Genomic DNA, 57,208 nt, shown 5'->3' with positions numbered 1-57,208 from the left:
GCCCGTGCCGCATCCACCTCGGCCTCGCTGCAGTACAGCGCCAACGGCAACGCCGGCAGCTGCGCGCGGATCGCGGTGATCGCCGCCCGCCCCTCGCGGCCAAAGCCCCAGATCGCGACGCGCCGTCCCACCAGGTCAGCGATACGCACGGCCCAGCCCCTGTAGGAGCGCACCCTGTGCGCGACCGGACGTGGATCCCGGGAAATGCAGTCGCGCACAGGGTGCGCTCCTACAGATCATGGGTTGGGTCCGCCGATCGCCGCCAGGGCGCCCTGCAACCGTGCAGGTACGCGGTGCTCGCCCGACGGCTGCAGCCACGGCTCCAGCGCCAGCTGCGATGCGTCGAGCTGCGGCAGGATCTCGCTGCGGAAGCGTGCGACGAGCGCATCCTCCGCCCACTCCGGCCGCTGGCTCAGCGCGTACATCGCCGCCCGTGCCTCGGCGCCCTCGCCCACGCATTCGAACGGTTTGTGGTCCTGGTACTCGAGCAGCGCGTCGAAGCCGGCCGCCTGCGACTCGTCGTCCAGCAGGTTGCGGCCGAAGATGGTAAGGAGCCGCGGCTTGGGCAGGAACGGCGCCAGCGCGAGGAACACGAAATGGCACTTCGGGCACTGCCCGCACCAGCGGTCGGCGGGCTTCGGGCCGAGGATGCGGAAATTGCGGTTGCAGCTGGAGAAGCTGTCGAAGTACGGCGTGAGTTTCGCGAAGGCGCGGGTGATCGCCAGTTCCGAATACGGACGCAGCAGCGAGCAGTAATCGAGATCCGCTGCCACATGGCTGTGCAGCCAGTCCGACAGCAGCGTCTCGAACGCGTAGCCCTTGCTCCACTGGTGGTTCACCTGCTGCCCTTCGTATTCCAGCGTCGCCGCCGAGGCCGATCGCTCATTGGCGAAGGCGATGGAATCGTGCCCGTAGAGGATCGCCGCCACGGCGAGGATCGCCGAGTTCACCGCGGTGACCGGGATGTGGCCGTTCCACGCGCCGAGCCGGTTCAGCTCGAACAGGCCCGGCGCCAGCTCGCGCTGGATGTTCAGCGTGGGCAGGCTAGTGCGCTCGGCACAGGCGGCGATCAGCGGCGAGTTGCCGACCCACACCGCGGTGGCGTCACCGCCGATGGATTTGATCGCCTCGACCGCCACCAGCGAATCCTTGCCGCCGCCGATCGGCACCAGGGTGCGCTTCGGCAGGCCCAGCACCGGCGCCACCGACAAGGACTGGCCGCCACGCGGAAAACGGATGCGACCGCGCAGATCCAGCCCGTTGCGGTAGGCGAATTCGGCCAGGCCGTTCAGGTACAGCGCGTCAAGCAGGTCGGCGGTGGCATCGTCCAGCGGACCATCGTCGACGGCGATGGTCGGCGGCACGCCGGCCTTGTAGTAGCTCACGCCGGCGATCAGGTGCAGCAGCTTGAGTGCCGCGTCGAACGCCGCCTGCCGCGCCGGCGGGAGGGCGGGGGCGGCAGGGAAGCGGATGCGTTCGACCAGCGGCTCTCCCTCGTCGAAGGCATAGGCCAGTTCGGCCACGCCGTCGGCATAACGGGCATGCAGAAAACGGAACACCTGGGTCAGGCGCGGTTGGATCGGTTGGCTCACGTAGTTCTCCCTCGCCGGCCGCGGCTCGGCGCAAGCGCAGATTCTAACGGCGCCGCCCCCGCCCTGCCCGTCGACGTACGGGCAGGGCGGGGGCGGAACGCGGTCAGTCGAGGATCACTTCCCCTGCATCGTCACGCAGGTTGTACGGCGAGGACATCACCTTGCCGTAGGCGCCGGCCTGGGCGATCAGCACCACGTCGCCCTCGCTGGCCTCGGGCAGGCGGCGGTCGCTGCCGAGCACGTCGCCGCTCTCGCAGATCGGACCGACCACCTGATAGAGCGCGGTGGCCGGCTCGTCGAGGCGGCTGAGGTTCACGATCTCGTGCCAGGCGTCGTACAGCGCCGGCCGGATCAGGCTGTTCATGCCGGTGTCCACGCCGAGGTAGCGCAGCGCGCCCTTGCCCTTCTGCTGGGTAACTTTCGCCAGCAGCACACCGGCGTCGGCCACCAGGTAGCGGCCCGGTTCCATCCACAGCTGGTAGTGCGGATAGGCGGCCTTCACCTCACGCAGCACCTTGTCCAGCGCGGCGATGTCCAGCCGCGCCTCACCCGGGTGCGACGGCACGCCGAGACCGCCACCGATGTCGAGGAAGGCCACGCTGCCGATGCGTTCGGCCAGGCTGGCCAGCTGGGCATAGACCTCACCCCAGTGGCCGGCGTCGAGGATGCCCGAGCCCAGGTGCGCGTGCAGGCCGCGCACGGTCACGCCATGGCGGTCGGCCAGGCGCAGGAAGGCATCGAGCTGCTCCACCGGCAGGCCGAACTTGCTGCCGCTGCCGCCGGTGCGCACCTTTTCGTGATGGCCCAGGCCGCGACCCAGGTCCAGCCGCAGCACGATCTCGCGGCCGCGGAAGGTGTCGCCCCAGTGTTCCAACGGATAGAGCGAGTCCAGCGAGACGGTGGCCCGGGTGGTCAGGGCCCAGGCGTAGTCCTCGCGCGGGGCGAAGTTCGGCGTGAACAGCAGCGGCGCGCTCTCCGGCACCGCCGCCATCACCGCCTTCAGTTCGCCCGGCGAGACGCACTCGAAGCCGAAGCCCTCCTCGGCAATGGCTTTCAGGATCGCCGGATGCGTGTTGGCCTTCACCGCGTAGTGCAGGCGATCCACCGCGGCCAGCGTCTTCAGCTCGCGTGCCTGCGCGCGCACCGTGGGCAGGTGGTAGACGTAGCGCGGGGTCGCCTCGGCGGCGATCGCCAACAGCCGCTCGCGTTCGGCCTCGCGCCACCAGGCAGAGGCCGCCACCGGCGTCTCGCCGCTGCCGTACAGCGCCTGCCAGCTCGGGCCGAACAGCGCGCTGTCGTCGGTGCGCAGCGCGCCGGCGGCGATCAGCAGTTCGTGCAGGTGCGGCAGCAGTTCGTCGACCACGCTCTCGTCGACCACGAAGGTCAGGTTGAGGTTGTTCGACGACTGCGAGATCAGGTGCACGCGCAGCTGGCCGAACTCGGCCAGCACGCCGGACAGCGTGTGCAGCATCGAGCGCATGCCGCGTCCGACCAGGGTGATCGCCGCGCAAGGCGCGATCACCTTGACCCGGCACACCTTGGCCAGGTCGGCGGCGAGCGCGGCGACCGCGTCGGAATCGAGCAGGTTCTCGGTCGGATCCAGCGACACGGTGACGTTGGTCTCGGCCGAGCCGATCAGGTCCACCGACAGGCCATGCTGCTTGAACTGCGCGAACACGTCGGCGAGGAAGCCGACCTGCTGCCACATGCCGACCGACTCCATCGACACCAGGGTGATGCCCTTGCGGGCGCTGATCGCCTTCACGCTGGGCGCGTGCTCGCGCACCTCCGGGCCGATCACGGTGCCTTCCAGCTCGGGCCGGTTGGTGTCCTTGATCAGCAGCGGCACGCGCGGCTCGCGCAGCGGCGACAGGCAGCGAGGGTGCAGCACCTTGGCACCGGTGGAGGCGATTTCCTGCGCCTCCTCGTAGTCCAGCTTCTGCAGCAGGCGTGCACCCGGCACCTGGCGCGGATTGGCGGTGAACATGCCGGCCACGTCGGTCCAGATCTCCACCCGCGCCGCCTTCAGCAGCGCGCCGAAGTACGAGGCCGAGGTGTCCGAGCCGCCGCGGCCGAGCAGTACCGTGCGTCGGCGGCTGCCTTCGACGTCCGCCTCGCGGGCGATGAAGCCCTGGGTGATGAACACCTCGCCACGCTCGGCCAGCCGGGCGTTGAGCGCCGGATCGGGGCGGGCATCGACCATCGCCGAGAGCAGCCGGGTGCGTTCGTTCTGGTTGGGCAGCGCGATCGCGCTCAGGCACTCGCGCGCGTCGACCCACTCGGTCGGCACGCCGCTGTGGCTGAGAAAGGCCGCGCCCAGCGCGCTGGACATCAGCTCGCCGTGCGCCTGCACCTGCGCCGACCAGGCCAACTCGCCCAGCTCGGCCGGACCCTTGTCGGCCAGTTCGGCCAGCGTGCGCAGCCGTTCGGCCAGCGTCGGCGGCGTCTCCAGCTGCATGTGCGCCAACAGGTCATAGTGGCGCTGCGCGATCGCGTCGGCCGCCGCCATCCGTTTCGCCCGGTCGCCCTCGCCGCACAGCTGTTTCAGTGCGTCCGTGATACCGGTCAGCGCGGAGACGACCACCAGCACGCGGGCGCCTTCGGCGCGGCGGCTGGCGACCAGCTCACGAATGTTCTGCCAACGGGGAAGCGTGGCGACGGAGGTGCCGCCGAACTTCATCACGATCCAGGGGGCGTCCGCGGAAAGCGGCGCGGGGGCTTGGGAGTTCACGAGACTCTTGGTGGTTGTGGGGAAGACGAATCCCGCCAGTGTTGCGCTGCCGCAAGGGGATTGCAACAGGCCAGCCATACCTTGGAGTTTGGACGTCCAGACGTCCGTTCATCGTTTCCGATGCAACAACCGCCGAGCTGCCGGCCAACCGCAGCTTCCCGGACGACGCCGGAAGGCAGCACAGGAGCAGCCACCACCGCGACGCCGCCATGAAAAAGGCCGGCGGATGCCGGCCTTTTCGATCACTCCACCACGACCGGAATCTTGCCGATCCGCGCCTGCCACTCGCGCGGCCCGGTCTTGTGAACCGACGTGCCGGCCGAGTCGACCGCCACGGTCACCGGCATATCCTGCACCTCGAACTCGTAGATCGCCTCCATGCCAAGGTCCGCGAAGGCCAGCACCTTGGAGGCCTTGATCGCCTTGGACACCAGGTAGGCCGCGCCACCGACCGCCATCAGGTACACCGACCGATGCTTCTTGATCGCCTCGATCGCCGCCGGGCCGCGCTCGGCCTTGCCGACCATGCCGAGCAAGCCGGTCTGCGCCAAGACCTGTTCGGTGAACTTGTCCATGCGGGTGGCAGTGGTGGGACCGGCCGGACCCACCACCTCGTCGCGCACCGGGTCGACCGGGCCGACGTAATAGATGAAGCGGCCGGTGAAATCGACCGGCAGCCTCTCGCCCTTGTTGAGCATGTCGACCATGCGCTTGTGCGCGGCGTCGCGACCGGTCAGCAGCTTGCCGTTGAGCAGCAGCACCTCGCCCGGCTTGAAGCTGGCGACTTCCTCGGGAGTGATGGTGTCGAGGTTCACCCGCCGTGCGTTGGCCGGGTTGTAGGTGAGCTTGGGCCAGTCCTCCAGCGAGGGGGCCGCAAGCGCCACCGGGCCGGAGCCGTCGAGGGTGAAGTGCGCATGGCGGGTCGCGGCGCAGTTCGGGATCATCGCCACCGGCAGGTTGGCCGCGTGGGTCGGGTAGTCCTTGATCTTCACGTCGAGCACCGTGGTCAGGCCACCCAGGCCCTGCGCGCCGATGCCGAGCGCGTTGACCTTCTCATACAGCTCGATGCGCAGCTCCTCGGCGCGGTTGCTCGGGCCGCGGGCAATCAGCTCCTGGATGTCGATGTGCTCCATCAGCGACTCCTTCGCCAGCAGCATCGCCTTCTCGGCGGTGCCGCCGATGCCGATGCCGAGCATGCCCGGCGGGCACCAGCCGGCGCCCATGGTCGGCACGGTCTTCAGCACCCAGTCGACGATGGAGTCGGACGGGTTGAGCATCACGAACTTCGACTTCGCTTCCGAACCGCCACCCTTGGCGGCGACGATCACGTCGAGCTTGTCGCCGGGCACGATCGAGACGTTGATCACCGCCGGGGTGTTGTCCCTGGTGTTGCTGCGCTTGCCGGCCGGATCGGCCAGCACGCTGGCGCGCAGCTTGTTGTCCGGGTCGTTGTAGGCGCGGCGCACGCCCTCGTTGACGGCGTCTTCCAGCGAGCCGGTGAAGCCCTCCCAGCGCACGCCCATGCCGACCTTCAGAAACACCGTGACGATGCCGGTGTCCTGGCACAGCGGCCGATGGCCTTCGGCGGCCATGCGCGAGTTGATCAGGATCTGCGCCATCGCGTCCTTGGCCGCGGGCGACTCCTCGCGCTCGTAGGCGGCGGCGAGGTTGGTGATGTAGTCGACCGGGTGGTAGTAGCTGATGTACTGCAGCGCGTCGGCGACGGACTGGATCAGGTCTTCCTGCTGGATGGCGGTCATGGGCAGCTCGCGGGGATAAGGGCCCACCGGGGGAATCTCGGCGGCGCCAGCCCGCTATTTTGCCGCATCGGGCGCGACCCGGCCAAACCACATGGCGCCGGGCCGCGCCCGGCCTGCCCACTCAGTAGCGGTATTCGAGCTGAAGCATCAGCGTGCCGACATGGCCGTCCATGCGGACGCCGTTGCGCGAGGCGTTCAGGTGATGGAAGTCGTAATGCAGGCCGACGCTGAACCGGTCGCTGAGGTCGTAACCGCCGCCCACACCGGCGTACCAGCCGTTACCCGCCGTCATCCCGTTGCTGCTGGCCACGTAGATCGGCGGCCTGACCTGCGAGCTGACATCCAGCCAGCCATGCAGCAGACCGGCATGGGCGGTGACATACCAGGGTGCATCGGCGCGCCAGGTCGCCGTCGCGCCCAGCAGGCCCGCCGATACCTGCACCTGGTCCTGCACGGTGGCGCCCGGCAGGTTGTAGCTGTCCGAGAACTTGCCCAGGTAGATCAGCCCGGTCTCCACACCCCAGCTGACCGGACCGCGCCACTGCACGCCCACGCGGAGCGCGCTGGCCACGTCGCTGCCGTCGCGGCGATAACCGGTACCGGCCGGCTGGCCGAGCTGCGCGCGCGCACTGCCCGCGCCGATATCGACGAAATACTGTGGCCCGGCCGCCTGCGCAGCGGACGCGAAGGTCGTAGCGGCGAGGAACGCCACCGCCATTTTCCGGAACATCGAACACCCCTGTGAGCTGGATCACGATCCGCGCATGAACGCCGTCATGACGCACTCACAAGGTAGCCGAGGCGCCGCCGCGGGTCTGTTGGCCAGTTCCCGGTTCCGCCAATAGCCCGCGGCAACCCAATCCACACCGGGCTCAAGATAGGAGCAGGCCGCGAGGCACCTCACCGCGCGGCACTGCCATCCCTCAGAAGTGGTACTCGAACTGGATCGTAAAAGCCGATACGTTTCCGTCGCTCGACGCCCCATCAAGTGTGGCCCGGAGGTGATAGTTGTCGTACTGAACACCAATGCTCGAACGCTCGGTGAGGTCGTATCCGACACCCAGGCCTGCATACCAACCCGCACCAGTGCCGCTGTCACTGCCATAGCCGGAGCTTCCGTAGGCAGGGCCATAGGGCAGGTTCTGATAGCTGTATCTGGACTCTTGCAAGGATCGGAGCAGTCCCCCTCTCAGGGATACGTACCAGGGACTGTCGAAACGAAAGGCACTGTTCAGACCCAACATCCAACCCGATGCCCGCAGTTTCTCGTTGAGCGAGTAATCGCCAAAACTGTACCGGGACTTCATCTGGCCCAGATTGACGTAACCCGTCTCGATACCGAGATGCGCAGCGTTATTCCACTGGTAACCGAAGCGGATGGCCCCGGCGCCGGAGCTGTTTTTCTTGACATAACCAGGGATGCTTGGTCGCCCGAACGAATGATAGACCGACCCTCCCAGACCCACGCTCAGGAAATAGCCCCCCTCTTGAGAATCCGCCCTGACCGATGCTGACGCAGCGACCGAGCCCAGGGCCAATACGACTAAAAGTAATCTATTCATTCCATTTTCCCTCGATCTTCCTTTTCGGAGTGCCGCAAATCGTAGCAAGCGGGATTTATGAATTACTGAAAAGAGACCTCCCAGTCCAACGCCTTGGCATCACATCCTCAATATCGGTATTCGAGCTGAACCATCGCCGTGCCGATGTCGCCACCGAGATCAGCACCACCACCCGACGCCCGGACGTGATAGAGGTCGTAATGTAGGCCAACGCTGAGGCGTTCGCTGATGTCGCAGCCTCCGCCCACACCAACGTAGAAGCCATCGCCACTGGCCGAAGCGGAGGGGGCCACGCCATAGGGGCCATCGACGCGGGTCCGCAGATCAGTCCAGGCATGCAGCCAGCCGCCACGCATCGACAGGTACCAGGGCGCATCGAAGCGGTAGGTGAAGTTGCCACCCAGCAGCATGCCGCGGGTGCGAGCCTCGTTCCTGACGTTGGACGGAAAGACAACGTACCGGTCCGATACCTGCCCGAGATCGACGTAGCCGACCTCGATGCCCCGGTCGACCGGGTCTTGCCACATCACGCCGACGCGCACGGCACCGGCGGCGTCGGTGCCGCGCAAGCGGTCGCCGTATCGGTAACTACCGTCCAGGTGGCCATCGGACGCACCCAGTGCGCCGTTGACGAAATATACATTGCCTTCCGCGTGAACGACGGACGACAGCATCAACGCGGCGAGGCACGCCGCGGCAAGCTTCCTGCTCATCCTGCTTCCTTGTGTGGTTCATTGGATTCCCCGCAGCGGGCCGCGCCGAAGGGCCCGGCACCGTAGCAGAAACACGACGGCCCGGGCCGTGCGCGACTCGCGCTTGTGACATCCAGGCACCGGATTGCCGATGCCGCACCCCACTGGCATGGTGCATCCCTCACCCTCGTACGGACCCGCCATGACCGCCCGTCGTTTCATGCAACTGGATGTCTTCGCCGATCGCCCGATGCTGGGTAATCCGCTCGCCGTCGTGATCGACGCCCAGGACCTGGACGACGCGTCGATGCAGGCCTTCGCCCGCTGGACCAACCTCTCGGAAACTACCTTCCTGCTGCCGCCGACCAGGTCGGAAGCGGACTACCGCGTGCGTATCTTCACCCCGCGCCAGGAGCTGCCGTTCGCCGGACACCCCAGTGTCGGCAGCGCCTATGCCGCGATCGAGGCGGGACTGGTCGATACCGGCAAGAGCTCGCTCGTGCAGGAATGTGCGGCGGGGCTGCTGCCGGTTCGCGTGGAGGGGCATGGCCGCGCCCGCCGGATCCACGTCCAGGCGCCACCGGCGCGGATCCTCGAGATCGGGGACGACCTGCGCGAGCGGCTGGCCGCGGCCTTGCCGGCCAGGCTGGAACGGGACGAGGTGCGACTGGTCGACAACGGTCCGCACTGGCTGGTCTGCGACCTGCGCGAAGCCGGCGCCGTGCGCGCGCTGCAGCCGGATCTCGCCGCGGTGGCTGCGCTGTGCGGGCACAACGCAGCCGTGGGCGTCAGCGTGTTCGGCCACGAGACCGACGGCACCGCGGCGATGGCCGTGCGTGCGTTCTGCCCCGCCGACGGCATTCCGGAGGACCCGGTCACCGGCAGTGCCAATGCAGCGATCATGGCCTGGCTGGGCCTCCGCGGCGACAACCTGTACGGCACCCGCTACCGGGCCAGCCAGGGGCGTGAGGTCGGACGCGACGGGATGGTCGATGTCGCCCGCGACGACACGACAGGCACCGTCACCATTGGCGGCGCCTGCGCACTCACCGTGCGTGGCGAGTTGAACCTGGCACCGACGCTCTAGGAAAAATGCCGAGTGCCTAGCACTTCACTTGAAGTGTTTTTGGGTGCAAGCTCACAGAACGCCATCGTGGTCTGCGGGGGACACGACGGCGTACAGGGAAACAATGAAGTCATCGCTACGGATGACGCGCTCGCCCATCGGGTTGAAGCGCGGCAGGTCGCGCCTTGCGCGGACTGTCGTGGCCTCCGATCCCGGTCGTGTTCTAAGGAGAGTCTCATGCGATCCACGCTTCACCGCACCACCCTCGCCGCCACCCTCGCACTGTTCTTCGCCGGCGCATCGCTTGCCAGCGCCGCGGATGCGCCACAGGCGACCACCACGAGTGCTACCGACGCCTCGCAGACCGTCAACGTCACGCTGATGCTCCACCTGCGCGACGAGCACGGACTGGCCAACTACATCCAGCAGACCGTCACCCCCGGCAGTCCGAACTTCCAGCGCTTCCTCAGCACCGCGGATTTCGCCCGGCGCTACGGCGCCTCCGACGCCGAGATCGCCCGTGTCCAGCATTACCTGGCCTCGCAGGGACTGCGCGGCGACGTGATGGCCAACCGCATCACGCTCCAGGTCAGCGGTACGCTGGCCCAGTTCAGCGCCGCCTTCGGCACCCCTATCCACAGCTACCGGCTGCGCTCCAACGGTCGCCTCTACCACCGTCCGACCGGTGACGTGGTGATGCCGGCCGGGCTGGTCGGACAGGTGGACGCGATCGTCGGCCTGGACAACGAATCGAGCTTCCTGTCGCACCGGCTGAGCTCGCCGCACCTGCCCCAGGCCGCCCCCAAGCTGGCCAGCCTCAACGCAATCGGTGCCAACCGCGCGAAGAGCGCCGACAGCAATCCGACCGCGTCGGGACAGCCCGGCGAGTACACCGTCGGCGACGTGGCCAACTTCTACAACATCAATCCGCTGTATCAGCGCGGCATCACCGGCAAGGGCTCCACGGTCGCCATCGTGACGCTGGCCAACTTCGACCCGGCCGATGCCGAGGCCTACTGGAGTGCCATCGGCCTGACCACCAAACCGCACCGCATCGAGCAGATCCACGTCGATGGCGGCGGCCCGATCAACAGCGGCAGCGGCGAGACCGCGCTGGACGTGGAACAGGCAGGTGGCCTGGCGCCGGATGCCGACATCCTCGTCTACGACGCGCCGAACACCAACGCCAGCTTCGTCAATGCCCTGGCGCAGGCGGTGGTGGACAACCGCGCCGACGCCATCTCCACCAGCTGGGGCGCCCCGGAGATCTACAACTTCGCGGCACTCAACGTGGACGGCGCACGCGTCAACGACACCCGCGACGTCGGCACGCTGCAAGCGTTCCACACGCTGCTGATGGAAGCGGCGGTGCAGGGACAGTCGGTGTTCGCCGCGGCCGGCGACTCGGGGGCCTACGACACCGTGCGCGGGCTCGGTCATGGCACCGGTCCCGGTGAATTCAGCGCACCGCTGACGGTGGACTCGCCGGCATCCGATCCGTACATCACCGCGGCCGGCGGCACCACCACGCCCTTCAGCTTCGCCTTCGGCAACGGCCCGGTGGCCTCGGTCTCGCAGGAGAGCGTGTGGGGCTGGGACTACCTGCAGACCTACTTCGACACCAACTTCGGCCAGGGTGTGGTGGACCTGTTCTCGGTGGGTGGCGGCGGCGGCGTCAGCAGCTACTGGCGCAAGCCGTTCTACCAGTACTTCACCCGCGGCATCCGTCGCACCGAAGGCCACCAGTCGCTGGACTACAACGACCCGACGGCCGGCCCGACCACGCTGCTGAAGCTGCCCTCGCACTTCGCCGGCCGCAACCTGCCGGACATCTCACTCAACGCGGACCCGGAGACGGGCTATCTGGTGTACTCCAGCACCGATGGCGGCGCGACCGCCGGCCAGGGCGGCACCAGCTTCGTGGCGCCACAGCTCAACGGCATCACCGCGCTGCTGCGGCAGAGCTCGGGCCATCGCATCGGCCTGTGGAATCCGCAGATGTACTTCCTGCAGGCGGTGTTCGGCTATGGCCGCTACTCGCCGTTCAACAGCGTCAACGGCGGCGACAACTGGTTCTACCAGGGTGCACCGCACTACACCCCGGGCGCCGGCATCGGCACGCTGGACGTGAGCAACCTGGACGCATTCATGCGGTTCCGCTGGTAAGCCACCGGCCAGTGGAAAAGCAACGGCCGCCCCATGGGGCGGCCGTTGTCGTTCGCTGCCGGCGAAGAGTGCTCAGAAGCGCACTTCGGCGAACCCGGAGAATACGTCCACGCCGTCCTGCGACCGTGAGCCGTTGATCTGGGCGCGCACGTTGTAGCGGTCGTAAGCCACGCCAACGCCGAAGTTCTCGTTGATGTCGTAGCCCACGCCGACACCCGCGTAACCACCATCACCGGAATAGCTCGAGCTGGATCCGCCGATCTTGAAGTCGACGTTGTCGTGCATCCAGCCGAGGCGGGCATTGACGAACATGCGGTTGCGGAAGCGGTAGGTCATGTTGACGCCCGCCAGCGGTCCGGTGGCGCCGCCCGACAGGTCACTGCTGCCGACGCCGGAATAGTAGGTTCCCTTGCCCTTGCCCAAGTCGGCATAGCCGGCCTCGAAGCCGTAGCTCACCTGATCGATGTTCCACGCGTAGCCAAAGCGCCACGCCGTGGCGGTGTCCGTCTTGCTCGTGTTGAAGCCGTCATCGTGCCAGGTCGACTGACCCACCGTGCCATTGAGAAAGAACTGGCCCGAGGTGGTCGCGGCCAGCGAGCCGGCGGAGATGCAGGAAAGGGCCATCGCCGCAACGGCGATGGTGAAGCGCTTGCTCATCGGTGACTCCCCTGTGGTTGGCGATTTCTGCACCTCGGCCTCATGACCGCGGCAGCAGCCGCGGGAGTATGGGCAGCCGCAGGCAGCGAGCCTGTCGGCAAGCGCCTACATGGCGCGTAGGCGCTTGCCGCCCTTGCCGCGGACCGACATGATGCGGCCTCCTCTCCCGCCTCCCGCGAACGGATCGCCCGCGCATGCCCAATACCCCGAACGGATACCTGCGCAACATGCGCCTGGGCGACGCGGCGATGGTCGTCATCGGCGGCATCATCGGTGGCGGCATCTTCCTCAATCCGGGCGTGGCCGCGGCGCGTACCGAATCGGGCATCGCGCTGCTGGCGATATGGGTCGGGGCAGGACTGCTGACCCTTGTCGGCGCGCTGTGCTATGCCGAGCTCGGCGCGCGGCGACCGAACGCCGGCGGCATCTACGTCTACCTGCGCGAAGCCTTCGGTCCGCTGGCCGGCTTCCTGTTCGGCTGGACCATGCTGCTGGTGATCTACTCCGGATCCACCGCGGCGGTGGCCACCATCTTCGCCAGCTATGCCTCGGCCCTGTTCGACCTGCCGCCACGGGCGGCCACGCCGCTGGCAGTCGCCGCACTGGCCTTCGTCGCCGGCATCAACCTGTTCGGGATCCGCCTGGGCGCGACCATCCAGAACACCTTCTCCGTGCTCAAGCTGGCGGCAGTCGCCGTGCTGGTCGGCTGCGGCCTCTACCTGGCCGGTGTGGGTCAGGGCGCGCATGCGGTGCTGGGGGTGGACGAAGCACGGCGCGGCGTGGGCTTCATGGGTGCGGCGTTGCCGGTGCTGTTCGCCTATTCCGGATTCACCTACCTCAACAACCTCGCCGGCGAAGTCGACCAGCCGCAGCGCACCCTGCCCCGCGCGCTGTTCCTCGGCATGCTCGGGGTGATCGTCGCCTACGCGCTGGTCAACGTGGCCTACCTGGCCGCGCTCGGTCACGAGGGGCTGGCCGCCAGCCATGCCCCGGCAGCGGACGTGATGCAGCGGGTGTTCGGCACCGTCGGCGCCAAGGCGATCTCGCTGGGCGTGGCGATCTCCACCCTGGGCTTCTGCAACATCACCGTGGTGGCGGGCGCCCGCGTGCTGCAGGTGATGGGCGAGGACGGGCTGTTCTTCCGCTCGGTGGCACGGCTGCACCCGGTGCATCGCACGCCGAACCTGGCGATCGTGCTGCTGGCCGGATGGTCGATCGTGCTCGTGGCTTCGGGCAGCTACGGCCAGCTGCTGGACTACGCCACCTTCGCCGACTGGCTGGCCTGCGCGATCGGCGTGCTGACGCTGTTCTGGTACCGGCGCCACGATGGCGCCGGCGCCAGCTTCCGGGTGCCGGGCTACCCGCTGCTGCCGCTGCTGTTCGTGGGCGTGATCGGCTGGGTGGTGGTCGAGACCATGCGCAGCAATCCGCGCAATGCCGGCATCGGCGTGCTGATCATGCTGGCCGGCGCACCGGTGTATTTCGTCTGGCAGCGTCTGTTCAGGCCCGCCCATCCCTAAGCCTCGCAGGGGATGCGAGAATGCCCGGATCATCCTCGGGAGCGGTTTGATGGCGCAGTTGCAGGACCAGGGTCTGCTGGCGAAACCGGACACCTCCGTCACGCCGGAAAAGGTCCGTGACGGCATCGGGTTGCGCATCAACGGCGAGGACTTCCGCCACACCGGCGACCCCGAGCTGCCGCTGCTCTGGTATCTGCGGGACGTGCTGCGCCTGACCGGCACCAAGTACGCCGATGCCAAAGGCACCGGCGGCGCCGATCTCGTGCTGGTCGACGGCAAGGCGATTTCGGCAATCACGCTGCCGATGGCCCGGCTGGCCGGCAAATCCGTGGTGACCGTGGAGGGACTGGCCGGCCCCGACGGCCAGTTGCACCCGCTGCAGCAGGCCTTCATCGACGAGGACGCGATCGGCTGCGGCTACTGCACGCCGGGCTGGCTGATCGCCGGCGTCGACCTGCTGCGCCGCAAGCCGCATCCCTCCGACGCCGATATCGACACCCTGCCCAACCTCTGCCGCTGCGGCTGCCAGACCCGGGTGCGCAAGGCGATCCAGCGCGCCGCCAGGGGAGGCCAGGCATGATCCGGCTGTCACGTCGCCGCTTCCTGCAGGTACTGGCCGGCGCCACGGGAGCGCTGGTGGTGGGCATTCCCCTGGTCGATGCCGCCGATGCACCGGTACCCACCGGCTGGCTCGGCGACCAGATCTACGGTCTCGGTGCCTACGTGCGCGTGGACGCCGATGGCAGCGTGCTGATCGGCGCGCGCGACCCGGAAACCGGCACCGGTGCCGCGACCGCGCTGGCCCGCATCATCGCCGACGAGATGGATGCCGACTGGTCCAGCGTGAGGGTGATCGCCCTGGGGCCGGACACGACCCAGGTTGGCGGCAAGACCCGTTTCGTCTACGGCCACCAGCTCGGCGGCACCGGCACCTCGGTACCGTCGGCATGGAACGATCTGCGCCCGGCGGGTGCACTGGCCCGCTGGCTGCTGCTGCAGGCGGCGGCACGCCAGCTCGGCGTGCCGGCCGACCAGCTCCGCTGCGAGGCCGGCCACGTGATCAGCGGCGATGGCCGCCGCCTCGGCTACGGCCAGCTCGCCGCGGCAGCCGCGAAGATCGATCCGCCCAAGGCACCGGTGCCGCTGAAGACGCCCGACCGCTTCACCCTGATCGGCAAGGGCGCCGGTGACGCCAATGCCCGCGCGGTAGTCACCGGGCAGGCCCGCTTCGGCATCGACCACGCCAGCGACGACGCCCTGGTGGCCGTGATGGCGCACTGCCCGTGGCCGGATGGCAGCCTCGACCGGATCGATACGGCCAAGGCACTGGCGATCAAGGGCGTGCAGAAGATCCTGCGTCTGGCCCCGGAAAAAGATCAGCCCCTTGGCACCACGCCGCGCTGTGTCGCCGTCGCGGTGGTGGCGGAAAACACCTGGGCGGCACTGCGTGGTCGCGCCGCACTCGAACTGAAATGGAAGCCCGGCGCATCCGCGGGCGAGTCCACCGCTGCCATCGAGCAGCAGGCGCAGACCCTGCTCGCCGGTGACGGCGCGCCTGCCCTGCGCATGCGCAACGACGGCGATGTCGACGCCGCCAGCAAGAAGGCCGCCCGTCGCATCGAGGCCACCTACGTTCAGCCGTGGCTGGCGCATGCCACGGCCGAGCCGATGAACTGTTTCGCGCGGATCGACAAGGATCGCGCCGAGCTGGTCATCCCGACCCAGGCACCGCAGCAGGCGCTGGCCGTGGTGCAGCGGCTCACCGGCCTGTCGCCCGCGCAGATCACCATCCGCGTGCCGCGTGTCGGCGGTGGCTACGGCCGCCGGCTCGACCACGATTACGTGGCCGAGGCGGTGATGCTGGGCAAGATGCTGGACAAGCCGGTGCGGCTGCTGTGGACGCGCGAGGACGATCTCGCGCACGACTTCTACCGCTCCGGCAGCGTGCATGCGATGCAGGCGATCATCGGCCGCAGGCGCCAGCTGCTGGCCTGGAACCATCGCTTCGCCACCGCACCGGCACTGGCCGGCCGTGGCGTGCCGGACGACCGGCTGGGGATCGCCGAAGCCAACCCGGGCCACCTCCCGGCCGGCCTGGTGCCGAACTTCCGGCTGGACTGGTACGCACTGCAGGCCACCACGCCGCGCGGCCCCATGCGCGGCATGCCCGATACGGCACAGGCCTTCGCCGTGGAAAGCTTCATCGACGAGATCGCCCACGTGATGCGCGAAAACCCGCTGGATACCCGCCTGCGGGTGATCGGCGAGCCGCGCCAGCTGCCGCTGCCCGGCGGCGGTGCGCTGGACACCGGCCGGCTGGCCAACGTGCTTAAACTGGCCGCCGAACGCATCGACTGGGCGACCTGGCTGCATACCGTCAACGGCCTGGGCATTGCCGCCTGGTACATGGACGGCGCCTATGTCGCACACGCGGTGGAAGCTTCGATGCAGGGCGAGCAGCTCACCATCGAGCGCGCAGTCTGCGTGGCCGACATCGGTCGCGCGATCAACCCCACCGGGCTGGAAGGCCAGCTTGCCGGCGCCACGCTGGACGCATTCGGCCAGGCACTGAACCAGGCGATAACCATCAGGGATGGCCAGGTGCAGCAGCGGGACTGGAGCGCCTACGGCCTGGCCGGCATGGCGCAATTGCCGGATGCGGTGGAAGTCGTGGTGATCGCGGACAATGACCGACCGCCCGCCGGTGCCAGTTTCCTGGCCATGCCGACCGCCGCACCAGCGCTCGCCAACGCGGTCTTCCGCGCCACCGCGGTACGCGTCCGCCGGCTGCCGCTGATGAAGGAGCTGCTGCGGCTGCTCTGAGCGCAGGCGGCCGCAGGCATCGGAAGGAGCGTCACGCGCGTATCGGGGTGCATGTCTCAACGCTCCCTTGTCTGGTTCAAGCGCGACCTGCGCCTGCGTGACCACGCCCCGCTGGCTACGGCGGCACAGGCCGACGCGGCCGCGGCGATCTACCTGATCGAGCCGGACTGGCTGGCCAGCCCGGAGGGCTCGTCCGCCCACGTCGCGTTCGCACTGGAGGGCCTGGCACAACTGCGACGGGCGCTCGCCGCCCGCGGCCTGCCGTTGCTGGTCGAGGTGGGCGAGGCGTGCAGCGTGTTCGAGCGGCTGCGCGCGCGGTTCCCCTTCGACGAGCTGCTCAGCCACGAGGAAACCGGCTCCGGCTGGAGCTACCGCCGCGACCAGGTCGTGGCCGCCTGGTGCCGTCGCCATAGCGTGGCTTGGACGGAGTTCCCCCAGACCGGCGCGGTGCGCGGCCTGCGCTCGCGCGATGGCTGGGCCCGGCGCTGGCAGGCACGAATGGACGCCCCGCAGGTGCCCTCGCCCACGGGCTTCCGCGGCGAAGCGTGTCTCGAGCCGCAGGATCTTCCCGACCTCGCCCGGCTGGGCCTCGAACCGCACGGCAAGCAGCTGCAGATGGCCGGCGAGGCCACGGCCGAAGCAACGCTCGCGAGCTTCCTGGCCCACCGCGGCCACGACTACCTCAAGTCGATCTCCAGTCCCCTGCGCGCCGAGCGCGGCGGCAGCCGGCTCAGCCCCTACCTCGCCTTCGGCATGCTGTCGATGCGCCAGGTGCACCAGGCTACCGTGGCGGCCATCGCAACCCGGGAAGACACCGGCGTGCGCCGCGCCCTGCGCGGTTTCGCCGGGCGGCTGCGCTGGCACTGCCACTTCGTGCAGAAGCTGGAGAGCCAGCCCTCGCTGGAGTTCCGCAACCTGGCCCGGGCGACCGACGGCCTGCGCGAGGGCGAATTCGACCGCGCGCGCTTCGAGGCGTGGTGCGCCGGCGCCACCGGCTATCCGATGGTCGACGCCTGCATGCGCTCGCTGCGCGCCACCGGCTGGCTCAACTTCCGCATGCGGGCGATGCTGGTGAGTTTCGCCGCCTACCACCTGTGGCTGCACTGGCGCGAACCGGGGCTGTTCCTGGCGCGCCAGTTCCTCGATTACGAGGCCGGCATCCACTGGAGCCAGATGCAGATGCAGAGCGGGACCACCGGCATCAACACGCTGCGCATGTACTCGCCGACCAAGCAGGCGCGCGACCACGATCCGGACGGCCGCTTCATCCGCCGCTGGGTGCCGGAGCTGGCGCGCGTGCCGCTGCCGCTGCTGGCCGAGCCGTGGCGGATGGAGCCGTCGCAGCAGCGCGCCGCCGGTTGCGTGATCGGCCGCGACTATCCAGCCCCGCTGGTCGAGGAAAAGGCCGCGCTGACCCACGCGCGCGACCGGCTGTACGCGGCGCGACGCGATCCGCTGGCACGCCGCGAGGCCGATGCAATCCAGGCCCGCCACGGCTCGCGCCGCAGCGGGCTGCCGCCCACCACCCGACGTCACCGCACCTCGGTGCCGTCGCCCCAGGCCGACCTGTTCGAATGACTCCCGACGACTTCCCGCCCACCCGCGAGGCCGCCCTCGCCCGCCTTGCCGCGGTGCGTCCGGCCGACTACGCACGGAGCCGCAACGCGCTGGAAGGCGCGGTCACGCGGCTGTCGCCGTACCTCACCCATGGCGTGCTCACGCTGCCGGAAGCCCACGCCGGGATCGCCGACCGCCATCGGCTGGATCCGCAGCACAAGCTGGTCTACGAGTTCGGCTGGCGCGAGTACTTCCAGCACGTGTGGCAGCAACGCGGCGAGGCGATCTTCGCTTCGCTGCACCCCGGGCCGCTGCCCGACGCCGCGTATGCCAGCGCCCTGCCGCAGGACATCCGCGAAGGCCACACCGGGGTGCCGGCGATCGACCGCGCGGTGGCCGCGCTGTACGCCACCGGCTACCTGCACAACCACGCCCGCATGTGGCTGGCCAGCTACGTGGTGCACCTGCGCAAGGTGCGCTGGCGCGCCGGCGCGGACTGGCTCTACGGGCACCTGCTCGATGGCGACCTGGCCAGCAACCACCTGAGCTGGCAGTGGGTGGCCGGCACCGGCAGCCACAAGCCGTACCTGTTCAACGCGGCCAACGTGGCGAAGTACGCCCCGCGCGACTGGCACAGCACCGGCACCGCCATCGACTGCAGCTACGAGGCGCTGGACCGGATCGCCCGCGACCCGGCAGCCGTGGCCGCGGAGGCCCGCGGCGATGCGCGGGGCGAGCGCGAACCACCGCTTCTCGACGGCCCGCCCGCCGCACACGGCTACGTCGCGCCGGATCCCGCCGCGGTGCACGGGCGCGACGTGTGGCTGGTGCATCCCTGGTCGCTGGGCGCGGCACCGGCGGACCTGCCCGGGGACACCCTCCGCGTGGCCGTGGCGATCGCCGACTGGCATCGGCGGTGGCCGTGGTCGGCGCGACGCTGGTCGTTCGTCGCCGAACGGCAGCGCGCGCTGGCGTCGCTGCTCTGGCTGGCTCCCGCTCCGGCTCTGGTCGCCGCGCTGGCTGGCGCGCGAGACGTGCATGCCGTCGACGATCCGCACCTGCGCCAGGCGCTCGGCCCGGCCGCCGAGGCGATCCGCTGGCGCCCCGCGCCCCGCCTGTTCGCGCCGGTGGCGACCACCTGCGCCAGCTTCTCGCAGTGGTGGCGACGCACCCGGCTGGCCGGCTGAGCGCGCTCACGCACCGCCCACACTTGTATTGCATACAATCAAATTGCTTGAAATACGAATGGCATTCCCCACCTGCCATGCAGCGCCTTCGCGCCCCGTCTTTTCCACCCCATCCCGAGGAGTCCCCATGACCGACCGTCCGGCCGACGTTTCCGTGTTGTTCCAGCCGATCACCGTCGGCGACCTGAAGCTGCCCAACCGCATCGTGATGGCGCCGCTCACCCGCAACCGCGCGGGCGAGGGCAACACCGTGGGCGCGCTGCAGGCCACCTACTACAGCCAGCGCGCCAGCGCCGGCCTGATCATCGCCGAGGCCACCCAGGTGGTGCCCGAGGGCCAAGGCTACATCGCCACCCCCGGCATCCATTCGGACGCCCAGGTGGCCAGCTGGAAGGAAGTGACCGACGCGGTGCACGCGGCCGGCGGCCGCATCGTGCTGCAGCTGTGGCACGTGGGGCGCATCTCGCACACCTCGCTGCAGCCCGGCGGCCAGGCGCCGGTGGCGCCGTCGGCGATCCGCGCCGACGCCAAGGTGTTCACCGCCGAGGGTTTCAGCGACGTCTCCGAACCTCGCGCGCTGGAGCTGGCGGAGATCCCCGCGCTGATCGACAGCTATCGCGTGGCCGCGCGCCGCGCGATCGAGGCGGGCTTCGACGGCGTCGAGGTGCACGGCGCCAACGGCTACCTGATCGATCAGTTCCTGCGCGACAAGACCAACCGGCGCACCGACGCCTACGGCGGCAGCATCGAGAACCGCACGCGCCTGCTGTTCGAGGTGTGCGAGACGGTGGCGAAGGAGATCGGCGCCGGCCGCACCGGCGTGCGCCTGTCGCCGCTGACCCCGTTCGGCGACATCGCCGACAGCGACCCCCAGGCGTTGTTCAACCGCGCGGTGGAGCGGCTGGCCACGCTGGACCTGGCCTTCATCCACGTGATCGAGGGCGAAACCGGCGGCAACCGCGCGCCGCAGCCGTTCGACTACGCCGCGATGCGCAGGCCGTTCAAAGGCGCGTGGATCGTCAACAACGGCTACGACCGCGCCATGGCGATCGATGCGGTGGCCAGCGGCAAGGCCGACCTGGTGGCGTTCGGCCGCGCCTTCATCGCCAATCCGGACCTGCCGCACCGGCTGCGCGAAGACGCGCCGCTGAACCCGCTGGACGGCAATACGCTGTATGGCGGTGGTGCCAAGGGCTATACCGACTATCCCGCGCTGGCGTGATGAAGCCGATGGCGCGGACCGGTCGTCACGACTTGTCCGCGTCGCCGGTCTGGGCCACCCTGCCGCCCATGCCACGCCGCCCCGCCCTGCCCGCCCCTGATCCGCAGCCCCCGCTGTGCCTCAAGCAGCACCTGTGCTTCGCGCTCTACGCAGCCAGCAACCAGATGACCCGGCTGGCCCGCCCCATGCTCGACGAACTGGGACTGACCTACCCGCAGTACCTGGTGATGCTGGTGCTGTGGGAACACGGGACGCGCACCGTCGGCGAGATCGGCGAGGCGCTGCTGCTGGATTCGGGCACGCTCACCCCGCTGCTCAAGCGGATGGAGGCGAACGGCCTGCTTGCCCGCCGGCGCGACCCCGAGGACGAGCGCCGCGTGCGCGTCGCACTGTCGCCGCGCGGCCGCGTGCTGAAACAGCGGGCCGCCGGCCTGCCCTCGTACATGCGCTGCCAGGTCGAGTTGCCGCCGGCCCGCATGGATCAGCTTCGCGACCAGCTGCTGGCGCTGGTGGAGGCGATGCACCCGCGCGCCGCCGACTGATCCTCCGCCCCTGCCGCCCATGCTGGACACCACCCTGGCCAACCGACACCGGACCGACCTGCTCGACCGCGACAGCGTCTGGCTGTTCGGCTATGGCTCGATCCTCTACAAGACCGGCTTCGACTGCCTGGAGCGACGACCGGCGTCACTGCATGGCTGGGCGCGCCGCTTCTGGCAGGGGTCGCACGACCACCGCGGCACGCCCGAGGCGCCGGGCCGGGTGGTCACACTTGTCCGCGAGGCCGGCGCGCGCTGCCTGGGCGTGGCCTTCCGCATCCGCCCGGCCACGCTTGCGGCCCTCGACGTGCGGGAAAAGAACGGCTATCTGCGCGAGACCGTCGAGCTCGAAATGGACGGCGGCAGCCGCGCCAGGGCGGTTAGCTACATCGCCCCGCCCGGCAATGGCGCATGGCTGGGGCCGGCACCCGAGCCGGTGATTGCCCGGCAGATCGCGAACGCCAAAGGCCCCAGTGGCCCCAACCGCGACTACCTGCTCGGGCTGGCCGCGTCGCTGCGCACGCTCGGCGCCGACGATACCCACGTGTTCGCGCTGGAGAGCGCCATGCTCGCACTGAGCGCGCGCTGACGCGTCAGTGCGCGGGCTGGAACTGGTCGCTGGCCGGCACCCAGTTGGAGGAACTGGCAGGCGCGGGCAATGGCGCGGTGCGGGGTGAAGCCAGTGGATCCTCGCAGCCCGGCGGCAGCGGCGCTCCGGCGACCCGGGCGCTGGCGCACTGCACCGTGTTGTCCAGCCGGATCGGCGTCACCGGCGCGGGCGCGGGCGCGGTGGCAGGCGCAGGCGGGGGTGGCGCCAGCGGCGTGGCGGGCAGGTTGAGCCGGTTGTAGATCGCCTGCTCCAGCGGTTTCGCGGGCGGATCGGGGTTGCGGCAACCCAGCAGCGCCACCGGCAGCAAGGGCATCGCCACGCACTGGATCCGCACGCCGCGCGGCAGGTGGAAGGTGTGCTTGACCGTGGTCTTCTCCACCGCGTGGCGCAGCGCGCTGTCGATCGAACTCTCGCCTTCCGGCGCCCAGTCCTGGTCGAAGCGGGTCGGCCGATAGCCGATGTCGGGCGCGCGGTGGCGCATGATCTGCGTATCGCCATGCGGCTTCAGCTGGATGTACTGGCCCAGCGCCGGATTGCCCTCGATGCCGTGGTCGGCACCCTGCGCCGAACTGCCCTGCGCCACCGCGCCGGGGGCCTTGCCTGCACTTGGCCCGGGCGCCGGCAGCACGATGCTGCCGTCCTTGCCGATCAACAGCGACGACGGCTGCTTCACGCCCTGCGGCGCCCCGGGCGTGGCGGTATCGCTGCCCTGCGGCGTGGCATCGGGGGAGGAACTCACGTCGGTCTGGCCCGCGTGCGCAGCACTGGCGGGTGACGACGCCTCGGCGGCGGGTGCGCTCGCAACTGCCGCCTTCGCAGCCACCGCCGGTACGGCAGGAACGCTGGCGGGCTTCGGCGGCGCCTCGGCGGGCTCCGGCGACAGCTCCGGCCGGGCCACGGTCACCGCGACTTTCGCCGCCGGCGGCGCCACCTGCGGCGCGGTGAACGCCGGTGGCGTCGGCTGGTCGCTCAGGGTCGGCGCCCTCGGCGCCACCGGCACCGCGGCCAGCTCAGGCTCCTCGGCTGGGGCGACGGCGACCGCGGGGGCCTGGATCGACGGACGCTGCACGGCCACCACCGGACTCGGCGGAGTCAACTGCGGCGCGAGGTTCACCGTCGGTGCCGCCTGGGCCGGCAGCGGCACCGGCGCCAGTTCCGGGACCGGCGGCGCGGCGGTCACCTCGGGGCGGGCGACGACGAGGCTGGCCGGCGCGGGGCTCACCGGCACGCGGGTATCCAGCGCCAGGGTGGGCGGTGCCAGCTTCGGCGGCGACTGCGGTGGCAACTCCGGCATCGCCAGGGACGCGGGCGGCGGGATCGGCCGGTTGCCCTCCAGTTGCGGCTTGCGCGGCGGCTCGGGCTGGAACTTCGGCGGCACCGGCTTCGGCATCGGCGGCGAATCGAGGGTGACCGTGGGCGGCTCACCGACCAGCGGCACGGGCTGCAGGTCCGGCGTCGGCGCCGGCCTCGGCACGGTAACCGGCGGCGCCTTGGCGGCGACGGCCTTGTCCGGTCGGGGGACCACGGTGTGCTTCACGGCGTCGATCACCGGCGGTTCGATCGCCGGCACGGGCAGCGGGCTCGGTGCGGGTACCGCCGGCAAGGCGGGCGATGCGGTACGGGCGACGCGCACCGCGCCGCGACTAGCGGTGCCGCGGTGTACCGGCCCGACCTTCTTCGGCAGCGCGCCGAGCGGGGGCGGAGGCGGAGGCGGAGGCGGCGGCTCGTCCTTCTTCTTCTCGATGAGCCGCACCTGCAGCGCATCGCCGGGCTGCTCGGGGGGTATGTCGGGCACGTAGACCGGCCCCAGTATCACGCCGAGCAGGAAGCCGAAGTGCACGCACAGACTGCCCACCAGCGCAACGATGCGCAGCCAGCGGTCGCGCGGTTTCTGCCGGGTGCGCCGCCGATACACGCGCGCCTGTTCGGCCGCTTCGCGTGGCGACTGCAACAGGACGATGGCGCGAGGGACGTCGCGATCCGGGGGCGGGGGCGGCATGCCGGAAGTGTAGCGGGCGACGGGCGACGCGCTCAGGGCGGCGTGCCGCTGCCTCCCCTGCCCGGCGGGCCCTTGGCGCGTTGCGCGGTATCGGTCGGGCACCAGGTCGGCAGCCGCTTGCCGGCGCGATAGCGCGCGACACAATCGCGCATCTCCTCGTCCACCGCACGTGCCGGCGTGTCGACCGGGCAGCCGTAGGGCAGCGGCCCCTGCGCACGATAGGCCGCGATGCAGGTGGCCAGCGACGGCGGGGCCGGCGCATGCGGATCCTTCGCCAGCGGTGGCGGCGGCATGTTCAGGCGCTCATCGCCATCGTTGGGCGGCGGCGGGGCCGGCGGCAGGCCGCAGAACGGCGTGGGAACGCCCAGCAGGGTCTTGCACTTCAGGTGCACACCGCGCGGGAGATTCACCGTCTTGCTGCTCGGCCCCTTGCCCTGCAGTGCTCCGACCAGTTTGCGCAGCCCCGCCTGCGCGGCGTTCTCGCCCGGCGGCGGGAAATACTGCTCGAAGCGGGTCGAACGGTAGGGCACCGGCGAGGTGTGCTGCATCACCTGCATATCGCCGGTGGGCTTGCGCTGGATGTACTCCGGCACGGATGCGGACGCGCTGGCCGAAGCCGCGGGCAGGCGCGCCACACCGTCGCGGTCGAACAACGAGGGCAGGCGCGGCGCCACGCTCGTGGCCGGTGCCGGTGCCGGTGCCGGTGCGGCCGCGGTCGGCTCCACCTGCATGGCATCGTGCCTGGGTGCCTCGTGCACCGGCGGTGCTCGCCGCGGTGCCTGCAGGGCCAGGGGCGGGGGCGGGGCCGGCTGGCTCGCCCGGGGGATGAACCGCACCTGCAGCACCGATGCATCCGTAGCCACCTCGCCGCCGTCGAACGGCGCCGCCGGCGGCGGTTGCATGACCTGCCACAGCACCAGCGCGAAGAACCCGTGCAGCAGGGCCACCGCGACCCAGGCGAACAGCCGCCGACGACGCCCGCGCGGCCAGGGACGACGGCGCAGGCGCTGCAGCAGGGCACGCGTGTCATCGTCCAGTGGAGCCAGCCCGGGCGGCGGCGTCCAGCGGTGCGGGTCGGGCGAAGGCGTGGGTTCGATGGGCGACCTCGGGGGCGATGAGGCGGTTTCCGGCAACGCGCGGATCGGACTCCGCCCCGGTCGAACCGCGAGGTCTTACGGACCCTGGGCAGCGCGCCGGGTTCCCTGCGACGCCCTGGCCCCTTGACCGCGGCGCCCGATGGGAGAACCCTCGCCGGGCGGCTTACGCCGCTTCTCTCCGCCATGACCGCCCGGACGCACGCGCGCCGCGGACGACCATGACGGCCCGTCAACGTTCGCCGCGCCATGCGGCCTCGTGCGGCGCCGTCGACGCCGGCTCGGGACCCGCGTTCGCGCGCAGGAGGGTCCTGTCATGTCCGTATCGAGGAGCAAGCTTCCCGCCAGCCAAGCACGCCGGTCGCCGCGTCCAGCGCGGTGGACCGGCCGCCGACCAACCGTGATCGAACGGCACGGGAGAGCGTCATGAACGCGCCGCGCCTCGTTCCTACCGAAAACATCCGCAACATCGCCCTGGCCGGCCACGCCGGCAGCGGCAAGACCAGCCTCTTCGAAGCCCTGCTGTACGCCGCCGGCGTGATCCAGGCCCAGGGCACGATCGAGCGCGGCAACACTTTCTCCGACACCGACGTGCAGGAGAAGGCACGCGGCCACTCCATCGACACCTGCCTGGCTTCGCTGATGCACGGCGACTGCCGCATCCAGCTGATCGACACCCCCGGCTACGCCGATTTCCGCGGCCCGGCCCTCGCCGCGCTGGCCGCGGTGGACACGGTCGCGGTAGTGGTCAACGCCGCCAACGGCATCGAGCACGGCGCGCGCCGCATGATCGAGCACGCGCGCCAGCGCGGCCTGGCCTGCGTGCTGGTGATCAACCGCATCGACAGCGACGCCGCCGCGCTGCCCGCGCTGGTGGAGGAACTGCGCGAGGCGTTCGGCCGCGAGTGCCTGCCGGTGAACCTGCCCGCCGCGGGCGGCACCGAAGTACGCGACGCGTTCTTCCAGCGCGAGGGCGACACCGACTTCTCCTCGCTGGCCGAGGCGCACCAGCAGCTGATCGACCAGGTGGTGGAGATCAACGAGACGGTGATGGGCGCCTACCTGGACACCGGCGAGGACGCGATCACGCCGCAGCAGCTGCACGATGCCTTCGAGCAGTGCCTGCGCGAACGGCACCTGGTGCCGATCTGTTTCATGAGCGCGCGCTCGGGCGCCGGCGTGCGCGAATTCCTGGACTTGGCCGTGCGGCTGCTGCCGCATCCGGGCGAAGCCAACCCGCCGCCCTTCCTCGATGCCCAGGACAAGCCGGTGCCGGTCGCCGCCGACCCGGCGCAGCACGTGATCGCCGACGTGTTCAAGATCGTCAACGACCCGTTCGTCGGCAAGCTCGGCGTGTTCCGCGTGTGGCAGGGCACGGTGCGCCGCGACACGCAGCTGTTCGTCGACGACGGCCGCAAGCCGTTCCGCGTCGCCCACCTGCTGCGGATCGAGGGCAACCGCCACGTCGAGATCGACCAGGCCGTCCCCGGCGACATGGCGGCGGTGGCCAAGGTGGAGGAGATCCACTTCGACGCCGTGCTGCACGACTCCCACGACGAGGACCGCATCCACCTGGTGCCGATGGCCTACCCGCAGCCGATGGCCGGACTGGCGCTGGAGCCGAAGCACAAGGGCCAGGAACAGAAGCTGGCGCTGGCGCTGGGGCGACTGGCCGAGGAGGATCCCTGCCTGCGCGTGGAGCATCGGCGCGAACTCAACGAGACCGTACTGCGCGGGCTCTCCGAGCTGCACCTGTCGATCGCGCTGGAGCGCATGCGCGAACGCTATGGCGTGGAGGTGATCACCCACCCTCCGCGGATCGCCTATCGCGAAACCATCACCGCCAGCGCCGATGGCCACCACCGGCACAAGAAGCAGACCGGTGGCGCCGGCCAGTTCGGCGAAGTGCTGCTGCGGGTCGAGCCACTGGAGCGCGGCGCCGGCTTTGCTTTCGTCGATTCGGTGAAAGGCGGCGCGATTCCCGGCCAGTTCCTGCCGGCGATCGAGAAGGGCGTGCGCCAGGCGATGGACCACGGCGCGATCGCCGGCTTCCCGCTGCAGGACGTGCGCGTGACCGTGCTCGACGGCAAGCACCACTCGGTCGACTCGAAGGAGGTCGCCTTCATCACCGCCGGACGCAAGGCCTTCCTCGATGCGGTGGGCAAGGCGCAGCCGGTGGTGCTGGAACCGATCGTGTCGCTGGAGGTGGCGATCCCCGAGGCGCACGTGGGCGACATCACCGGCGGCCTGGCCGGCAAGCGCGCGCGCATCCTCGGCACCGACCTGCAGCGCGGCGGCGAGCTGCTGATCCGCGCCCTGGCGCCGCTGGCCGAGCTGGCCGACTACGCCACCGAACTGCGCGCCGTCACCGCCGGGCGCGGCCGCTACGGCATGGAGCTAAGTCATTACGAACCGGCGCCGCCGGCGATGCAGAAGCAACTGCGCGAAACCTGGCGCCCGCACCCGGACGAGGACTGAGCCGGGACCGCCGGCGCCCGCCCGGGCGCCGGCCTCAGGCGGCCAGCCGTTCGATCAGTGCCTCGGTGAAGGCCGGGATGTCGTCCGGCTTGCGGCTGGTGATCAGCGTGCCGTCGGCCACCACCGCCTTGTCCCGCCATTGCGCGCCGGCATTCTCCAGGTCGTTGCGCAGCGACGGCCACGAGGTGACCTTGCGCCCCATCACCAGGCCGGCGTCAATCAGCGTCCACGGCCCGTGGCAGATCGCGGCCACCGGCTTGCCGGAGGCGCCGAAGTCGCGGATGAAGGCGATCGCCTCCTCGCGCAGCCGCAACTGGTCCGGATTGATCACTCCGCCGGGCAGCACCAGCGCGTCGAAATCCCCGACGTGCGCCTTGGCCAGCGGCATGTCCACCTTCACCGAGCCGGCCCAGTCGCCGCCCGTCCAGCCGCGGATCTGCTTCGATCCGTCCGGCGCGACCACGTCCACGCGCGCGCCGGCAGCCTCCAGCAGGCGCTTGGGTTCGGTCAGCTCGCTGTGCTCGAAGCCGTCGGTCGCCAGGACGGCGATGCGACGGCCGTGCAGATCGTTGGGGCTCATGGCGGGGATCCTCGGCAAGTGGGGAGGATGAATGTCGCAGGTCGCGCATCGCCGGGGCGTCGTCGTCGCGTTACCCCGGCGTGATCGCCCGATGCGGCGGCGTGCCGTGCCGCCGCCGCGCGACTGGGCGACACTCTGCGATCCGATCCACGCCATTGCCGAGGCCGCATGAGCGCCGAGTACATCCTGGCGATCGACCAGGGCACCACCAGTTCCCGCGCCATCCTGTTCGACCGCGCCGGCCGCATCGCCGGCGTGGCGCAACGCGAGTTCCCCCAGCACTTCCCCCAGCCGGGCTGGGTCGAGCACCACCCGCGCGAGATCATGACCAGCGTGCTCACCACGATCACCGAGGTGATGAACGACACGCAGGTCCCCGCTTCGGCGATCGCCGGCATCGGCATCACCAACCAGCGCGAGACCACGGTGGTGTGGGACAGGGTCACCGGCCAGCCGATCCATAACGCCATCGTGTGGCAGTCACGGCAGACCCGCGCCATCTGCGAGGCGCTGAAGGCCGCTGGCCACGAGCCAATGGTGAAGGCGAAGACCGGCCTGCTGATCGACGCGTATTTCTCCGGCACCAAGGTGAAGTGGATCCTCGACCACGTCGACGGCGCGCGCGAACGCGCCCGCCGCGGCGAGCTGGCCTTCGGCACCATCGACAGCTGGCTGATCTGGAACCTCACCGGCGGCAAGGTGCACGTCACCGATGCCACCAACGCCTCTCGCACGCTGATGTACGACATCCATGCACGCCAGTGGGACGACGAGCTGCTGGCGATGCTCGACGTGCCGCGCGCGATGCTGCCGGAGGTGCGCTCGTCCAGCGAAATCTACGGACACACCACGCCGGAGCTGTTCTTCGGACGGGAGGTGCCGATCGCCGGCGTGGCCGGCGACCAGCAGGCCGCGCTGTTCGGCCAGGCCTGCTTCGAACCAGGCATGGCCAAGAACACCTACGGCACCGGCTGCTTCATGCTGATGCACACCGGCGAACGGGCCGTGGCCTCGGAACACGGCCTGCTCACCACCATCGCCTGGGACGTCGACGGCCGGGTCGAATACGCGCTGGAAGGCGCGATCTTCGTCGCGGGGTCGGTGGTGCAGTGGCTGCGCGACGGGCTGCGCATGTTGGGCAAATCCAGCGACTCGCAGGCCTACGCCGAGCGCGCCGGCGACAGCGACGGCGTGTACTTCGTGCCGGCCTTCGTCGGCCTCGGCGCACCGTACTGGCGCAGCGACGTGCGCGGCGCGGTGTTCGGCCTGTCGCGTGGCACCAGCAAGGAACACTTCGTGCGCGCCGCGCTGGAGTCGATGGCCTACCAGACCCGCGACGTGCTCGATGCAATGCAGGCCGATGCCGGCATCACACTGAGGGAGTTGCGCGCCGACGGCGGCGCCATCGCCAACGACTTCCTTGCCCAGTTCCAGGCCGACATCCTCGGCGTGCCGCTACTGCGGCCAGAGGTCACCGAAACCACCGCGCTGGGCGCTGCCTACCTGGCCGGACTGGCCACCGGCTTCTGGTCCAGCCGCGAGGAGATCGCACGGCAATGGGCGGTGCAACGACGCTTCGCACCGTCGATGCCGAGCGAGCGACGGGAGGCGCTCTATGCCGGCTGGAGCATGGCGGTGCAGGCGACGCTGGGGTTCCGGGTCTGAATCTTCGCGCCCTTGCTCCCTGTGGGCGGCCAGCCTCGCCACGCCGCTGCATCGATCGCCCACAGGGTGGGCTCCTACGAAACATGCCCCTGTAGGAGCGCACCCTGTGCGCGATCCGGCCTCGCCACGACGCTGCATCGATCGCCCACAAGATGGGCTCCTACGAAACATGCCCCTGCAGGAGCGCACCCTGTGCGCGATCCGGCCTCGCCACGCCGCTGCATCGATCGCCCACAAGATGGGCTCCTGCGAAACATGGCCCTGTAGGAGCGCACCCTGTGCGCGATCCGGCCCCGCCACGCCGCTGCATCGATCGCCCACAGGGTGGGCTCCTACATGAACGTCGACGCGGCGGGACAAAAGCCGGCCGCGACCCTCAGCGCTTGGGCTGCAGCAGCGTGCCGGTGCACTTCGGCGAACCGCACAGGCACTTCCACAGCTTCTTCAGCCGCGCGGTGTGCGGCACTTCCAGCACGATGCCGTAGTTGTAGGTGAGTTCCTCGCCGGGCCTGATCGTGCGGATCGCCTCGATCATCACCTTGTCCTTGCGCAGGTCGCCGTTGGCGCTTTCCTCCACCACGGCGCGGCAGTTCGGATCGCAGCTGTGGTTGATCCAGCGCGCCGTGTTGCCGTTGCGGTTGGCGTCGATGATGTAGTCGTCGTTGAGGGTGAACAGGAAGGTGTGCCCGGTCTCGCCGCCGTCGCCGTACATCTCGTCGGCCTCGGCGTGGGTCATCAGCGTGCCCTTGTACTGGACGATCTCCTCCCCCTTGCGGATCACATCGGTGGCGAAGACACCGTTGCCGTGGATCGGCGAACGGCGGGCGACGAAGCGTGCGGGCATGCGGACATTCCGGTGACAGGCAAACCCCGATCATGCCCGTTCGGCATGAACGTGGGAACCGCGACGGCGCGCGTCGCTGGCCGGCAGCGGGTTTTCGGCTGCGACGGCGTGGACGGTTTCGGCCGCCATGCAAAGGTGGTTAGAATCAGAGATTCAAACGATCGTTTGGAGAAGCCGTGATGCGCCTGCCCCGCTGGATCGCCCCCGCCGTGCTCGCCCTGGGCCTGGTCGCCTGCGGGCCGCCGCGCAAGAGCGTGTTCCCGCCAGCGGTCAGCATCCAGCAGTTGCAGGTTCAGCCCGGCGGCGGATGGCACCTCACCGTGCGCATCCAGAACAACAGCTACGGCGAGATGGACTTCACCTCGCTGGAGGGCACGCTGCAGGTGGCGCAGCTCGAGCCGGTGCGCCTGCACGGCACCTTCAAGCGCGATATCCCTGCCCTCTCCGGCGACGTGGTGGACATTGACGTGCTGCCGACCTCACAGATGACCGCCGCGCTGGCCGCCGTCGCGGCCAAGGGCAGCGCCGGTTCGCTCGCCTACCGGGTGAGCGGCACCGCCCGAGCCAAGCCCGAGCAGGAAAAGCAGGCCCGCGATTTCGACTTCAGCGGCAACGACTGGCTGTCGCCCGTGCCCGGGATACCCGGCACCTTCCGCTGATCCGCTCCTCACATCCCACCCATTCCACCGAAGGACATCGCCATGACGCTTTACAAGGCCCCCCTCGACGACCAGCGCTTCGCCCTCTTCGACGTCCTCGGCGCCGAAGCGGTGCTGACCGGGCTGGAAGGTGGCGACGGCCACACCCGCGACCTGCTCGACGCCGTGCTGGAAGAGGCCGGCAAGCTCGCCGAGCAGGTGCTCGCGCCGACCAACTGGCCGGGCGACCAGGAAGGCTGCCACTTCGACAAGGACACCCACACGGTCACCACGCCGAAGGGTTTCAAGGAAGCCTTCAAGGCGTTCGCCGAGGGCGGCTGGGCCGGCCTGACCATGCCGGAGGCCTACGGCGGCCAGGCGCTGCCGGCCGTGCTCGGCACCGCCACCACCGAGCTGTTCCAGTCCGGCAACCTGTCGTGGAGCCTCTATCCGCTGCTGTCCGAGGGCGCCTGCCACGCGATGGAACTGCACGGCGAGGAGTGGCAGCGCGAGCTGTTCATGAGCCGCATCGTCGCCGGCGACTGGACCGGCACGATGTGCCTGACCGAACCCCAGGCCGGTTCCGACCTCGGCCTGCTGAAGACCCGCGCCGAGCCGGCCGGCAAGGGCCTGCACGACGCCACCACCTACAGGATCACCGGCACCAAGATCTTCATCAGCGCCGGCGAGCACGATCTGGCCGAGAACATCGTGCACCTGGTGCTGGCCCGCCTGCCCGACGCCCCGGCCGGCAGCCGCGGCATCTCGATGTTCATCGTGCCGAAGTTCAAGGTGAATGCCGACGGCTCGCTGGGCGAGCGCAACAACGCCTACGCCGGCGCCATCGAGCACAAGATGGGCATCAAGGGATCGGCCACCTGCGTGATGAACTTCGACGAGGCCGAGGGCTACCTGATCGGCCAGCCGCACAAGGGCCTGATGGCGATGTTCACCATGATGAATGCCGCCCGCCTGTCGGTCGGCGTGCAGGGCCTGGCGCTGTCGGAGCGCGCACTGCAGAACAGTCTCAACTACGCCCGCGAGCGCCTGCAGTCACGTGCGCTGTCCGGTGCGAAGTTCCCCGACAAGCCGGCCGACAACCTGCTGGTGCAGCCGGACGTGCGCCGCATGCTGCTGACCCAGCGCGCCTTCGTCGAAGGCTCGCGCCTGCTGGTGCTGTACAACGCGCTGCAGGTGGACGTCGAGGCGCGTGCCAAGGACGAAGCCACGCGGCAGAAGGCGAGCGAGCTGGTCGCGTTCCTGATCCCGATCTCCAAGGCGCTGGTCACCGAGCTGTCGATCGAGTGCACCAAGGAAGCGCTGCAGATCTACGGCGGCCACGGCTACATCGGCGAGAACGGCATGGAGCAGTTTGCCCGCGATGCGCGCATCACCACGCTGTACGAGGGCACCACCGGCATCCAGGCGGCCGATCTGCTCGGCCGCAAGATCCTCCAGCTGCAGGGTGCGGGCTTCCGGCACTTCCTGGAGGAGATCAGCGCGTTCTGCCAGCAGCACAGCGCCGACGAGTCGCTGCGCGCGATGATCGGTCCGCTCGCCGTCTACACCAAGCAGTGGGGCGAACTGACCATGAAGCTGGCCGGCCGCATCCAGGCCAACCCGGAAGAGCTGGGCGCCGCCGCCAACGACTACCTGTACTACTCCGGCTACATCACCCTCGCCTACCTGTGGGCGAAGAGCGTGGCCGCGGCGGACCGTAGCAGCCAGCCGGAAGCGTTCAAGCAGGCCAAGCGCGACACCGCGGCGTTCTACTTCGCCCGCATCCTGCCGCGTTGCCTGATGCACCAGGCAGGCATCGAGGCCGGCGTGGCGACGCTGCCCCAGATCGCCTGACGCCGTCGACGCCCCTTCCGAAGCGCCCGGCCCTGCCGGGCGCTTTTTTTTGCGCGACAGCCGATCTCGCGGCCACTGTCGCAGGGCCAGGCGATTGCTACGCCGCGGGCCTTCATCGGGGAAAATCCATGCGTCGGATTGCCGTGCTGTTCGCCTGCCTGCTCGCCTGCACCCCCACCTTCGCCGGGGCGACACTGAAACCCGGCGACACGCCACCGGACGCACTGGGCATCACTCGCGACGGCACCCATCTCACGCTTTCGCCCCTGCGCGGCAAGGTGGTGGTGAGCTTCTGGGCCACCTGGTGCGGCTACTGCATGAAGGAGATGCCCACCCTGGGCAACATCCAGCAGGTGGCGATCCAGAAGCACCTGCCGCTGCAGATCGTGGCGGTGAATCACCGTGAGAGTGTGCGGACGTTCGCCGCGGTGTCGCGCAACATGCATCGCATCCTGCCGACCCTGCTGATGAGCCGCGACGGTGACGGCAGGGTCGGGCGCCCCTACGGCAGCGACGACGGCATCCCGGTGATGGCGATCTTCCATCCGGACGGCACGCTGGCCAACCTGCACGTGGGTTACGACGAGAGCGATCTCGACGGGATCCTCGCCGAGATCAACGGCCTGCTGGCCGACGCCACCAAGCCCCAGGCCGCCGTCCCACACTGACAGCGGCACCCTGCCGCAGTGGCTTACGGTCGCCCCGGCGACCGTGACAAGATGCCGGGTCGCCGAGATCGCGAGACCGCCTTTCCGTGCCCATTCCACGCCGCCAACGAGGCTTCGTCGCCTGGCTCGCCATCGTCGCCCTGTGGCTGACGATCGTCGCGCCCGTGGTGTCGCAGACGCTGGCGAACCCGCTGGATTCGCTGGTCAGCATCGGTGCCTGCGGCGTGCACCACCCGGACGGCACGCAGACGCCGCCGGCCGGCCACCTGCTGGAGAAGTGCGGCTACTGCGGCATGATGGCCGGGCATTCGATGCTGCCCGACGCATCGCCGGTACAGGTTCCAGGGCTTGCGCTGGCCGGTCCGTCGCCCACTGCCGTCCGGCCGCCCGAACGCAGCACGATCGTGCTGCTCGCGGCCGCACCCCGCGGTCCTCCTGTCGTCGCGCACGCCTGAACCCACGCCACGCGAATAGCTGACCGCCCGTCGCCGGCCCTTCCGGACCGCCGACTGGCCAGCGCATCCGCCCCGTGATCGCGCGCGGCCTGCGTGCCGCGCGTCGTTGCCGACTCCAGGGATTTCCATGACTCATCCGACGCTTCATCGGCGTGCGCCTGCGCACGCCCACTTCCTGCCGCGCGCCCTTGTCGGCGCCATCGCGCTGGCGCTTGCCGGCCCCGCACTCGCCACCGACGCGGACCCGGCGACCGAACTGGCGCCGGTCGTGGTCACCGCACCGATGCAGGATAGCCCGCTCACCGTCGTGACCGACCCGAAGGCCCCGCGCCAGCCGGTGCCGGCCAGCGACGGCGCCGACCTGCTCAGGAGCATTCCCGGCTTCTCGGTGATCCGCAAAGGCGGCAGCAACGGCGATCCGGTGCTGCGCGGCATGAGCGGCTCGCGACTGGGCATCCTGATGGACGGCGGCCAGATCGCCGGCGGCTGCCCGTCACGCATGGACCCGCCGACCGCCTACATCGCGCCGGAAAACTACGATCGCGTCACCGTGATCAAGGGCCCGGAAACGGTGATCTACGGGCCCGGCAACTCGGCCGGCGTGGTGCGCTTCGACCGCGACTTCAGCCGCTACGCCGAACCGGGTTACCGCGTCGACGCCAGCGTGCTCGGCGGCTCCTGGGGCCGCAACGACCAGAACCTGGACCTGCGCACCGGCGCCCCGACCGGCTACCTGGGGGTTGCCGCCAACCACACCCATTCGCAGGACTACGCCGACGGCGCCGGCCACCGCGTGCACTCGCGCTACGACCGCTGGAACGTCGACACCACCGTGGGCTGGACGCCCAGTGACGACACCCGGCTGGAACTGGCCGTCGGCAAGGGCAACGGCCAGGCCGCCTATGCCTTCAGCGGCATGGATGGCTCGCAGTTCCTGCGCGAAAGCGCCGGCCTGACGCTCGTGCAGCAGCACCTCACGCATCATTGGGACACGCTGGAAGTGCAGGCGTACACCCATTACGCCGACCACGTGATGGACAACTACACGCTGCGCCAGCCCGATCCGGCCAGCATGATGCCGATGGCGATGGCCTCCAACGTGGCCCGGCGCACCCGCGGCGGGCGCATCGCCGGCACCTGGCGCTGGGACGAGGTGCTGGAGCTGGTCGCCGGCATGGACGGCTCGACCAACGCACACACCTTGCGCAACGGCGGCCCGCCGGACAGCATGATCTACTACGGTCTGCTGCCGCGCCTGCGCGACGCCCGCATGAGCGACGTCGGCGCGTTCGGCGAGCTGCGCTGGACCCTTGCGCCCCGCCAGCGCGTGATCAGCGGCATCCGGCTGGACCGCGCACAGGCCCGCGGCTACCAGCTCACCCTGCCTTCCGCCGGCACCAGCGGCATGGGCGGCGGTATGAGTGGTGGCATGGGCAGCAGCACGACCAAGGTCACGGCGAGCCGCTCCGACACACTGCCCTCGGGTTTCGTGCGCTACGAAAGGGACCTCGCCTCCGCGCCGGCCACGTTCTACGCCGGCATCGGCCATGTCGAGCGTTTCCCCGACTACTGGGAGCTGTTCGGCGGGCACGTGGACACCTCCGTCACCAGCTTCCGCAACCTGCAACCGGAACGCACTGCCCAGCTGGACATCGGCCTGCAGTACCACGACGCCCGCATGAAGGCCTGGGTCTCCGGCTACGCCGGCATGGTGCAGGACTTCATCCTGATGCGTTACCCGGCCAGCGCCATGGGCACGGGGACGGCCAGCAACGTGCAGGCGCGCATTGCCGGCGGCGAAGCCGGCGTGAGTTATGCATTCGATCCGCACTGGAGCGGCGATGCCTCGCTCAGCACTGCCTGGGGCCAGAACCGCACCGAGCATCGCCCGCTGCCGCAGATGCCGCCGCTGGAAGCCCGCTTCGGGCTCACCTATGCACGCGATGCATGGTCGGTGGGCGCACTCTGGCGCGTCGCCGCCGCCCAGCGTCGGGTGGCGGTCGGCGAAGGCAACATCGTCGGCCAGGACCTGGGGACCAGCGGCGGCTTCGGCGTGCTCTCGCTCAACGGCAGCTACCGTCTCGGCCGGCATCTGACGCTGAGCGCCGGCATCGACAACCTGCTGGACAGGACCTACGCCGAGCACCTCAACGCCGCCCCGACCGGACTGGTCGGCTACGTCAGCACCGTCCGCGTGAACGAGCCCGGGCGCACCGCCTGGATGAAGCTCGCCATCCACCTCTGACCCAGATCAGACCCACGGGTACGCCGCAAGGCGTACCTTGGCCCCGCATTCCAAGGAAACCGCCATGAGTCGCCTGTCACGCCCCCTCGCTTCCCTCGCCGCGGCCGCGCTTGCCACGCTGCCCGGCGTTGCCGCCGCCTGTTCCACCTGCGGCTGCTCGCTCAACTCCGACTGGGCCAGCCAGGGCTATGCCACCTCGCGCGGGCTGCACCTGAGCCTGCGTCAGGACTATTTCAACCAATCCCGGCTGGTGTCCGGCTCCGACCGTGTCGCCTTCGGCAGCATCCCCCTGCCCAGCGAGGACGAGCTGCAGCGCAAGACCATCAACCGCAATACCCTGCTCGGCCTGGACTACAGCTTCAACCGGGCCTGGGGCCTGTCGGTGCAGCTGCCCTGGTTCAGCCGGTACCACGAGACCTGGCCGGAAGGCGAAACCACGTTGTCGTCTTCCAGGGGACAGGGCATCGGCGACATCCGCGTGGTCGCCCGCTACCAGGGCTTCAGCCCGGATGCGGGCCTGGGCGTGCAGTTCGGCGTGAAGCTGGCCACCGGCACGTTCAAGCAGACCTTCGACGCCGGCAGCGCCGCCGGCGAGCTGCTGGATCGCGGCCTGCAGCGCGGCACCGGCACCACCGACGCACTGTTCGGCGTCTACAAGTTCGGCTACCTCAGCGACTCGGTCGGCTATTTCGGCCAGGCCATGGGCGAGGTGGCGATGAACGCCCGCGACGGCTTCCGCCCGGGCAACTCGCTCAACGTGAACCTTGGTCTGCGCTATCTCGACGCCGGCATGTTCGTGCCGCAGGTACAGCTCAACCTGCACGGCGAACAGCGCGAGAGCGGCGCCTTCGCCGACCGCGCCAACAGCGGCGCCACACTGGCCTATCTCAGTCCCGGGCTGGGCGTGAAGCTGGGCCGTCGCGTGGACGCCTTCGTGTTCATGCAGGTGCCGGTGCACGAGCACGTCAACGGGCTGCAGATCGAACCGGGACGGCTGTGGTCGGCCGGCGTGCAGCTCCGCCTCTAGCCACGGACCGCAGCCAGGGCTTCCGTCGCACCCGCGCGTCGGTGTAGAACCAGAAGTACATCCGGCTGCGACCCGAACGCATGAACGAGCCCTCCCTCCTGATCCGCCTGGCCGAGGACGACGACGACTTCATCCTCGGCCTGGTCCCGCGCTTCGTCCAGTTCGACCTGCCGGCCTGGCGGCGGCGGCACGAATGCATCGAAGGCATCCGCCGCGACATCGCACATCACCTGGACGACCAGCCGCCGAACAGCTTCCTGTTCGTGGCCGAGGATGCCGACGGCGAGCGGGTCGGCTTCCTGCACCTGCAGAAGACCCAGGACTTCTTCACCGGCCGCACCAACTGCCACATCTCCGACGTGGCGGTGGCGCCGGGCCACGAGCGCCAGGGGATCGGACGCGCCCTGCTGCAGCATGCCGAGGAGTGGGCACGCGAGCACCGCTGCGCGCTGGTCACACTGGCCGTATTCCCCGGCAACGACGGGGCACGCGCGTTGTACGAGGCGGCCGGCTATGGCACCGACCTGCTGCGCATGGCCAAGCCGGTGGGCTGAGCAAAAAAAAACCCGCGGCTGCCGGGCAGCCGCGGGTCCGGGTCGATCACCGTGACGATCAGTTGACTGCAGTGCTGCCGGTCGGCGCCTCGGTCTGTTCACGGTCGTTCAGGCGGGCCGACACGCGATCGATGTTGGCCAGCGACAACAGGTGGGCGTAGATCCAGCCCAGCGTGCCGTCCTTCAGGAACTCGTGCGCGGTCTTCTCGTCGAGCTGGCGCAGCTTTTCCTCGTTGACCACGAACAGGCCATTGAGGTTGATCGTCTTGCCGTCCTTCTCCAGCCGGATGTTGCGCGGCTCGAGCAGGTCGTGCTTGCGCAGCTGGTCCATGAACCAGTGCGTGCGGGCGACATGCTGCTGGAACTCGCCGAGGAAGTTCACGGCGTTGGTCAGCATCTCCGCATCGGTGCCGTCTTCCTTGAACAGGCGCTCGCCCTCTTCACTGCTGAAGCCTTCATAGGCCTCGTCCAGGAACACGGTGAAATCGTCGCCTTCCTGGTCTTTCGGCTTCTCCGCCAGGATGAACGGATAGCGGCGGATGAAGGCCGGCACGTAGGCGCCCGGGATCCACTGGCCGTTCGCGTCGACGAACAGGTTCTCGTTCTGGCGCAGGCCAAGCAGGGCCATCGGACCGGCTTCCTTGACGTCGGTGCCGGCGAACAGGATCGGCATGTCGCGGGCTGCGGCGGGAAACTCGACGCCGGTCAGCGGCACCGAATGCACGTTGGCCGCGAACTTCAGGCTCGGCACGCCCTTCAGGCGCAGGTCCTTGTGGGCGGTGCGGTTGAGCGGCACGGGGCGCTCGTAGAAAAAGACTTCTGCCACGTTGTTTACCTCTGCCCAGCCGCGCCGGGGTTGCCACCGTCGGCCCCCCCTCCCAAACCCGGCCCGGGTCTCAAGACGAACAGCCACTATAACAGCGCCCACGGCCGCCCGCGAACGCCCGGGCGGCACCCCCTTGTCCCTGCCGCATCAAGGATTTGCATGCGAACGGCAACAAAGATGGGCTATGCTCGGCGGGAGTACACGGTTGCATCGCTGCGCGTTTTCCCCTGATCGAAGGAAGGACTGCATGCTGATGGAAGTGCCGCTTCGGGCCGATCTGCATTCGACCCGGGTACTGTCGCTGGACGCCTCCGGCCGGATCCTCGACTGGATCAGCTGGCAGGATGCGGCTTGCCTCTACGTCCGCGAGGCCGTGGCGTGGACCCTCGGCGAACCCTGCCTGACCGTCCACGGCGGCATCAACCGCGCACTGGGCACGCAGAGCACGCTGGACCTGCACCCGATCATCGCCAGCACCGGACACTGCCGCGACCACGCCATCGATCCGGCCCCGGCGCTCACCAACACGGCGCTGTTCGCCCGCGACCGCCACCTCTGCCTGTATTGCGGCAACCACTACAGCCGCGGCGAGCTGACCCGCGACCACGTGCAGCCGGTCTCCAAGGGCGGGCGCGACGAGTGGGAAAACGTGGTCAGCGCCTGCCTGGCCTGCAACCTGCGCAAGGCCAACCGCACGCCGCAGCAGGCGCACATGCCGCTGCTGGCGGTGCCCTACCGGCCGAGCTGGGTGGAGCACCTGATCCTGTCCAACCGCAACATCCTGGCCGACCAGATGGAATTCCTGGTCAACCACCTGCCGCGCGACCGCCGGGCCGCGCACGCCTGATCCTGCGGGTCCCGGTCAGATCTCGTCGTCCTCGTCGCCGAGGGCCTCCTCCACGTTGCCCAGCTCGCTGCGGTCGCGTTCGGCCAGCCGGCTGTAGTGACGGCGGATGCGGTCGAGTGTCGCATCGTCCAGCTCCTCCAGCGCCAGCAGGGCGTTGTGCGCCCGACTGGAGCGGATCAGCTCGTCCAGCTTGATCTGCAGCGCCGCCGAGTCCCGGTTCTGGGTGTTCTGGATCAGGAACACCATCAGGAAGGTGATGATCGTGGTGCCGGTGTTGATCACCAGTTGCCAGGTGTCGCCGAAGCCGAACAGCGGCCCGGTGAGGGCCCAGACCACGATGATCAGCGTGGCCGTGATGAAGGCGGCAGGCTTGCCGGCGGCCCGCGAGGTGGCCGCGGCGAACCGGCGGAACAGCTTGGAATCGGCCATGTACGGGCTCCTGCAGGGGCTTGGGTGTCGGCAGCTGCACAGCATGCCGGGTGGTCGTGGACGGGCCGGTGAATGTGAAGGCGCCCGACACGGCCCGCCCTCCGCCCTTGCCCCGCCTCCCCGGCAGGCCAACAATATGCGGATGATCGACCTGTCCCGCTATCCCCACCTGGCGCCCATCGCCACGCCCGTCGACCTGCGCCGCGTTCCCGAGGAGGAGCTGCCGGCCGTCGCCGACGAGCTGCGCCAGTACCTGATCGAAGCCGTGGCCAGCTCCGGCGGCCACTTCGGCGCGGGCCTGGGCGTGGTCGAGCTGACCGTGGCCCTGCACCACGTGTTCGACACGCCGCGCGACCGGCTGGTCTGGGACGTCGGCCACCAGTGCTACCCGCACAAGATCCTCACCGGCCGCCGCGACCGCATCACCACGATCAAGAAGAAGGACGGCCTGGCGCCGTTCCCGCGTCGCGAGGAGAGCGAATACGACACCTTTGGCGTCGGCCACTCGTCCACCTCGATCTCGGCCGCGCTCGGCATGGCGATCGCCGCGCAGCGGCGCGGCGACGACCGCAAGTTCGTGGCGGTGATCGGCGACGGCGCGATGACCGCCGGCATGGCCTTCGAGGCGCTCAACCACGGCGGCGACGTCGAGCCGAACATGCTGGTGGTGTTCAACGACAACGGCATGTCGATCAGCGAGAACGTCGGTGCGCTGACCAAGATGATGGCGCGCGCCATGGCCAGCCACACGCTCAACGCGTGGCGCGAGCGGGCCAAGCGGGCGATTCCCAAGCAGTCGCTGATGGGCCGCTTCTTCAAGCGCTGGGAAGAACACGCCAAGGGCATGTTCGTGCCCTCCACGCTGTTCGAGGAGCTGGGCTTCCACTACACCGGCCCGATCGACGGCCACGACCTGCCTGCGCTGCTGCACGCGCTGCGCACGGTAAAGGACCTGCCCGGCCCGCAGCTGCTGCACGTGATCACCACCAAGGGCAAGGGCTACGCCCCGGCCGAACAGGCGCAGATCGAATACCACGCGGTCGGCCCGTTCGATCCGCAGGCCGGCCTGGCGAAGAAGTCCGCCCCGGCCAAGCCCACCTACACCGACGTGTTCAGCGACTGGCTGTGCGACCAGGCGGCGGCCGACGAACGGCTGATGGGCATCACCCCGGCGATGCGCGAAGGCTCGGGCCTGGTGCGGTTCTCGAAGGAATACCCGGAGCGCTACTTCGACGTGGCGATCGCCGAGCAGCACGCGGTGACGCTCGCCGCCGGCATGGCCTGCGAGGGCGCCAAGCCGGTGGTGGCGATCTACTCCACCTTCCTGCAGCGCGCCTACGACCAGGCGATCCACGACGTGGCGCTGCAGAATCTCGATGTCACCTTCGCGATCGACCGCGCCGGCGTGGTCGGGCCGGATGGCGCCACCCACGCGGGCAGCTTCGACCTGTCGTTCCTTCGCTGCCTGCCGAACATGGTGATCATGGCCCCGGCCGACGAGAACGAGTGCCGCACGATGCTCTCCACCGGCTTCGCCTACGAAGGCCCGGCCGCGGTGCGCTATCCGCGCGGCACCGGCCCCGGCGCCGCACTGCGGCCGGAGCTGGACACGCTGCCGATCGGCAAGGCCGAGCTGCGCCGCCGCGGCCGCGGACTGGCGCTGCTCTCGTTCGGCGCGATGCTGGCGCCGGCCGCCGTGGTCGCTGCCGAACTGGACGCCACCCTAATCAACATGCGCTTCGTCAAACCGCTTGACGAGGCCATGCTGGTGGAACTGGCGAAGACCCACGACGCCTTCGTCACGCTGGAGGACAACGCCGTCGCCGGCGGTGCCGGCTCGGCGGTCGCCGAGTGCCTGGCCGCACACGGCATCACCCTGCCGATCCTCCACCTGGGCCTGCCCGACGTGTACCTCGAGCACGGCAGCCGCGAGGAAGTGCTCAGCATGGCCGGGCTGGATCTGCCCTCGATCCGCAACGCCATCCGCGCGCGCTTTCCAAATCTGGTAGCCACCAGCGCCAGCGCCGGCTGAGCACGGGCACGCGACTCAGCGCCGCCCACCGCTGACGCGGTCGCGCTGCTCCAGATCCTGCGCGGTGAACACCTCGCGATAGCCGGCCGCCTGCAGCAGTGCGCGACAGTCTTCGCCCTGGTTCCAGCCGTGCTCGAACAACAGCCAGCCGCCGGGTTCCAGCACGTCGCGGGCGTCGGCCACGATGCGCCGGATGTCGTCCAGGCCGTCGGTACCCGAGGCCAGTGCGCTGGCCGGCTCGAAGCGCAGGTCGCCCCGGGACAGATGCGGATCATCCGCCTCGATGTACGGCGGGTTGGACACGACCAGGTCGAAACGCAGCCCGGCCAGCGGTGCCAGCCAGTCGCCCTCGACGAAGCGAACGTTGGGGATGCACAGCCTTCGCGCGTTGCGCTGGGCCACCTCGAGTGCGGCCGCGCTCGCATCCACCGCGAGGACGCGCGCATGCGGCCGCTCCGTGCCGATCGCCAGGGCGATCGCACCGCTGCCGGTGCCGAGGTCGGCAACGCCGGCGGCACGATCATCCGGCAGTCGCGCCAGCGCCAGCTCGACCAGCAGTTCGGTCTCCGGCCGAGGGATCAGCGTGGCCGGAGTGACCTCCAGCTCCAGCGACCAGAATCCGCGCCGGCCGGTGATATAGGCCACCGGCTCGCCGGCGAGGCGCCGGCGCACGAGTTCGACGAACGCCTGCTCGTCGCCCAGCGACAGCACGTCGTCGGCATGTGCGATCAGCCAGCTCGGCGGACGTCGCAGCACGTGCTGCAACAGCACCTCGGCATCGACGCGATCGCCGAGACGACGCGCGGCATCGCCCAGGGCATGGCGGATTTCAGTCATGTGTCGCTTGATCTCCCGTGGCCGGCGGCAGGTCCGGCGGGCTGGCCCGGCGCTCGCGGGCGCGCCAGTAGCCGCCCTCGCTCCATGCCGCGAATGCCCAGCGCAGCCAGCCGATCAGCGCGTTGGCCAACCACAGCGCCCAGGCCAGCATCGCCAGCTTGTAGACCCACAGCGGCACGCTGGCGACGCCCGCGCCGGGCAACTGCCCGGCGCTGCGATCGGCGAACCAGCGCAGGTCGAACGCGCGCGAACCGTTGCCGGCCACGTGCATGTCGGGCAGGCCGAGCAGGCCGTTCGGCACCGCGCCGACCAGCGCAAGCAACGCGACCGCGGTGAGCGCCGCCAGGCCGATCTGCACGAGGTTGAAGGCGGTGTTGCCCAGGCGCACGCCACGCGCCCGTAGCCCCAGCGCGATCAGCCAGGCCACCACCAGCGCGTAGGCGCCCCAGGCGAACGCCGAGAAACCCAGCCCCAGCAGCAGCCACTGGTGGAAGCGCAGCGGTGTCGGCGCGAACCGCGCCAGCAACCAGGCGGCCAGCAGCAGCACGGCCAGCTGCGACCAGTACAGCACCGCCGGTCCGTCCTGAGGCCCCCAGGTCCACAGCACCCAGCGGTCCTGCGGCGGAGCCAGCTCCAGCGACAGGTTGGCCACTGGCGCGCGCAGGTCGACGCGACTCATCAGCGTGCGGAAACCGACCCCGACGGGGATGCGCAGCTGCAGCGCGTAGGTGTGGCTACCGGGCAGCAGCGGCAGGCTCAGCTTGCCGTCGCGGATCGCCAGGTCCAGCGCCTGGCCGTCGCGACTGGACTGCAGCAGCTCTGCGCCGGTCGGCAGGGTGATGGCATGTTCGCCGCCGCGCGTGCTGCGCGCGGTCAGCTGCAGGTTCAGCTCGCTGGAGCGCTCGCCCACCTGCAGCGCTGCCCGCGCCTGGTCGAAGGCCAGGCTGTCGCCGGCGACCGCGTCCGGCTCGGACAAGGCCAGGGTCAGCTGCTCGCCCGGCAGCGGGTCGAAGCTCAGGCCAGAGTCGCTGGCGCTGGTCGGCACGCCCTTTGCCGCGACGTGCCACATCGGCGCGCTGTCTATCTGCCAGGTCTCGGCGCGGTCGGCCAGCGGCGGCGCGGTGAGGGTCAGCGTGTCGGCATGATCGAGCCGGCTGCGCCAGGTCACCCGCGGCGCGTCGGCGGTGAAGCTCACCTGCAGCTTGCCGTCGTGGATCGGCAGGTTCTCGCCCAGCGGGTGTTCGCCAGGGAGCAGCGGGATGTCGACGCTGAAGCCACCCGATTCCGGCGCGACGCGCTCGACCGTGGTCTGCACCGTCCAGTCGATGCCGAACACCAGCTGCCGGGTCACCGTCACGTACGGCGGGAAGCGCTGGGCCACGGTCTGCACGCTGCCGTCGGAGGCGGCACGAACCCGGCTGAGGCCGAGGCTGTCGCCGAGCAGGCGGTCGCCGTCGAGGCCGCTGGCGGTCCAGCCCTGGCCGGCGAACACCACGCGCCCCGGACGGAGCGGGAAGAACACCGAGCCAGTATCCAGCCCGTCCAGTCGGTAGCGCAGGGCGATCCGGTGCACGCCGCGGTCGATCCGCGCAACTACCGCGTCGCCCTGCTGCACCAGCGTCGCCGGATGGCCGTCCACCGACACGTCCAATAGGCTGCCGGCCGCGTCGGTACGCGGCAGCGCGATGCCGCCGACCGCACCGGCATCGGCCTGCAGCACCACCAGCAGGGAGTCGCCCTGGGCCTGCACCTGGGCACCGGCCACGGCCATGCACGAGGGTGCGCAGCGCGGCGCCTCGGTGAGCCGCTGGCGCAGCTGCTCCAGCAGCTGTCGGTCCGGCAGCGCTGAGGACGCCGCCTGGGCGTGCGCGGCCGGCGGCAGCACCGCCAGCAGCAGCAGCGCCGTGCCGGCCGCGCCGCGGACCCACTCCTTCCAGTGCGCGCGCATGGGCACCACCAGCAGCGGCACCAGCCGCGACAGCAGCACGGCCAGCAGGCCCACCATCAGCACGCGCAGCAGCCGCACCAGCCAGGACGGCGCGATCAGCAGGCGCGCGGTCTGCCCCACGGTCACCGGACCGGACCAGCCCAGCCGGTAGGCGTTGCCCATCCGCCAGGCCGGCGTGCCGTCGCCGGCCTGCACCACGCTGCGGCTGTCCAGCTGCTGGTTGGCGGCGTCGAGCGGCGGGACGATGGACGAACCGCTGCCCGTGACGGCGCTGAGCGCCAACGCCGGCGGGGCCGCAGGTTCGCGTGGCGGCGGCGGGGGCGGGGGGGCCGGCAGCGCGCGTTGCTGCTGCTCATCGGCGGCCTCGAGCATCGGCGCCTGCATTTTCTTCTCCACCGTCGCCGCCAGCCCGGCCGTCTCGGGCGCGAAATCCACGGCGACGCGGGAACTCCGCTCCAGTTGAGGGTGCAGCGCGTACTGCAGCTGCGTGGCAGCGAACGGGAGGGTCCACAGCAACGCCAGCACGAAGGCTGCCAGCGCACCGGCCCGCACCACCAGCCGCAACCGCCCTTCCGGCAGTGCGCGCAGCAGCAGGGCAAGCGCCAGCGCGACCGCCAGGGTCCAGCGCGGCACGCCACTCTCCTGCTGGGTCAGCACCAGGAACACGGCGGCCACCGCCGCCCACGGCCAGCCCAGCGCGCGACCCGCCAGCAGCGCGATCAGCGCGACCACGAACAGGTCGAGCAGGCTCCACTGGGCGATCCAGGAATCCGGTGAGCGATCCGCCCCGGGCGCGCCGAGCAGGCGGTAGCCCGCCGGCAACTGCAACGTCGCGTCGATCGCATCCAGCGGCACCTGCCAGCCGTTCACCGGCAGGCTGCCGGCGTGCGACGGCAGGCGCAGGCCGGCTTCGATATCGGCCCGGCGCTCGCGCAGCTCGACCCCGCGCATGCCGTGCGCACCGGTGGTCACCAGCAGCGGCTCGCCGTCCTGGCTGGCCTGCAGCAGTTGCCAGGGCGCCGCGACGTCGAGTCGTCCGGGATGGCGCAGGGTGCCGACCAGGCGATCGAGCACGGACAGGCCACCGCCGTCGAAGTCCAGCCACAGCGTGCGTCGCAGGCGCAGCTGGTCGCCGCGACCGTTCGCGTCACCGCGGGTACTCTCGGTCACCGTTAAGCCATGGCCCGCATCGACCTGGAAGGCCGGCAGCTCGGACCAGTCGTCCGGCACCCCGGCGCGGCCGGCGTCCACTGCCAGACCCTGCACCCGGGTGCTGCGCAGGCTGGGCGCGTCGTCGTAGCTCCAGGTCTCCTGCGCCGGCCAGGGCGCGCCGGGCGGGGTCCAGTGGACGGCCTGCAGCGGCGCGGTGTCGCGCGCCCGCAGGGCCAGCGTCCACTCGCCCGGGCGCAGCTGCACGCGCAGGCGCCCGTCCGCCTCCAGCCGCGCCGGCAGCTCGCCGGCCAGCGCCGTGGCGACGAAGCCGTCCGGCAAGGCGGGGCCAAGCAGCTGTTCGCGCGGCGAGCCGGCCACGTTGAGCTGCAACAGGGTTTCCAGCATCGCCGGATGTCCATCCTGCAGATGGCGGTAGACGCGGATCGACAGCGCATCGGCGGCGCGCGCGCTGGCCGTGGCCTCGCCCAGGGTCAGGCGATTGCCGTGACGCTCGATCCGGCTGACCGGCTTGCCGTCGACGGTCAGCGACAGCAGGGCGACCGAGGCGGGAACCTCCAGCGACGCTGGCCGCGAGGTCCACGCCAGGTCACCCTCGATGCGGTGCGTCCCCGCGGCCAGCCAGACCGCCGGCGTACCGCCATGCGCGAGCACCGGTTGCTCCTGGCCGTCGACCTTCACCTCTTGCGGCCAGGCCGCCGCGCTGCCCGGCAGGGCGACCCAGGCGGGCGCATCGAGCTGCACCGGCAGGACGAAGTGCGCGCCGCGGGTATCGGCCGTCAGGGTCAGTTCGCCGGACCATACGCATTGCCGGGCTCCCTGTCCGGCAGCGGGGCTGTTGAACAGCGGGCAGGTCTGCTGCTGCACGCCGTGCAACACCCAGCCCTGCCAGTCCCGCAGCACCGGCGGGATGTCCTGCGCGCACAGCGGCAGCGCGACCAGCAGCAGGCCGAGCAGCAGGCCGGCCACGCGTGAACGACGGTCCATGATGTTCCCCTTCCCGGTTCGTGGGCGCAGGCAGTGTATAGGCGCCGACCCGCGGTCGCCCGCCCCTGCATCCCGGACGACCGCTGCCTCGTACAGGACATCAGCTCTCCGGTGAAACGCACGCGTACCGCACCCGGGGTTGATTCGTCCCGACAGGATGGCCGATGCCACGTTCCCCCGCTTCTTTCCGCGCCACCGCCAGGCCGCTCCGCGCAGCGGCACGTCCGGCCGGCCGCACCCTGCTCGCGATGATGGCGACCGGCCTGCTGGCCGGCTGCCAGGCCACGCTGTTCGCCGGGCTCAATGCCACCGCGCGGAGCAACGGCGTGGTCGCCACACGAGACATCGTCTACGACGCACGCCACCGGCTCGCGCTGGACGTGTACCGCCCGGCCGACGCCCACGGTGCCCCGGTGGTGGTGTTCTTCCACGGCGGCAGCTGGAAATCCGGCAAGCGCCAGTGGTACCGATGGGTCGGCGAGGCGCTGGCCCGGCGCGGCCTGGTGGTGGTGATTCCGGACTACCGGCTGTGGCCGCGGGTGCGGCTGGCCGGGTTCATGCAGGACGCGGCGCACGCCACGGCCTGGGCGCAGGCGCACGCGGCCGGCTACGGCGGCGATCCGGCAGCGCTGTTCGTGATGGGCCACTCGGCCGGCGCACACATCGGCGCCCTGCTGTCCACCGACGACCGCTGGCTGCGCGCGGTCGGCATGCAGCCGGCGCAGTTGCGGGGCTTCATCGGCCTGGCCGGCCCCTACGACTTCCTGCCGCTGACCGACCCGGATTTCATCGACATGTTCGGTACCACCCATGCGGCGCAACTCAGCTCGCAGCCGGTGCACTTCGTCGACGGCGACGAGCCGCCAATGCTCCTGCTGCAGGGAACCTCCGACCGCATCGTGCAGCCGCGCAACGCGCGCTCGCTGGGGGCGGCGATGGCCCGCGCCGGCGAGACGGCGGAGCTGAGGCTGTACCCGGACATCGGCCACTTCGCGATCCTGTTCGCGATGTCGCGACCGCTGCGCGGCAAGGCGCCGGTGCTGGAGGACGTGGCTGGCTTCATCCGCAGCCGGGCCGAACCGGCCGCCACCACGGCGATGAACGCCTGCGCCACAGTGCGCTGAAAAGGAAAACGCCGGACGGTTGCCCGCCCGGCGTTCCGGTCTGCCCTGCGAGGGGTGTACCGATCAGCGCATGATCGCCGAGGCGTCCTGCTTCTTCTTCAACGCAGCGCACAGCAACGTGGATTCCGAGGTCTGTGCCAGGCCGCGGGCCGCTCCCGGCGCCTGGTCCAACCGGTCCTTGAAGAACGCCTGCAGGCGGTCGGCCTCGGCCTGCGAGCAGCCATTGCCACCCATCAGGCTGGGCAGGCGGCCGCCGGCAAAGCTGCCGGTGCGGGCGAGGATCTGGTCGTAGTGCGCGGTCGACCACTGCCACATCGCGTCGCGCCCGGCCGCGGTGTCGCGGCCGCCGCGCAGCAACGCCGCCATCTCGCCGACTTTCACCGCTTTGCTCAGCGCGAAGTCGCGGATCTGCTCGACCAGGGCCGGATCCTCCACGCTGGCCAGGCCGGCGAGGATCGCGTTGCGGGTGGCCGGATCGCTGGTCTTCGGCAGGGTGTCGATCAGCGCGTCGACCACCGGCTTGCCGTGCTCCTGCGCGGCCACGCCCAGCGCCACGCCGAGCAGGTCCGGATCGGCGGCGGCGTAGTCGAGGCTGCCGTCCGGCTTGCGCTTCATCACCGCGTCCCCCTGCTTGAGCAGTTCGGCGCGCACCGCGGGCAGCTTCACGTCCATGCCGAGGAAGTCGGCCAGGGTGCTGCGCATCAGCGAATCGCCGTCGGCCTCGCCCGGCTTGCGCTGGTAACCCAGCGCCTCGAGCCGCGGCAGGTAGGCGTCCTTCGCCCAGGCGGCGAGCTTCGTGCGCTGGGCGTCGGTGTCGGCGAGGTGGCGCCAGATCCAGCCGAAGGTGTTCAGCGGCGCGGTGGCCACCTCGTCGGTCTTCGAGGCGGCCAGCGGCTTGAGCGCCGCCAGCGCATCGGCCGCGTCGATGTCGCCGTGGCGGAAGCTGGCGCCCACCGCGTCGGCGTAGGCCAGCTGCTCGGTGTCGGCCAGCGAACCGATCTGCTTGCCCAGCGCGGCGAGGCCCGCCTTGGTCATGCCGAAGCGGTAGTAGCCCTGCGCGTCGGCATTGGGCATCACCCAGGTCGGCGTGCTGGCACCGGCCAGCACCATCGAACCCTCGGCCTTGTCCAGCATCTCGCAGCTCACCTTGCTGCCGCCGGGGACTCCGTAGCGCACGCACACCGGCACGCCCCACACGCGGTGGCTGTCGCCGGTGGAACCGACTGGCAGGTAGCGGCTCTGGCTCAGGAGCAGGATGGTCTGGCCGTCCTTCTGCTCCAGCTTGGTCTGCACGTACGGCACACCGGACTGGTTGAGGAAGCTCTTGAACGCGTCCTTGAACGCCTCGCCCTTGTCGGCGGCGCGGGCGATCGAGTCGACCAGGTCATCGGCGGTGGCGTTGCCGAACTTGTGGTCCTGGATGTACGCGCGCATGCCCTTCTGGAACACGGCCGGCGTCACGTAGTGCTCGAACATGCCGAGCACCGCCGCACCCTTCTGGTAGGTGATGCCGTCGAACGCAGTCATGATGTCGCCGTTGCCGGTAATCGGCTGGCGGATCTTGCGCGCGCTGACCAGGCTGTCATTGTTCATCGCGCCCTGCGCGCCGCGGATGCGGTCCAGATCGGCGCGGTATTCCGGATGCACGGCCATGGTGACCTTCTGCTGCATCCAGGTGGCGAAGGCCTCGTTGAGCCAGATGTCGTTCCACCATTTGGTGGTGACGGTGTCGCCGGTCCACTGGTGGGCCAGCTCGTGCGCGGTGACGTTGAACGAGCCGCGCACGTACTGCGCCGGCGAATCCGGATCGAGCAGCAGCAGCCAGTCGCGGAAGGTGACCAGGCCCGGGTTCTCCATCGCACCGGCGGCGAAGTCCGGCGCGGCGAGCAGGTCGAGCTTGCCGAACGGGTAGCCGAAGCCGTAGTAGTTCTCCAGCGTGTGGATGATGCTCGGCGTCTCGCTGAGCACGTGCTGCATGCGGTGGCCCTCGCCCTTGGCGGCCACGCCGCGCAGCTTCAACGGCTCGCTGCGGTACGCGTCGTGGGAGATGTCCGGGCCGGCCACGATGTCCCACGGACCGACGCCGAACGCGACCAGGTAGGTCGGCAGCGGCCGGGTCTTGGCGAAGGTGATCATCTTCCAGCCCTTGCCCGCCGGCTTCTCGCTCACCTCGCCGGTGTTGGCCACCGCCTTCTCGCTGTCGGGAATGGTCAGGGTGAGGTCGAACGGGGTCTTGTAGTCGGGCTGGTCGAAGCCGGGGAAGGCGTAGCGCGCGCTGATCGGTTCCATCTGGGTCATCGCGTACGGCTGGCCCTCGTGGCTGACCTTGTACAGGCCCTGCAGCTGCAGGTTCAGCGGCGCGGTGTAGTCGAACGCGAGGGTGATCTCCTGCGGCTTCAACGTGTGGCCGAAGTCGACGCGGGCCACACCCTCGTGCGGCGCGGCCGCCACGTACTTCGCCATCGTGGTCTTGCCGGCGGCGTCGGTCAGGCGGACCTTCGACACGGTGAGGTCGGCGCCGTGCAGCCAGACGTGGTCGGAGGCCTGGGTCAGCTTGACCTTGATCACGGTGTGGCCGGAGAAGTCCTTCTGGTGCGGATCGACCTTGAAGGCGAGCTGGTACGACTGCGGCACCGCCCAGGTGGGCAGCAGGCCATGCGGCACGGCGTCGCCGCCGGCAGCGAACGCGGCGCTGCAACTGGCGGCGAGGGCGGTGAACAGGAGCGGGCGGAGGAGGCGCATGGGGCGTGTCCGGTGGCAAGTGAACCCCGAACGCTAGGCAGCCCATGACCTATGACACAGTGCCAGAAGGCACCCCCGCACCGGCACGACGCAAAAAAATGCCGGTGAGCGGGAACGGGACCCGGTCACCGGCGGTGAGCGACCGTGGCGCCGGTCGGGAGGGGGGGGAACCGGCGCTGTGGGGGTGCTCGCATGACCGCGCGGTTTGCGGGGGAAGACGGACCGGGGGAGGTCCGCCGCGGGGCCACGAAGCGCAAGATACGCCGCCCCATTGCATCGAACAAATTGATTGTTACCATCAATGTCATAGTCTGAAGCTATTCAACAGGAGATGGGTCATGAACCTGCGCGACCTGCAATACCTCGTGGCGCTGGCCGAGCATCGCCACTTCGGTCGCGCCGCGGAGGCGTGTTTCGTCAGCCAGCCCACGCTGTCCACCCAGATCCGGAAGCTGGAGGACGAACTCGGCGTGTCGCTGGTCGAGCGCACGCCCCGCAAAGTGCTGCTGACCGAGGTCGGCAGCGAAATCGCCACCCGCGCCCGTGAAGTGCTCAACGAAGTCGATCAGATCCGCGCGGTCGCCCGACGCACCCGCGATCCCGAGTCCGGCACGGTGCGGCTGGGCATCTTCCCCACCCTTGGCCCCTACCTGCTGCCCCATGCGGTACCGATGGTGCGCGAAGCCTTTCCCAAGCTCGAGCTGCTGCTGGTAGAGGAGAAGACCGAAGTGATCCTGCGCTTGCTGCGCGAAGGCAAGCTCGACGTCGGCATCCTCGCCCTGCCGCTGCACGAGGACAGCCTGCATGTCGAGTTCCTGTTCGAGGAGCCGTTCGTGCTGGCGGTACCGCAGTCGCACGCGCTGGCACGCCGGCAGGGACAGCTCAAGCTGGCCGACCTGTCCAATGAGAGCCTGCTGCTGCTGGAAGATGGCCACTGCCTGCGCGACCAGGCGCTGGAGGTCTGCCACCTGGCCGGCGCCGGCGAGCGCAACGGCTTCCGCGCCACCAGCCTGGAAACGCTGCGCCAGATGGTCTCGGCCGAAGTCGGCATCACCCTGCTGCCGGTGCTCGCAGTGAAACCGCCGGTGGCCCAGTCGGGAAACCTGCGGCTGATCGAGTTCAAGGCGCCGCCGCCCAGCCGCCGCCTCGCCATGGTGTGGCGCAAGAGTTCGGCGATGGATGGCTTCCTTACCCGCCTGGCCGAGGTGTTCAAGCGGTTGCCGGCGGATCTGCTCGATACGCGCACGGCCGTGACGCCGTCCGCCATCGCGACGACGAGAGCGCCGGCACCACGCTCCGCGGCATGAACAGGCGACACCCGACATTGGGCGCGCGATGAACGGACGGCAGCTCGGGCTCGCCTTCGCCACCCTGCTCGTCGTGTGGGGTGGCATGCACTGGTGGCGGCACGACCGTCCGGTGCACGACGACCCCGGCGTGCTCGCGCCCGATCCGCCCGAACAGGTCGACCTGGATACACCGGCCCAACTGACCCGCGACGATCTCACGCTCACCACGCGCGCGCACTTCGAGCTCACCGCACGCGTGCTCTCGCGCGAGGACTACCGCTTCGACGAGGGCGCCTCGCTGGCCCCGACCGACCTTGCACTGGGCTGGGGCCGCATGTCCGACAGCGCCGTGCTCGAGCGCATCCGCATCACCCAGGGCAGCCGGTTCTACTACTGGCATGTGGACGACTTCCCGATCCCGCGGCGCGAGATCGAGCGCTCCAGCGCCAACATGCACATCATCCCGGCCGATGCCGGCGTACGCGGCATGCTTTCGCGGGTGCGCGCCGGCGAGGTGGTGCACATCGAGGGCTTCCTCGTCGACGCGCGACGACCCGACGGTTGGCAGTGGCACACTTCGCTCACCCGTGACGACACCGGCAACGGCGCCTGCGAACTGGTGTACGTCGAGTCGCTGGTGATCGATCGCTGAGGTCGCGTGCTCAGATCCGGCCAAGCAACCACAGCACCAGCAGGATGGCCAGAATCACCCCGAGCACGCCCGAGGGACCGTAGCCCCAACTGCGCGAATATCCCCAGGTCGGCAGGCCACCGATCAGGGCCAGCACAAGCAGCACGACGAGAATGGTGACGAGCATGGTGGGTTCTCCCGGTGCGTGGCGACGGCGCCACGGTCGCTGGTGAGCGTCGGAGCCCCGCGGTGTCCGCCGCGTCAACAGGCGGCGAAGACCCTCCATGCAGCGGAGCCAGGAGTTCAGCAGGGTGAATGGCCCTTCACCTCGGCGGTGGCGATCAGTAATGCAAAAGGCTGTGCAGCGGCGTCACGCGATCCCAGCGTGCGCGCCCGTCCAGCGCGTCCAGCTCGATCACCACCGCGGCACCGACCAACTCGGCGCCCAGCTCGACCACCAGCGCCCGCGCCGCGGCCAGCGTGCCGCCGGTGGCGAGCACGTCGTCGACGATCAGCGTGCGCTCGCCCGGACGCAGTGCGCCGCTGCGTGCCTCCAGCCGGTCGTGGCCGTATTCCAGCTCGTAGTCCACGCCGGTGACCGGCGGCGGCAGCTTGCCCGGCTTGCGCAGCGGCACGAAGCCGGCCTTGAGCTTCTGCGCCAGCGCCGCGCCGAAGATGAAACCGCGCGACTCGATCCCGCACACCGCCTGCACGCCCTGCCCCAGCCACGGCTCGGCCAGCGCATCGATGCAGCGGGCGAATGCACCGGCATTGGCGAGCAAGGGCGTGATGTCGCGGAATACGATGCCAGGTTTGGGAAAGTCCGGTACGGCATGAACCAGGGAAGCGAAATCGGTCATCGGGGTCATCCGGAAACAGGGGGCGGCAGCGGCCGGCGGCGGCGCAATGCGCCCAGCAGGATACCGGCCAGCGCCAGCAACAGTCCGCACCAGTCCATCGTGCTGGTCGGACGACCGAACAGCAGCACGTCCACCACGAAGGCCAGCGCCGGCTGCAGCAACAGCAGCAGGCCGAGTGCCAGCAGCGACAGCCAGCCGCGCACGGTGGTCAGCGCCAGCGATTCGCCGTCAGCGACGCACCACAGGGCCAGCACGCCGGCGCACAGCAGGCTCATCAGGCCGAGGAACTGCGCCGGCGGCAGCGCCGTGCGCCCGGCCAGCGCGCGACGGAAGCTGAGCAGGTAGACGGTGTAGGCCAGGCAGCTGGCCAGACCCAGCCACACGCCGAGGCGATGCTGCGCATCGAACAGCGACCAGTGCGCGCCCACCAGCAGCCACAACCCGGCCAGTGCCAGCGCCATGCCCGGCCAGAACGCCGGTGCCAGTCGCTCGCGATAGGCCAGCACGCCGACCACGGCGAGTAGGAACACCTGGAAGTTGGTGAGCAGGGTCGCCACGCCCGGCCCGACCCACAGGATCGAGCGGTGCCACAGGATCAGGTCCGCCGCCAGGCCGATCGCTGGCAGCAGCGCCAGTGCCGCGTCGCGGCCACGGATCGGCTGCCAGCGGCCATGCAGCACCACCCAGCCGAACAGTGCGGTACCGCCGAACAGCACGCGATAGAACGCCGACACGCCCGGCGCCACCTGCGCCAGCACCACGAAGATGCTGGTGCACGACAGCAGCGCGGCGCCCAGCGCAATGGCAAGGACGTCGCCGCGATGCAGCAGCGGATGATCCGCCGGACGTGCCGGCGCGACTGGAGCGGTGGTACGCATCGCGAGACTCAGGCAGGCAGCGGGCCGTCCAGGTCCGGGCCGTTCTCCCACGAGGCCGCCTCGACCCGCGACACGGCCAGCGCCCGCTCGACCTCGGCCACCACCGGTGCCGCCTCGTCGCGGGCCGACTCGGGCACCATCACTGCCACGTAGTCGATGGCCGGCAACTGGCCCACACCGCCGGTGAGGTATTCGCCGGCGATGAAAGCAGGGATGCCGGCGCGCTCCAGCGCGTCCTTCACCAGGTGGGCATCGATCAGCGTTTCGGCGCGGTAGGCGGTGTGCATGACCTGCACGCTAGTGCGGAACCCCCGGCCCGGCAAGCGCAGCGACGCGCGCGGGCAGGCCGCCGCACGGGGTGGTCGGGCGGCGGCTACGGGGTAAACTGCAAGGATTTTCCCCGTCACGTGCCGCGAGCCATCCGCCCGATGTCCAACGAAACCCCCAGCGCTCCGTCCAGTCCCGCCGCCGATGCCCCGCGCGATTTCATCCGCCAGATCATTCGCGACGACCTGGCCAGCGGCAAGCACGCCAGCACCCGCACGCGCTTCCCGCCCGAGCCGAACGGCTACCTGCACATCGGTCACGCCAAGGCGATCTGCCTGAACTTCGGCATCGCCCGGGAGTTCGCCGGCGGCTGGTGCAACCTGCGCCTGGACGACACCAACCCGGGCAAGGAAGACCCCGAGTTCGTCGAGGGCATCAAGGAGGACGTGCGCTGGCTCGGCTACGCCTGGCACGAGCTGCGCCACGCCTCGGACTACTTCGAGGTGTTCTACCGCGCCGCGATCAAGCTGATCGAGGACGGCAAAGCGTATGTGGACGACCTCAACGCCGACGAGGTGCGCGCCTACCGCGGCACGCTGACCGAGCCGGGCCGCAACTCGCCCTACCGCGACCGCAGCGTGGAAGAGAACCTGGACCTGTTCCGCCGCATGCGCGCGGGCGAATTCGAAGACGGCAGCAAGACGCTGCGCGCGAAGATCGACATGGCCGCCGGCAACATCAACCTGCGCGATCCGGCGATCTACCGCGTGCGCAAGGTCACCCACCAGAACACCGGCGACGCCTGGCCGATCTACCCGATGTATGACTATGCGCACTGCCTGTCCGACGCGCTGGAGTCGATCACCCACTCGCTGTGCACGCTGGAGTTCGAGGACCACCGTCCGCTGTACGACTGGTTCGTCGACCACGTCGACCTGCCCAACCACCCCGAGCTGTGGCAGCCACTGGTCGACGCCGGGCTGGAGACCAAACCCAGCAAGCCGCGCCAGATCGAATTCTCGCGCCTCAACCTCAGCTACTCGATCACCTCCAAGCGCAAGCTCGCGCAGCTGGTGAACGAAGGCCACGTCGACAGCTGGGACGACCCGCGCATGAACACCCTGCGCGGCCTGCGCCGGCGCGGCTTCACCGCGGCCAGCATCCGCCTGCTGATCGAGCGGCTGGGCGTGTCCAAGCAGAACAGCGTGATCGACTACGCCGTGTTCGAAGGCTGCGTGCGCGAGGACCTGGACGCCGCCGCGCCGCGCCGGATGGCCGTGCTCGATCCGCTGAAGCTGGTGATCACCAACCTGCCGGAAGGCCACGAGGAAGTCCTCACCTTCCCCAACCACCCGAAGGACGAGAGCTTCGGCAGCCGCACCGTGCCGTTTTCGCGCGAGGTGTGGATCGAGCGTGACGACTTCGCCGAGGTGCCGCCGAAGGGCTTCCACCGGCTCAAGCCCGAGGGTGAAGTGCGCCTGCGCGGCGTCGGCATCGTGAAGTGCGAGGAGGTCGTCAAGGACGCCGACGGCCAGGTGATCGAAGTGCACTGCACGCTCGATCCCGAGTCCCGCCACGGCCTGCCGGGCGCCGACCGCAAGGTGAAGGGCACCATTCACTGGGTCAGCGCCGTGCACGGCGTGGCGGCCGAGGTGCGCCTGTACGACCGCCTGTTCAGCGTGCCAGCGCCGGACGACGAGAGCGACGGCAAGAGCTGGATCGAGCACATCAACCCGGAGGCCAAGCGCGTCATCACCGGCTGGGTGGAACGAGCCGCCGCGCTGGCCGAGCCGGAGCAGCACTTCCAGTTCGAGCGCCTGGGCTACTTCGTCGCCGACCGCCTCGACCACCGCGAGCACCACCCGGTGTTCAACCGCGTGGTGACCCTGCGCGACACCTGGGCGGCTAAGGGCTGAGCACGATGGGCTTGCTTCCGCAGCAGATCCACCTGACCCTGCCGCCGTGGATCGCCGACGTCGCCGACGCATCGCGCCTGTACGTCACCGACGAGGAGCGCGTGGGCCTGGCGATCGAGCTGGCTCGCCAGAACGTGGCGCTGGGCGGGGGCGGTCCGTTCGGTGCCGCGGTGTTCGACGACGAAGGGCGGCTGATCGCGGCCGGGGTCAATCGCGTGATTCCGCAGAGCTGCTCGGTGGCACACGCCGAAATGATGGCCTACATGGCCGCCCAGCAACGGCTGCAGCGCTTCCGCATCAACGAGGACGGCGAGCGCTACGTGCTGGCCACCAGCGCGCAACCGTGCTGCCAGTGCTACGGCGCCACCGTATGGGCGGGCATCGACGAACTGCTGATCGGCGCCCGCGCCGAGGACGTGGAGGAGCTCACCGAGTTCGACGAAGGCCCGCTGCCAGCCGACTGGACCGGCGAACTGGCCCGCCGCGGCATTGCCGTGCGCCGCGACATCCTGCGCCACGAAGCCCGGGCGGTCCTGGCCGCCTACGGCGCCACCGGGCCGAACTATTGAGCCGGCTGCGCGCCGCGCTGCCGCTGTTCCTGCTGGTCATGGCCGGCGTGGTGCTCTATGCGTCCGGTGCG

At 69.9% G+C, this 57,208-nt stretch carries 48 protein-coding genes (2 of these 48 running past the window's edge); 27 read left to right on the top strand and 21 right to left on the bottom strand.

From position 1 onward, the window contains the following. The 7 genes from murD to ATSB10_RS18575 all read right to left on the bottom strand — a co-directional run. Positions 1-149: the beginning of a UDP-N-acetylmuramoyl-L-alanine--D-glutamate ligase gene (gene murD, locus ATSB10_RS18605; RefSeq protein ID WP_063674583.1), read on the bottom strand. 1,207 nt of this gene lie to the left of the window's left edge; 149 of the gene's 1,356 nt are visible here — the first part of the coding sequence; the start codon lies at positions 147-149; its stop codon lies off the left edge, out of view. Positions 150-236: 87 nt separating this feature from the next. Continuing rightward, positions 237-1,592 (bottom strand): UDP-N-acetyl-alpha-D-muramoyl-L-alanyl-L-glutamate epimerase, encoded by a 1,356-nt coding sequence (gene murL, locus ATSB10_RS18600; RefSeq protein WP_063674191.1) that lies wholly within the window; start codon positions 1,590-1,592, stop codon positions 237-239. 103 nt (positions 1,593-1,695) lie between these two features. Beyond that, positions 1,696-4,272: a bifunctional aspartate kinase/diaminopimelate decarboxylase gene (locus tag ATSB10_RS18595; protein WP_063674190.1), complete on the bottom strand. Its 2,577-nt coding sequence runs from the start codon at positions 4,270-4,272 to the stop codon at positions 1,696-1,698. A gap of 293 nt (positions 4,273-4,565) precedes the next feature. Then, positions 4,566-6,083 (bottom strand): fumarate hydratase, encoded by a 1,518-nt coding sequence (locus ATSB10_RS18590; RefSeq protein WP_063674189.1) that lies wholly within the window; start codon positions 6,081-6,083, stop codon positions 4,566-4,568. Between the two features lie 121 nt (positions 6,084-6,204). After that, positions 6,205-6,813: an outer membrane protein gene (locus ATSB10_RS18585; RefSeq protein ID WP_083966293.1), complete on the bottom strand. Its 609-nt coding sequence runs from the start codon at positions 6,811-6,813 to the stop codon at positions 6,205-6,207. 193 nt (positions 6,814-7,006) lie between these two features. Continuing rightward, positions 7,007-7,645, bottom strand: coding sequence for an outer membrane protein (locus tag ATSB10_RS18580; protein ID WP_063674187.1), 639 nt, complete (start codon positions 7,643-7,645; stop codon positions 7,007-7,009). Positions 7,646-7,752: 107 nt separating this feature from the next. Then, positions 7,753-8,358, bottom strand: coding sequence for an outer membrane protein (locus ATSB10_RS18575; RefSeq protein WP_063674186.1), 606 nt, complete (start codon positions 8,356-8,358; stop codon positions 7,753-7,755). 181 nt (positions 8,359-8,539) lie between these two features. Between ATSB10_RS18575 and ATSB10_RS18570 the strand changes: the two genes are divergently transcribed. Together ATSB10_RS18570 and ATSB10_RS18565 are read left to right on the top strand one after the other, a co-directional pair. Beyond that, positions 8,540-9,424, top strand: a complete 885-nt coding sequence (locus ATSB10_RS18570; RefSeq protein ID WP_063674185.1) for a PhzF family phenazine biosynthesis protein — start codon at positions 8,540-8,542, stop codon at positions 9,422-9,424. Positions 9,425-9,640: 216 nt separating this feature from the next. Beyond that, a complete protein-coding gene (locus ATSB10_RS18565; RefSeq protein WP_063674184.1) occupies positions 9,641-11,569 on the top strand; it encodes a S53 family peptidase in 1,929 nt (642 codons plus the stop codon). A gap of 72 nt (positions 11,570-11,641) precedes the next feature. Here ATSB10_RS18565 and ATSB10_RS18560 read toward each other — a convergent pair whose 3' ends face one another. Beyond that, complete coding sequence (locus ATSB10_RS18560) at positions 11,642-12,226, bottom strand: outer membrane beta-barrel protein (RefSeq protein ID WP_063674183.1); 585 nt, start codon at positions 12,224-12,226, stop codon at positions 11,642-11,644. Positions 12,227-12,420: 194 nt separating this feature from the next. Here ATSB10_RS18560 and ATSB10_RS18555 point away from each other — a divergent pair, with 194 nt between their 5' ends. The 8 genes from ATSB10_RS18555 (at position 12,421) to ATSB10_RS18520 (ending at position 21,663) form a co-directional block, all read left to right on the top strand. Continuing rightward, positions 12,421-13,746, top strand: a complete 1,326-nt coding sequence (locus ATSB10_RS18555; protein WP_063674182.1) for an APC family permease — start codon at positions 12,421-12,423, stop codon at positions 13,744-13,746. 49 nt (positions 13,747-13,795) lie between these two features. After that, the gene (locus ATSB10_RS18550; protein ID WP_063674181.1) at positions 13,796-14,326 is read left to right on the top strand and encodes a (2Fe-2S)-binding protein; all 531 of its coding nucleotides are present in this window, start codon (positions 13,796-13,798) and stop codon (positions 14,324-14,326) included. Then, a complete protein-coding gene (locus ATSB10_RS18545; protein WP_063674180.1) occupies positions 14,323-16,569 on the top strand; it encodes a xanthine dehydrogenase family protein molybdopterin-binding subunit in 2,247 nt (748 codons plus the stop codon). Before ATSB10_RS18550 ends, ATSB10_RS18545 begins: the two co-directional genes overlap by 4 nt. A gap of 51 nt (positions 16,570-16,620) precedes the next feature. Next, on the top strand, positions 16,621-18,147 hold the full coding sequence (locus tag ATSB10_RS18540; RefSeq protein ID WP_063674179.1) for a cryptochrome/deoxyribodipyrimidine photo-lyase family protein: 1,527 nt from the start codon (positions 16,621-16,623) through the stop codon (positions 18,145-18,147). Beyond that, positions 18,144-19,313, top strand: coding sequence for an FAD-binding domain-containing protein (locus tag ATSB10_RS18535; RefSeq protein WP_063674178.1), 1,170 nt, complete (start codon positions 18,144-18,146; stop codon positions 19,311-19,313). Before ATSB10_RS18540 ends, ATSB10_RS18535 begins: the two co-directional genes overlap by 4 nt. A gap of 127 nt (positions 19,314-19,440) precedes the next feature. Further along, positions 19,441-20,535 carry an alkene reductase gene (locus ATSB10_RS18530; protein ID WP_063674177.1) on the top strand — a complete coding sequence of 365 codons (1,095 nt, stop codon included), beginning with the start codon at positions 19,441-19,443 and terminating at the stop codon, positions 20,533-20,535. Positions 20,536-20,603: 68 nt separating this feature from the next. Next, positions 20,604-21,077 carry a MarR family winged helix-turn-helix transcriptional regulator gene (locus ATSB10_RS18525; RefSeq protein ID WP_063674582.1) on the top strand — a complete coding sequence of 158 codons (474 nt, stop codon included), beginning with the start codon at positions 20,604-20,606 and terminating at the stop codon, positions 21,075-21,077. Positions 21,078-21,096: 19 nt separating this feature from the next. Next, complete coding sequence (locus ATSB10_RS18520) at positions 21,097-21,663, top strand: gamma-glutamylcyclotransferase (protein WP_063674176.1); 567 nt, start codon at positions 21,097-21,099, stop codon at positions 21,661-21,663. Positions 21,664-21,667: 4 nt separating this feature from the next. On the opposite strand, the gene ATSB10_RS18515 is transcribed toward ATSB10_RS18520, so the two are convergent. Then, complete coding sequence (locus tag ATSB10_RS18515) at positions 21,668-23,683, bottom strand: hypothetical protein (protein ID WP_063674175.1); 2,016 nt, start codon at positions 23,681-23,683, stop codon at positions 21,668-21,670. Positions 23,684-23,715: 32 nt separating this feature from the next. Continuing rightward, positions 23,716-24,816 (bottom strand): hypothetical protein, encoded by a 1,101-nt coding sequence (locus tag ATSB10_RS18510; protein WP_205631074.1) that lies wholly within the window; start codon positions 24,814-24,816, stop codon positions 23,716-23,718. 387 nt (positions 24,817-25,203) lie between these two features. On the opposite strand from ATSB10_RS18510, the gene fusA reads away from it, so the two are divergent. Then, positions 25,204-27,255 (top strand): elongation factor G, encoded by a 2,052-nt coding sequence (fusA, locus tag ATSB10_RS18505; RefSeq protein ID WP_063674174.1) that lies wholly within the window; start codon positions 25,204-25,206, stop codon positions 27,253-27,255. 34 nt (positions 27,256-27,289) lie between these two features. Here fusA and ATSB10_RS18500 read toward each other — a convergent pair whose 3' ends face one another. Beyond that, positions 27,290-27,835, bottom strand: coding sequence for a type 1 glutamine amidotransferase domain-containing protein (locus tag ATSB10_RS18500; RefSeq protein ID WP_063674173.1), 546 nt, complete (start codon positions 27,833-27,835; stop codon positions 27,290-27,292). Between the two features lie 168 nt (positions 27,836-28,003). Between ATSB10_RS18500 and glpK the strand changes: the two genes are divergently transcribed. After that, positions 28,004-29,500 (top strand): glycerol kinase GlpK, encoded by a 1,497-nt coding sequence (gene glpK / locus ATSB10_RS18495; protein ID WP_063674172.1) that lies wholly within the window; start codon positions 28,004-28,006, stop codon positions 29,498-29,500. A gap of 376 nt (positions 29,501-29,876) precedes the next feature. Here glpK and ATSB10_RS18490 read toward each other — a convergent pair whose 3' ends face one another. Then, complete coding sequence (locus ATSB10_RS18490; RefSeq protein WP_063674171.1) at positions 29,877-30,344, bottom strand: SET domain-containing protein; 468 nt, start codon at positions 30,342-30,344, stop codon at positions 29,877-29,879. Positions 30,345-30,523: 179 nt separating this feature from the next. Here ATSB10_RS18490 and ATSB10_RS18485 point away from each other — a divergent pair, with 179 nt between their 5' ends. The 7 genes from ATSB10_RS18485 to ATSB10_RS18455 all read left to right on the top strand — a co-directional run bounded on the left by ATSB10_RS18485 (position 30,524) and on the right by ATSB10_RS18455 (position 37,785). Beyond that, positions 30,524-31,003: a hypothetical protein gene (locus tag ATSB10_RS18485; RefSeq protein ID WP_063674170.1), complete on the top strand. Its 480-nt coding sequence runs from the start codon at positions 30,524-30,526 to the stop codon at positions 31,001-31,003. A gap of 42 nt (positions 31,004-31,045) precedes the next feature. Beyond that, complete coding sequence (locus tag ATSB10_RS18480) at positions 31,046-32,836, top strand: acyl-CoA dehydrogenase C-terminal domain-containing protein (RefSeq protein ID WP_063674169.1); 1,791 nt, start codon at positions 31,046-31,048, stop codon at positions 32,834-32,836. A gap of 128 nt (positions 32,837-32,964) precedes the next feature. After that, complete coding sequence (locus tag ATSB10_RS18475; RefSeq protein ID WP_063674168.1) at positions 32,965-33,504, top strand: TlpA family protein disulfide reductase; 540 nt, start codon at positions 32,965-32,967, stop codon at positions 33,502-33,504. 86 nt (positions 33,505-33,590) lie between these two features. Continuing rightward, positions 33,591-33,959, top strand: a complete 369-nt coding sequence (locus tag ATSB10_RS18470; RefSeq protein WP_063674167.1) for a DUF2946 family protein — start codon at positions 33,591-33,593, stop codon at positions 33,957-33,959. A 127-nt stretch (positions 33,960-34,086) separates the two neighbouring features. Further along, complete coding sequence (locus ATSB10_RS18465) at positions 34,087-36,204, top strand: TonB-dependent copper receptor (protein WP_063674166.1); 2,118 nt, start codon at positions 34,087-34,089, stop codon at positions 36,202-36,204. Positions 36,205-36,268: 64 nt separating this feature from the next. After that, positions 36,269-37,231: a hypothetical protein gene (locus tag ATSB10_RS18460; RefSeq protein ID WP_063674165.1), complete on the top strand. Its 963-nt coding sequence runs from the start codon at positions 36,269-36,271 to the stop codon at positions 37,229-37,231. A gap of 80 nt (positions 37,232-37,311) precedes the next feature. Further along, complete coding sequence (locus tag ATSB10_RS18455; protein ID WP_017463985.1) at positions 37,312-37,785, top strand: GNAT family N-acetyltransferase; 474 nt, start codon at positions 37,312-37,314, stop codon at positions 37,783-37,785. A 58-nt stretch (positions 37,786-37,843) separates the two neighbouring features. Here the strand turns inward: ATSB10_RS18455 and ATSB10_RS18450 are convergent, their stop codons facing one another. Continuing rightward, positions 37,844-38,611 (bottom strand): SapC family protein, encoded by a 768-nt coding sequence (locus ATSB10_RS18450; RefSeq protein WP_017463986.1) that lies wholly within the window; start codon positions 38,609-38,611, stop codon positions 37,844-37,846. 247 nt (positions 38,612-38,858) lie between these two features. Here ATSB10_RS18450 and ATSB10_RS18445 point away from each other — a divergent pair, with 247 nt between their 5' ends. Continuing rightward, on the top strand, positions 38,859-39,458 hold the full coding sequence (locus ATSB10_RS18445) for an HNH endonuclease (RefSeq protein WP_017463987.1): 600 nt from the start codon (positions 38,859-38,861) through the stop codon (positions 39,456-39,458). Positions 39,459-39,473: 15 nt separating this feature from the next. On the opposite strand, the gene ATSB10_RS18440 is transcribed toward ATSB10_RS18445, so the two are convergent. Continuing rightward, positions 39,474-39,887, bottom strand: coding sequence for a low affinity iron permease family protein (locus ATSB10_RS18440; protein ID WP_017463988.1), 414 nt, complete (start codon positions 39,885-39,887; stop codon positions 39,474-39,476). 142 nt (positions 39,888-40,029) lie between these two features. Here ATSB10_RS18440 and dxs point away from each other — a divergent pair, with 142 nt between their 5' ends. Beyond that, positions 40,030-41,919 (top strand): 1-deoxy-D-xylulose-5-phosphate synthase, encoded by a 1,890-nt coding sequence (dxs, locus tag ATSB10_RS18435; RefSeq protein WP_063674580.1) that lies wholly within the window; start codon positions 40,030-40,032, stop codon positions 41,917-41,919. Between the two features lie 15 nt (positions 41,920-41,934). Here dxs and prmC read toward each other — a convergent pair whose 3' ends face one another. Then, positions 41,935-42,756, bottom strand: coding sequence for a peptide chain release factor N(5)-glutamine methyltransferase (gene prmC, locus ATSB10_RS18430; protein ID WP_063674164.1), 822 nt, complete (start codon positions 42,754-42,756; stop codon positions 41,935-41,937). Next, the gene (locus tag ATSB10_RS18425) at positions 42,749-46,861 is read right to left on the bottom strand and encodes a hypothetical protein (protein WP_063674163.1); all 4,113 of its coding nucleotides are present in this window, start codon (positions 46,859-46,861) and stop codon (positions 42,749-42,751) included. Before ATSB10_RS18425 ends, prmC begins: the two co-directional genes overlap by 8 nt. A 164-nt stretch (positions 46,862-47,025) precedes the next feature. Here ATSB10_RS18425 and ATSB10_RS18420 point away from each other — a divergent pair, with 164 nt between their 5' ends. Continuing rightward, positions 47,026-47,985: an alpha/beta hydrolase gene (locus ATSB10_RS18420; protein ID WP_063674162.1), complete on the top strand. Its 960-nt coding sequence runs from the start codon at positions 47,026-47,028 to the stop codon at positions 47,983-47,985. Between the two features lie 63 nt (positions 47,986-48,048). Here the strand turns inward: ATSB10_RS18420 and ATSB10_RS18415 are convergent, their stop codons facing one another. Beyond that, complete coding sequence (locus ATSB10_RS18415; protein ID WP_063674161.1) at positions 48,049-50,727, bottom strand: M1 family metallopeptidase; 2,679 nt, start codon at positions 50,725-50,727, stop codon at positions 48,049-48,051. 338 nt (positions 50,728-51,065) lie between these two features. On the opposite strand from ATSB10_RS18415, the gene oxyR reads away from it, so the two are divergent. Both oxyR and ATSB10_RS18405 read left to right on the top strand, forming a co-directional pair. Then, positions 51,066-52,034 (top strand): DNA-binding transcriptional regulator OxyR, encoded by a 969-nt coding sequence (oxyR, locus tag ATSB10_RS18410; protein ID WP_063674160.1) that lies wholly within the window; start codon positions 51,066-51,068, stop codon positions 52,032-52,034. Positions 52,035-52,062: 28 nt separating this feature from the next. Continuing rightward, a complete protein-coding gene (locus tag ATSB10_RS18405; RefSeq protein ID WP_063674159.1) occupies positions 52,063-52,668 on the top strand; it encodes a hypothetical protein in 606 nt (201 codons plus the stop codon). A gap of 10 nt (positions 52,669-52,678) precedes the next feature. On the opposite strand, the gene ATSB10_RS19110 is transcribed toward ATSB10_RS18405, so the two are convergent. The 4 genes from ATSB10_RS19110 to ATSB10_RS18390 all read right to left on the bottom strand — a co-directional run bounded on the left by ATSB10_RS19110 (position 52,679) and on the right by ATSB10_RS18390 (position 54,672). Further along, positions 52,679-52,834 carry a DUF3309 family protein gene (locus ATSB10_RS19110; RefSeq protein ID WP_017463996.1) on the bottom strand — a complete coding sequence of 52 codons (156 nt, stop codon included), beginning with the start codon at positions 52,832-52,834 and terminating at the stop codon, positions 52,679-52,681. Between the two features lie 154 nt (positions 52,835-52,988). Continuing rightward, on the bottom strand, positions 52,989-53,507 hold the full coding sequence (locus tag ATSB10_RS18400; protein WP_063674158.1) for an adenine phosphoribosyltransferase: 519 nt from the start codon (positions 53,505-53,507) through the stop codon (positions 52,989-52,991). 5 nt (positions 53,508-53,512) lie between these two features. Further along, positions 53,513-54,385 carry an EamA family transporter gene (locus ATSB10_RS18395; protein ID WP_083966292.1) on the bottom strand — a complete coding sequence of 291 codons (873 nt, stop codon included), beginning with the start codon at positions 54,383-54,385 and terminating at the stop codon, positions 53,513-53,515. Positions 54,386-54,393: 8 nt separating this feature from the next. Beyond that, positions 54,394-54,672, bottom strand: coding sequence for a putative signal transducing protein (locus tag ATSB10_RS18390; RefSeq protein WP_063674157.1), 279 nt, complete (start codon positions 54,670-54,672; stop codon positions 54,394-54,396). A 141-nt stretch (positions 54,673-54,813) separates the two neighbouring features. Between ATSB10_RS18390 and ATSB10_RS18385 the strand changes: the two genes are divergently transcribed. The 3 genes in view from ATSB10_RS18385 to ATSB10_RS18375 are tightly spaced (at most 11 nt apart) and all read left to right on the top strand, a layout consistent with a single transcriptional unit that may run on beyond the window. Next, on the top strand, positions 54,814-56,568 hold the full coding sequence (locus ATSB10_RS18385) for a glutamine--tRNA ligase/YqeY domain fusion protein (protein WP_063674156.1): 1,755 nt from the start codon (positions 54,814-54,816) through the stop codon (positions 56,566-56,568). 11 nt (positions 56,569-56,579) lie between these two features. After that, complete coding sequence (locus tag ATSB10_RS18380; RefSeq protein ID WP_063674578.1) at positions 56,580-57,137, top strand: nucleoside deaminase; 558 nt, start codon at positions 56,580-56,582, stop codon at positions 57,135-57,137. Then, a protein-coding gene (locus ATSB10_RS18375) for a TVP38/TMEM64 family protein (RefSeq protein WP_063674155.1) crosses the window boundary here: on the top strand, positions 57,134-57,208 show its 5' end (the start). Its footprint extends 639 nt past the window's final position; the window shows 75 of its 714 coding nt (coding positions 1-75); its start codon is at positions 57,134-57,136; its stop codon lies off the right edge, out of view. Before ATSB10_RS18380 ends, ATSB10_RS18375 begins: the two co-directional genes overlap by 4 nt.

The organism is Dyella thiooxydans (assembly GCF_001641285.1).
In the GTDB taxonomy this organism is placed as follows: domain Bacteria; phylum Pseudomonadota; class Gammaproteobacteria; order Xanthomonadales; family Rhodanobacteraceae; genus Dyella_A; species Dyella_A thiooxydans.
Note: the sequence above shows the minus strand (reverse complement) of the source record. Positions and strands in the feature narration are given on the sequence as shown.

What these genes read in the sequence shown, in the direction of transcription:
- ATSB10_RS18465 (WP_063674166.1), top strand. Translation starts at nt 34,087, where the DNA reads ATGACTCATCCGACGCTTCATCGGCGTGCGCCTGCGCACGCCCACTTC.
- ATSB10_RS18460 (WP_063674165.1), top strand. Translation starts at nt 36,269, where the DNA reads ATGAGTCGCCTGTCACGCCCCCTCGCTTCCCTCGCCGCGGCCGCGCTT.
- ATSB10_RS18585 (WP_083966293.1), bottom strand. Translation starts at nt 6,813, where the DNA reads ATGTTCCGGAAAATGGCGGTGGCGTTCCTCGCCGCTACGACCTTCGCG.
- ATSB10_RS18575 (WP_063674186.1), bottom strand. Translation starts at nt 8,358, where the DNA reads ATGAGCAGGAAGCTTGCCGCGGCGTGCCTCGCCGCGTTGATGCTGTCG.
- dxs (WP_063674580.1), top strand. Translation starts at nt 40,030, where the DNA reads ATGATCGACCTGTCCCGCTATCCCCACCTGGCGCCCATCGCCACGCCC.
- ATSB10_RS18395 (WP_083966292.1), bottom strand. Translation starts at nt 54,385, where the DNA reads ATGCGTACCACCGCTCCAGTCGCGCCGGCACGTCCGGCGGATCATCCG.
- ATSB10_RS18590 (WP_063674189.1), bottom strand. Translation starts at nt 6,083, where the DNA reads ATGACCGCCATCCAGCAGGAAGACCTGATCCAGTCCGTCGCCGACGCG.
- ATSB10_RS18565 (WP_063674184.1), top strand. Translation starts at nt 9,641, where the DNA reads ATGCGATCCACGCTTCACCGCACCACCCTCGCCGCCACCCTCGCACTG.
- ATSB10_RS18390 (WP_063674157.1), bottom strand. Translation starts at nt 54,672, where the DNA reads ATGCACACCGCCTACCGCGCCGAAACGCTGATCGATGCCCACCTGGTG.
- ATSB10_RS18530 (WP_063674177.1), top strand. Translation starts at nt 19,441, where the DNA reads ATGACCGACCGTCCGGCCGACGTTTCCGTGTTGTTCCAGCCGATCACC.
- ATSB10_RS19110 (WP_017463996.1), bottom strand. Translation starts at nt 52,834, where the DNA reads ATGCTCGTCACCATTCTCGTCGTGCTGCTTGTGCTGGCCCTGATCGGT.
- oxyR (WP_063674160.1), top strand. Translation starts at nt 51,066, where the DNA reads ATGAACCTGCGCGACCTGCAATACCTCGTGGCGCTGGCCGAGCATCGC.
- ATSB10_RS18560 (WP_063674183.1), bottom strand. Translation starts at nt 12,226, where the DNA reads ATGAGCAAGCGCTTCACCATCGCCGTTGCGGCGATGGCCCTTTCCTGC.
- ATSB10_RS18405 (WP_063674159.1), top strand. Translation starts at nt 52,063, where the DNA reads ATGAACGGACGGCAGCTCGGGCTCGCCTTCGCCACCCTGCTCGTCGTG.
- glpK (WP_063674172.1), top strand. Translation starts at nt 28,004, where the DNA reads ATGAGCGCCGAGTACATCCTGGCGATCGACCAGGGCACCACCAGTTCC.
- ATSB10_RS18420 (WP_063674162.1), top strand. Translation starts at nt 47,026, where the DNA reads ATGCCACGTTCCCCCGCTTCTTTCCGCGCCACCGCCAGGCCGCTCCGC.
- fusA (WP_063674174.1), top strand. Translation starts at nt 25,204, where the DNA reads ATGAACGCGCCGCGCCTCGTTCCTACCGAAAACATCCGCAACATCGCC.
- ATSB10_RS18555 (WP_063674182.1), top strand. Translation starts at nt 12,421, where the DNA reads ATGCCCAATACCCCGAACGGATACCTGCGCAACATGCGCCTGGGCGAC.
- ATSB10_RS18385 (WP_063674156.1), top strand. Translation starts at nt 54,814, where the DNA reads ATGTCCAACGAAACCCCCAGCGCTCCGTCCAGTCCCGCCGCCGATGCC.
- ATSB10_RS18425 (WP_063674163.1), bottom strand. Translation starts at nt 46,861, where the DNA reads ATGGACCGTCGTTCACGCGTGGCCGGCCTGCTGCTCGGCCTGCTGCTG.
- ATSB10_RS18515 (WP_063674175.1), bottom strand. Translation starts at nt 23,683, where the DNA reads ATGCCGCCCCCGCCCCCGGATCGCGACGTCCCTCGCGCCATCGTCCTG.
- ATSB10_RS18545 (WP_063674180.1), top strand. Translation starts at nt 14,323, where the DNA reads ATGATCCGGCTGTCACGTCGCCGCTTCCTGCAGGTACTGGCCGGCGCC.
- ATSB10_RS18455 (WP_017463985.1), top strand. Translation starts at nt 37,312, where the DNA reads ATGAACGAGCCCTCCCTCCTGATCCGCCTGGCCGAGGACGACGACGAC.
- ATSB10_RS18415 (WP_063674161.1), bottom strand. Translation starts at nt 50,727, where the DNA reads ATGCGCCTCCTCCGCCCGCTCCTGTTCACCGCCCTCGCCGCCAGTTGC.
- prmC (WP_063674164.1), bottom strand. Translation starts at nt 42,756, where the DNA reads ATGACTGAAATCCGCCATGCCCTGGGCGATGCCGCGCGTCGTCTCGGC.
- ATSB10_RS18490 (WP_063674171.1), bottom strand. Translation starts at nt 30,344, where the DNA reads ATGCCCGCACGCTTCGTCGCCCGCCGTTCGCCGATCCACGGCAACGGT.
- ATSB10_RS18580 (WP_063674187.1), bottom strand. Translation starts at nt 7,645, where the DNA reads ATGAATAGATTACTTTTAGTCGTATTGGCCCTGGGCTCGGTCGCTGCG.
- ATSB10_RS18595 (WP_063674190.1), bottom strand. Translation starts at nt 4,272, where the DNA reads ATGAAGTTCGGCGGCACCTCCGTCGCCACGCTTCCCCGTTGGCAGAAC.
- ATSB10_RS18500 (WP_063674173.1), bottom strand. Translation starts at nt 27,835, where the DNA reads ATGAGCCCCAACGATCTGCACGGCCGTCGCATCGCCGTCCTGGCGACC.
- ATSB10_RS18440 (WP_017463988.1), bottom strand. Translation starts at nt 39,887, where the DNA reads ATGGCCGATTCCAAGCTGTTCCGCCGGTTCGCCGCGGCCACCTCGCGG.
- ATSB10_RS18475 (WP_063674168.1), top strand. Translation starts at nt 32,965, where the DNA reads ATGCGTCGGATTGCCGTGCTGTTCGCCTGCCTGCTCGCCTGCACCCCC.
- ATSB10_RS18550 (WP_063674181.1), top strand. Translation starts at nt 13,796, where the DNA reads ATGGCGCAGTTGCAGGACCAGGGTCTGCTGGCGAAACCGGACACCTCC.
- ATSB10_RS18535 (WP_063674178.1), top strand. Translation starts at nt 18,144, where the DNA reads ATGACTCCCGACGACTTCCCGCCCACCCGCGAGGCCGCCCTCGCCCGC.
- ATSB10_RS18570 (WP_063674185.1), top strand. Translation starts at nt 8,540, where the DNA reads ATGACCGCCCGTCGTTTCATGCAACTGGATGTCTTCGCCGATCGCCCG.
- ATSB10_RS18485 (WP_063674170.1), top strand. Translation starts at nt 30,524, where the DNA reads ATGCGCCTGCCCCGCTGGATCGCCCCCGCCGTGCTCGCCCTGGGCCTG.
- ATSB10_RS18520 (WP_063674176.1), top strand. Translation starts at nt 21,097, where the DNA reads ATGCTGGACACCACCCTGGCCAACCGACACCGGACCGACCTGCTCGAC.
- ATSB10_RS18525 (WP_063674582.1), top strand. Translation starts at nt 20,604, where the DNA reads ATGCCACGCCGCCCCGCCCTGCCCGCCCCTGATCCGCAGCCCCCGCTG.
- ATSB10_RS18400 (WP_063674158.1), bottom strand. Translation starts at nt 53,507, where the DNA reads ATGACCGATTTCGCTTCCCTGGTTCATGCCGTACCGGACTTTCCCAAA.
- ATSB10_RS18445 (WP_017463987.1), top strand. Translation starts at nt 38,859, where the DNA reads ATGCTGATGGAAGTGCCGCTTCGGGCCGATCTGCATTCGACCCGGGTA.
- ATSB10_RS18540 (WP_063674179.1), top strand. Translation starts at nt 16,621, where the DNA reads ATGTCTCAACGCTCCCTTGTCTGGTTCAAGCGCGACCTGCGCCTGCGT.
- ATSB10_RS18480 (WP_063674169.1), top strand. Translation starts at nt 31,046, where the DNA reads ATGACGCTTTACAAGGCCCCCCTCGACGACCAGCGCTTCGCCCTCTTC.